Genomic DNA, 57671 nt, shown 5'->3' on the forward strand with positions numbered 1-57671 from the left:
AATACTCATTTTTTTGTTCCTATCCTTGTTTGAAATAAATAAATAACCTCAATATTTTCTTCCTGTGGTGTTTCGACTAATTCTAATTCTCCATTTTGCTTTGACATTCCTTCAATAAAACCAGAAGCAGTTTTAATACCATAAGCGATGGAATTATTTGCATCTTTTAAAATAAATTTTTGGCTAAATAAGGCGGGTATAAGGTTGACTAGAGAATTTGAAATATGATCAGAAGACTTTTTAGATGTCGCTGCGATAACAAAATTGGAACCAAGAGAGCATCCACATTGTACAATCGAATGGTGGACAGCCTGAATTTTCCCATGATTATTGATTCTATCTTCGCCTGTAATAATGATCCCTAGTTTTCCGCATTGGGGACATGTTGTTGTTGGATCTCCAACTCTAAGTGCACTGTTGCCATAGCATGTCACTTGCTGAATTGTTGCGATGCAAGTTGCACCCGTGGATGTTTTATCCCCATTGAGTGCAATTGATTTACCAAATAAATTAGGTCGTTGCATACAGCCTCCTTATTCATTAGATATTCTTATCATAAAAATAGAGAACTATCGATAAGAATAAAGAGGTAATCGCTTTAGTTGTGATGAAAATTAGATCATTTGTAATGATCTTACTAGTTTCAATAATTATTTAATTGTGAGGCTAAAATAAAAACCTTGTAATTATAGTTAGAACTACTTATCAATATCCCTATCGTTTACTCTTCAATTATTACCTCGTTGTTTTTAACAGCAGCCAATGCTTCTGTGCTAATCACTGCACTCGCGATTTGAAAGAAGCGCCTTAGGGCGATTGCAATATTTATTAAATCAACTTTCTTTATTTCACCCCAAATGGGAATTGCTTCCCTATTTGGGGGCTAACAGAAATTGCCTATGAAAAAGGAATTAATAGGTCGTACACCCTCACGGCAAAACGATCTTTATCACATAGTGACAAATAAGATTATTGAAGCATTAGAAAAAGGAATAGAACCTTGGCGAAAAACTTGGGATACAGAAAATGAAGGGCTACCAGTTAATGCAGCAACAGGGCGATATTACAGTGGTATTAATGTCATGCTGTTATGGCTAGGAGCGATTGAAAAAGGGGTTAATTCAAATCGGTGGTTGACGTTTAATCAAGCAAGATGTGCAGGAGGTCGTGTTCGCAGAGGCGAAAAGTCCACATTAGTCACGTTATTTAAACCTTTTACTGAAGATAGTTCAGACAGTGAGACTGAAGATAAACTAACTTATTCATCACGCTGTTTTATGGCACATTTCCATCTTTTTAATATTAACCTTGAAGAGAAATGGATCCATTTATGTGAGGAGGGGGCTAAAAATCACCGTGAACATCGGGTACCGATTGTTTCCGCATTATACCCATCACTAGAAAATTTAGTGAAAGAAGCACAAAAGGTAGGAGTTGAACCGACAGATCAAGTGTTCAATGTTGGGTGGTTTGATTTAATGAAAAGGAAGAAACATCCCAAGAGCATGGGCGAATATCCATTACGCTCATTTTTCAAACGATTATCAGCAGAATGTCACTTTATCATATCACCACATCGCTTTCGACATACTGTCGCAACGCATATGATGCAATCACCAGAACGTAATCTTTATATTGTGAAAAGGCTATTAGGACATGCCAGCATTACATCGACATTAGAATATATTGATGAAAGTGTTGATAACTTGCGAAATATACTTGAGGCGGAATTGATGTGATAAGAATAACAGGAGGAGTATCAAGATTTGACAGTGATTAGGAAAAAAAGTAAAAGTGACAAATAAAAAAAAACAGCCTTGGTTTGAGCAAGACTGTTTAGTTTAAGAGTTTTAACATAAAGTGACAGTGCCAAATTATATTTTTCCACTCTTGTTTGCCCTCTCAGTGATTTAACTCACTGACGAACAAATGAAAGATGGTGCCCGAACTCGGAATCGAACCAAGGACACGGGGATTTTCAATCCCCTGCTCTACCGACTGAGCTATTCGGGCAACGGGGCGTATTAAACCCGATATCGCCTTTCTCGTCAACGTTATTTATCACAAAACTGTTCGATTGGTGTTTTTTTAAACTCATTGGTTAATAAAACGCTATTTATTGCGGAGAATGAGTAAGTATAAAGCTAAAGTCTTTTGTCATACTTAAAATATAGATGATGATAAAACCGTTTATTCAGTCTTTATAACAAAAAAGCTTCCCCAAATTCATTGAGGAAGTTTTTTTAGTTTAAGTATCAACTAACGATAGTTACGTTGAGCTGTACTCACCTTTTCAAGATAACGACGAGATTGGTCGGCAGGGTGTTTATTACGTAATGTGGTATACACCTGCGTTGGCTCTAAGTTGTTAATCATGGCAGCAGCTTTTTTCTTATCATTATGGAATATCCGTAATACACTTCCTGCACCACCGTTGTAAGCTTGTATAACGGCGTAACGGCGTGAAATAGGATCTTTAATATCACCAAGGTAGCTATTTTGTAATATTGAGATATACGCCGTACCAACATCGATATTATTAGCGGGATCAAACAAGTAACTGCGACTTGGCTGTCCTGATTTGCCTTGCATGCGGAAGACGTCACGTCCGGCTGTTGCTGGCATAATTTGCATTAAGCCTAATGCATCTGAACTACTGACCGCGTAAGGGTTAAAACTTGATTCAATTTGCATAATCGCAAGGATCAGTGAAGGTTCAACACCATACTTCGCTGCGGCTTGCTGCACATAAGGTAAATATTTATGTGCTCGTTTATCTAAGTGGTTAGGGACTAAATTAATGGTGACATACCAAATGGTATTTATGCCAGATTGACGTTTTTGTAATTTATTGGTAATCAGATAATCTGCAAACTTATTGGCTCGCCACTCCCAGCGTATAGGTTGTCCTGTATTATCAAGCACTTGTCCTAATAAAAAAGGCTCTGTACTGTGGGGGATATTATTGACATCAGAGTAGAGGTCGATAGAGCCGGGATCTTCTCCCATAAGCAATGTCGTGACAATCGCTTTATGTAATTGGAATTGAGGTGCATCGCCCCCTAGGGTTTCTATCGTGATTGTACCCGCTTCAAAATTAATATGGCTACGAGTTCTATAAGCGTCCGTATACTTTACGTAGTCTTTAGGGCCTGCGATTAATACTTCCTGCATTCCCCAAATCATCTCGATATTATTGGCAAATTGTCCCATTAATATATCGAATGCATTGGTGTCTTTGCTGTAATCAGGCTCAAAAGTTTTAGTGGGTTTACTACTACATGAGATGAGTAGAGGGGCGATAATCAGCAAGAGAAGGATCTTTTTCATGGTCTATTGCATCGCTCTGGTGAATAAAACTCCAGAGCCGTAATGGCTCTGGAAAATGGATATTATTTTTCAGGTGGTGTGTAGCCGTCAATATGAACATCGTGGCCTTCAAATAAAAATCGTACCATCTCTTGTTCTAATAGTTTGCGATCATCAGGGTTCATTGTGTTGAGTTTTTTCTCATTGATAAGCATCGTCTGTTTTGCCATCCATTGAGCCCATGCTTCTTTTGATATCTCATTGAAAATGCGCTTTCCAATTTCTCCTGGGTACAACTGAAAATCAAGTCCATCAGCTTCTTTGTTAAGGAAAGTACAAAAAATAGTTCTACTCATAATAAATCCTCAATATCGCAGGGATTAGCTTAGGCTAATTGTCTAAGTAAATTTTCTACAGGTGCTGCTAACCCTACGGTTGCAGGCGTCTGTAAGTTATACCAAAGTCCTTTTTGCGTCTCCATCATAGAGGTAAAAGTCGAGAGTTTTACGCAAATAGGCACAATATCTAAATGAAAGTGGCTAAAAGTATGTCTAAATGAAATCAGTTGTTCTGATTTACTATTATTGAGTCCATGTTCAGCTAACCACTGTTCTAAAAGTGCTTTTGTTTCAAATTGAGGAAAAGCAAATAACCCTCCCCATATTCCTGCTGGTGGTCTTTTATCTAACCAAACAAGATTATCATATTGTAAAATAAGAAAATAAGTTGTTTTCTCTGGGATCGCTTTTTTCGGTTTTTTCCCCGGGTAATTTGCCCAATTATTTTGAGCATAAGCCATACAGCCAGTATTTAAGGGGCATAATTCACATTTAGGTTTACTTCTTGTGCAAACCATTGCACCTAAATCCATCATTGCCTGATTAAAATACTCTACACCTTCAGTCGGAGTGACGTTTTCGCTGATCTCCCACAACTTATTTTCAACTTCTTTTTTACCTGGCCAGCCTTCAACAGCATAACAGCGTGCTAAAACACGTTTCACATTACCATCAAGAATTGGGTAAGGCTTTTTCAGTGATAACGATAAAATGGCTCCAGCGGTTGAACGCCCAACACCAGGTAAGGCACAAACGTCCTCAAAGGTATCAGGAAACTGCCCTTGATGTTTATCTACAATGTGTTGTGCTGCTTTATGTAAGTTTCTGGCTCTTGCGTAATAGCCAAGACCTGTCCAGAGATGAAGCACTTCATCGAGAGGGGCTTTAGCTAATGCACTGACATCAGGGAAACGCGCAATAAAACGCTCAAAGTAAGGAATAACCGTAGCAACTTGAGTTTGTTGAAGCATTACCTCTGATAACCATACGTGATAAGGCGTTTTTTCTTGCTGCCAAGGAAGCGTTTTACGCCCATATTTGTGATACCAAGTGAGTACGACTTGCGAAAATTGCAGAGCTTCCATCATGTTTTATTTTATTAACTCAGGTTTTGATTAAGGTAAGATTGCACCACAGAGAGAATAAACTGTAAACACTCTTAATATTTATCTTATAGAGTGATGCTTCTATGAGTGACTCTTGCTAAACTTAGTGATCTTTGGATAATGTCGATGAAGTAGCATCATAGCGACATTATAACGATTTTAAGTAAATATTTGGCCTAACGACTGACAGTATTAGACATGATCAAAAATGTAATTTCTCCGGAATTCAATGAAGAAGGGCGTGCTTTACGACGCGTGCGTAGTTTTGTTCGTAGACAAGGTCGTTTAACACCTCGTCAAGAGCAAGCATTAGAAACACAGTGGCCAGCCTTTGGTGTTGAATATCAGCCGGAACCTATCGACTTCAGTCAGGTTTTTGGACGCGAAGCGCCTGTTATTTTAGAAATTGGCTTCGGCATGGGTGCATCGCTCGTGACTATGGCAAAAAATGCACCGGAAAATAATTATTTCGGTATTGAAGTACACGCACCGGGTGTTGGTGCTTGTCTTGCAAATGCTGAAGAAGAGCAATTAAGTAATCTGAGAGTCATGTGCCACGATGCGATTGAAGTGCTCAATCATATGATCCCAGATAATAGTTTAAAAATGGTTCAGCTATTCTTTCCTGATCCATGGCACAAAGCGCGTCATAATAAACGCCGTATTGTTCAAGTGCCTTTTGCAGAATTAATTTTAAAAAAATTAACGTTAGACGGTGTTTTTCATATGGCGACAGATTGGGAACCATATGCAGAACATATGCTTGAAGTGATGACAAGTGTTGAGGGTTATCAGAATTTGTCAGAAACTCAGGATTATGTACCACGACCAGAAACTCGTCCTGTGACTAAGTTTGAAAAGCGCGGTCATCGTTTAGGACATGGAGTATGGGATCTTATGTTTAAGAGGGTAAAATAATGGCTAAACAACGTAGTCGCCGCTTACGCAAAAAAATGCGTATCGATGAATTTCAGGAATTAGGTTTCTCAGTTAAATGGACTTTCCCAGAAAATACCCCCATTGAGGAAGTAGATCGCTTTGTTGATGAACTGATCCTCAAAGTTATTGAGCCAAACGGGCTGGCATTTGATGCAAGTGGTTACCTGAGCTGGGAAGGCTTAATCTGTTTACAACAAATTGGTAAATGTACAGAAGAACATCGTCAATTAGTTGAAAACTTCCTCAAAGAAAACAAAATGCAAGATGTGCAAACCTCTGAGCTATTTGATGTTTGGTGGGATTGATAGAAAGTTATACATTTAGCAAATAATTACAAGGGCATCCAAAAGGATGCCCTTGTCTGTCTGGGGAAGGGACTGTGACTACAAGGTTATCTAACGCATTACTGTCAGATATTTTGCAACAAATTCGTCCATTGATTGGGCAAGGGAAAGTCGCGGATTATATTCCCGCATTGGCTCAAATACCGCCAAAACAGCTTGCTATGGCTGTTTATACGGTGGATGGTGAACTCTATCAATCAGGCATGGCAGATAAGCGTTTTTCGATTCAATCGATCTCTAAAGTACTTAGCTTAACGCTTGCTTTAACACGTTATGAAGAAAATGAAATTTGGCAACGTGTAGGAAAAGAGCCATCAGGCCTACCTTTTAATTCATTGATACAATTAGAAATGGAAAAAGGAATACCGCGCAATCCTTTTATTAATGCGGGTGCTATTGTTATCACTGATATGTTGCAGTCTCGATTAAGTGCACCTAAACAAAGAATGTTAGAAGTGATCCGTTTTCTTACTGAGACTCCGGATATTTGCTATAACGCTGTGGTTGCAAAATCAGAGATGGAGCATCTTAGTCGGAATGCATCAATCGCATATCTAATGAAATCTTTTGGTAATTTTGAAAATGATGTTATTACGGTACTTGATACTTATTTTCACTATTGCTCAATAGAGATGAGTTGCACCGAGTTAGTACGATGTTTTAGCTATTTAGCTAATCAAGGTGTATGTGTAGGTAATAAAAATCAGATTATTACGCCAAGACAAACCCGTCAAATAAATGCGTTAATGTTAACTTGTGGCATGTATGATGGTGCAGGTGAATTTGCCTTTCGTATTGGTATTCCTGGAAAATCAGGCGTGGGTGGCGGCATTATTGCTGTTGTTCCTGATGCTTTTACGGTTGCAGTTTGGTCACCCGAGCTGGATAAATCAGGTAATTCATTAGCAGGTTGTGCAGCACTTGAATTATTAGCAAACAAAGTTGGGCGTTCAATTTTTTAGGCGTGTTTTCAGGAGAGTTGTTATGAATTTAAGAAATATTGCTGTCACACTGTTTTTTGTTGCGGGGACAGCAAATGCATCACCCAGTTTTGATTGTGCTGTAATGCCAAAAGATGATTTACGCATAACCCCTGAATTTGTTGAAGTCGCTGGTTCACAGGGTTTAATGGTGATTTATCCTGACGGTACATTATTTCAAAATGAAAAAAGTGCCACATTGACACCACAACAACAAGAATTAGCAAAAAAATATCAAGCCACAGTAAGACGAGACGTACCTTGGTTAAGAACTGAAACTGGGGTAAAACTGCAAGATTCTCGCAAAGTGCTTGATAAAGTAGTTATTGAAGCTTTTGGTAAAGAAAGCAATATCCTCAATAGATTAAGTCGATTAGAGAAAGATCTTAATCAGCAAATGGATAGAGTCGTTAGCATAGAACCAAATAACATTACGTTCCATTCGCAAGTCATTAAAGATGTTGAAGTCAAAGGCAGAGAGATCGTAGAAAGTAGCCTAGGTGGTATGTTGCAAGACAGCATTAATGAATTGGGGAAAAAGCAATTATTAGCTGCCGCTGGTGGCGACAGTAAAAAAGCTTTAGGCGGATTACTAGGAAGCTTAGATGGTTTCCAAAAGATTATAGATCAGGAGTGGAAGCAACAAGAAGCTGCATTTACACAATTTGGTCAGCAAGCTTGTAGCAAAATAACTCAGATGGAGAATCAACGGATTGAGCTTGTTAATTCACTTAAAAAGTAGTGTTCGTTGTTATACTTCAAGCAATATCTTGAATTATTTAGCTCACAATAATTGAAAATAATAATGAAAATCATTCTTATTCAATTGACTTGTGAGGGGAGCTGTTTAGAATGCCTTGTTTGAGTATTCCACTTAAACAGGGCAAAGTTAATGAAGAAGATCCTTCCTTTAGTTATCGCATCTATCCTTTCTGTAACGAGTTTCTCTGCGTTAAGCAAAACGCCAATTGAATATCAACCTAACCAAGTTATTAGCCAGCAGAATGACAAGGTGGTGATTAAACATCTGTTGGGTGAAACAACGGTCGCTAAGGATCCATCAAAAGTGGTTCTTTTTGATTTTGGTCTCTATGATTCTTTAGTTCAGTTAGGTTTAGCCGATAAAGTGGTTGGGTTACCGTTAGGCAATGCTCCTGCTTATATTAAAGGTAGTATTGCAAGTCACGTTGCTAATGTTGGTGGCATGAAAGCGCCTGACTTAGAAAAACTCGCTGAAATTAAACCTGATTTAATCATTATTACGGGTCGCCAAGGTGCATCTTATGAAGCCTTAGCGAAAATCGCACCGACTGTTAATTTAGGAACCAATAGTGCAAATTATCTCAATTCCGTTGAGTCAAATATCAAATTATTAGGTGAGCTATTTGATAAACAGCAAGCGACTCAAGAACAAATTGCTAAATTAAATACCGTTATTGAGCAAGCGCAGAAAAAAGCCTCTGGATCTGATAAAAAAGTATTAGTGTTGATGCATAACGCTGGTAATTTAATGCCTAATAATCAAAGTGTTGTTTATGATGTTGTTAAAGCAAAAAGAGCAGAATTACCCCCTGTAGCTGAAGAAGAGAAAGGCAAGCGCCGTATCGTGACACCTGAAATGATCGCAAAAGCTAATCCTGATGTTATTTTAATCGTGGATCGTAGTGAAGCCATTGGTGCAGATAAGTTAGACAAAACGACATTTGAAAATGAGATAATAAAAACAACTTCTGCCTATAAAAATGGCGGTATTGTTTATCTACAAGCTGACCTTTGGTATCTTTCCGGTGGTGGTTTAGATAGCTTAACTAAACAAATTGAAGCGGTAGAACGCGTACTTTAATTGATTAATCTTAAGATCTTTATGATATTTTAAGGTTGATAATAAAGAGAATGCCCAACTGTGAATTGAACTGATCTCAGTTCAGAAAACAGTATGGGCATTTTTTAATTTAGCTATTTGAAATCAGCAATATTAAAGAAATAGCTCAAGCAATGAATTGAGAAAGAGTTTGCCATGAGGTGTAATTTGCCAGTGAGTGTCTGATTCACTGATATAACCTAAAGTCAAAGCTTCTTCTATTTGGTGGCGGATCACTTCTTCAGAAAGCCCCGTGTAATCGCTGAAATCTTGTCTTGGAAATGCTTCTAATAGACGAAAACGGTTCATAAAAAATTCAAATGGACGGTCATCATTATCAACAAAATTTTGCTGGTGGAGATAGCGACCTTCCATAAAACCTTTAGGGTGCTTGGTTTTTACTGTTCGCATTATACGACCATCGGAAAAACTTATTTTTCCATGAGCACCACAACCGATACCTAAATAATCACCAAAACGCCAATAGTTTAAGTTGTGCTCACACTGAAAGCCTGGCTTGCAATATGCTGATGTTTCATATTGTTGATAACCTGCTGCTGTCAGTAATTTATCGCCTTTTGAGAAAATATCCCACAACATATCGTCATCAGGTAATTTAGGTGGGCGAGAGCCGAATTGTGTATTGGGTTCAATGGTTAATTGATACCAAGACAAATGGGGGGGAGATAACGCTATTGCTTGCTGTAAATCCGAAAGCGCTTGAGATAATGATTGATCTGGCAATCCATGCATTAAATCTAAATTAAAGCTACGTAAGCCTAATTCTTTGGCTAAACGAGCCGCATTCTTAGCTTCATCAGCATCATGAATACGCCCTAAGCGAATAAGCTTATCGTTGCCAAAACTTTGCACACCAATAGAAATACGATTTACACCCGCACGTTGGAATCCAGCAAAGCGTTCAGCTTCTACGGTTCCTGGGTTAGCTTCCATGGTAATTTCTGCATTCGGGCTGACAGCAATGCGCTCTTTCACACCATAGAGTAAATCAGCCATTGACTCAGCACTTAATAAGCTAGGTGTACCGCCACCAATAAATATTGTTTGAACTTCACGGGAGCCAACATGAATAAGATCAGCATCTAAATCATTGAGTAAATGTTGCACATATTCCTGATGCGGTACTTCCCCCTTTAAAGTGTGTGAATTAAAATCACAATAAGGGCATTTTTGTACACACCAAGGAATATGAATATACAAACTTAATGGGGGCAACTTAAGCATTCTTAAGGGCATCCAACATTAATTTAAGTGCTTTACCACGATGTGAATGTTGATTTTTTTGCTCTTTAGTTAATTGAGCCGCAGTACAATTTAATTCAGGAACAAAGAAAATAGGATCGTAGCCAAATCCACCTTCACCGTGCATTTCCGTACTTAATACACCGTGCCAAATACCATGGAAAATCAGTGGGGTTGGATCGTTCTCATGGCGCATATAAACCAATACACAGTTAAATTGAGCTTGGCGTTTTTCTGCGGGAACATCTTTCATTGCATCAAGTAATTTATCCAGATTTTGCTGATCGTTTGCATCAATACCCGCATAACGTGCTGAGTAAATACCTGGAGCGCCACCTAAAGCATCTACCGAAATACCTGAATCATCAGCAATTGCGGGAAGGCCAGTCACTTTTGCTGCATGACGCGCTTTAATCAGCGCATTTTCAACAAACGTTAAGCCCGTTTCTTCAACAGAATCAACACCAAGTTCTGTTTGAGCAACAATATCTAAACCAAAATCAGAAAGCAAAGAGGCTAGCTCTTTGACCTTTCCTGGATTTCCTGTTGCGAGAACGACTTTTTGCATAAATGTTATCCCTTAGTAAAGTGTTACGCTAAGTAGCCATTGTAAAACGTCTACACGCAGGTAATTCAGGGCGTAAAGCACAAGAATAACAATCATTGCAGAAAAATCTAAGCCACCCATGGCTGGAATAACACGGCGGATAGGTGCCATTAAAGGTTCTGTCAATTGAAATAAAAGATGATCAATTGGATTTCGACCTTGGCTTACCCAGCTAAGGATTGCGCGGATAATGATCAACCAGAAAATTATTTTACCTGCGGCTGTGAGCAGTTCAATAAAAGCAAATGGGAACATTAAAGAGAAAGGAATAGATGTTCCTGATAAGTAAGATGGAATAATAATACCAAGCAGAATAAGTATATAGGCTAATAAGACTGAAGCTGTATCAATAGGACCAATAGAAGGAATAACACTTCTTAATGGGCGAACAATTGGCTGTGTGATCTTGACGATAAATTGTGAAAAAGGATTATAAAAATCAGCTCTGACACATTGCATCCAAACACGTAAGAGAAGAACGGATGTGTAGAGTTGAAGAAGAGTCAGAATGACGAAATTTAAAAAATTCATTAGTTGGCCCTGATGAAATTAAAATTGTTTTTCCATTTCTTGTGCACGTTTAATTGCAGCTTGCATAGCAGAAGCGACGTTTTCGGGTAATTTACCTTCATAAAACTGCATAAGTGCAGCAGCTGTCGTTCCACCTTTTGATGTTACTTGCTCACGTAACGTTGAGAAAGACAACATATGTTGTTTCTCTGCTAAAGCCGTAGAACCACTTGCTGCTTGTTGCACAATAGCTCTTGCTACTTCAGGTGAAAAACCTAAACGCTCAGCTTCCTGTTGCATTGATTCCATAAACAAGAAGAAATAAGCAGGTGCACTACCCGCAATGGCGATAATATCATTGATGGCAGATTCTTGCTCTACCCAAACAGTTGTTCCAACACTTTTCATTAATTCATTGGCAAACTGTTTATCTTGAGATGAAAGTGAATTGTGAGCAAACATACCACTTAACCCTTTACCTACCAGAGCTGGGGTATTTGGCATAATGCGAACAAGCTGTAATTGAGTTGCAAAATAGTCGTTATAACGTGTGGCAGGAATGCCTGCGGCAATAGTGAGGACTAACTTTTTACTCATGGGGATATTTTGTAAAGGCTTACAAACTTCTTCCATCATTTGTGGTTTTACTGCTAGCACAATAACATCAGCTTTTTGAACGGCATCAATATTGTCATTAGTACTATGAATGCCGAACTCTTTTTCTAAAGGTTCACGGCGAACGGAAGAAGGTGAGCTGACGGTTATCTTATGTGCGGGATATCCACCTTGAACCAACCCTGCAATAATGGCTTGAGCCATATTTCCAGCGCCGATAAAAGCAATGTTACGATGTTCCATATAAACCTCTATTTTACTTAGTCGCGTAATCTCTTGCGCCAAAAATTGCGGTACCAATACGAACGAGTGTTGAACCACAAGCAATAGCTGCTTCCATATCATTTGTCATTCCCATAGATAACGTATCTATATTGGGATATTGAGATTGTAATTGCTTAAATGCGAGATGCATTTTTTCTAACACTTCAACTTGTTTGTCATATTTGCTTTCAGGTGCTGGAATAGCCATTAATCCACGTAATTTAATACCTGAAAGAATAGAAATTTGTGCGGCTAACCCATCAAGTTCAGTCAGATTAATACCAGATTTACTGTTTTCATCACTGATATTGATTTGAATAAGTACATTTAATGGTGGTAATGAATCAGGGCGTTGGTCACTTAATCTTTGAGCGATTTTTAATCTATCTATGGTGTGGCACCAATCGAAATTCTCAGCAACGAGACGTGTTTTATTTGACTGCAAAGGGCCGATAAAGTGCCAAACTAAGGCGTGGTTATTAGCAAAATAATGGATTTTATCAACACCTTCTTGGACATAGTTTTCACCAAACTCAGTTTGTCCACATGCTATTGCTTTTTCGATGTCACTCGCAGGTTTTGTTTTACTGACTGCAAGTAGTGTTATTTCTTCTGGAGAACGGCCGCATTTTTGCGCTGCTGTGTCAATGTGAGACCTGACATTGACGAGATTCTGTTTAATAGTATTCATGGCAACTCAGGAGATAATAAGATGAAAATGGAAAATTTAATTGCATATAGTGTAAAGCATAACGCTTCGGATCTGCACCTTTGTTGTGGTGATGTACCTAGATTGCGGATCAATGGAATACTTTATCAACAAAATCAATGTAAACCTATCACTTCCGATAGTCTACTAACGTGGCTCAAGCCTTTTTTAAGTGATACGCAAAAGCAAATTTTTGAGAATGAAGGGCAGGTTGATACGGCATTTACGCTGTCTTGTGGACAACGACTTCGTGTTAATTTGTTTCGCCAACAAAAAGGGGTTTCAGCAGTATTAAGAATAATTGAAGCACAAATTCCTTCTTTAGATAAACTTCGAGTACCTAAATCGGTTTCAACATTATTAGATAATTATTCTCACGGACTTATTTTAGTGACTGGAGCAACAGGAAGTGGAAAATCATCGACATTAGCAGCAATGATCAATTATTTAAACCAATACCACCGTCAGCATATTTTGACATTAGAAGATCCTATTGAGTTTATACATAGTAATAAGCAAAGCATTGTACAGCAAAGAGAAATAGGGCGAGATGTTCAACATACCGCAAATGCAATAAAGAGCGCTTTACGCCAAGATCCAGATGTCATTATGTTAGGGGAATTGAGAGATGCACAAAGTATTAAGTTGGCATTAACGGCAGCAGAAACAGGGCATTTAGTGCTGGCAACATTGCATACTCAAGGGGCTGCACAAACGCTTGAGCGCGTGACTAATGTATTTTCAGCTAATGAGCGGCAATGGATTTCATCGCAATTAGCGTGCAGCTTAAAGGCGATAATTTCACAAGAGTTAGTGCCTTCAATTGATGGTGGGCGTGTGGCGCTATTTGAAATAATGCAGGTTACGCAGGGTATTTCACATCTTATAAGAGAAGGAAAATATCACCAAGTAACGACATTAATGCAAACAGGAAGTGAATACGGTATGCAAACCTTCATGTTAAGTCGGCAACAACGTCAACATGAAGGTTTAATTCAATCTAGTGAATTTATAAGTAAAATTTGACGGGTATCACGAGGTGAAACCTATTTTTAGAATTGTTGTTCAAACCAGCTTTCAAGAATAATAACGGCAGATGCAGCATCTACACTACCTTTATCTAACGAACGGTAACCACCACGTTCAAAAAGATGAGCGCGCGCTTCTACTGTGCTAAGGCGTTCATCATGTAATGCAATTTGCACTCCAAATCGACCATGAAGGCGATTAGCAAACTTTTTAGCTTGGGTTGTGACTAACTGTTCGGTGCCATCCATATTAAGAGGTAAGCCGACAACGACTAAATCAGGTTGCCATTCTTTTATGATTTTTTCGATTTGAGTCCAGTCAGGAATGCCATCTTTTGCTTTAAATGAGGCTAGAGGTCTAGCTGTTCCTGTAACTTCTTGACCGATAGCGGCACCAATGCTTTTAGTGCCGAAATCAAAGCCTATCACTGTTCTGTTTGACATTATGCATGACCTGCTATCGGCGAAATGGTGTGGATATTAATCCCAATTAATTCAGCCGCTTTATGCCAACGTTCAGCAATAGGGGTATCAAAAATAATTTGAGGTGAAGCTTCGACGGTTAGCCAACTATTTTCTAAAATTTCTTTCTCTAATTGACCTTGTTCCCAACTGGAATAGCCAAGAGAAACTAATGTTTTTTCGGGTTGTCTTGCTGTGCCTAAGGTTTCTAATACATCTTTGGACGTTGTGATCATCGTACTATCACTAATTTTGATGCTAGAACTAAAACCTGAAACCGGAGTATGTAAGATAAAACCATGTTCTTCTGCAACTGGGCCTCCTGACATCACTGGTTTTTGTAAGCTAATCGCTTCGTCTCTATCAGTCGAAAAAATTTCCAGTTGATCTAAGACACCTTCCACAGAGATATCTTCGATAGGTTTATTAATAATTAAGCCCATCGCACCGTTTTCATTATGTTCGCAAACATAGACGACCGAACGTTCAAATAACGGATCGCTTAATGAAGGCATAGCAATAAGAAAATGGTTAAGTAAATTCATAATAGTAGTACTGTTCCCTGATCATTTTTATTAAAAAACCTAGCCCTTTTATACATTGTATTTCTTAATGTATACCGCTTATTAATTAATATGTGGGGGCTAGGTTCATACTTTTAAACCCTTTAATCTCAGTGCCTAAAAGTTAGTTTTTCTTGTTTAAGCGTACTTCAATAGCATCCATTAACATACCTGTAATAGAAACATCAGGATAAGCGGCTTCAATTTCACGTGCACATGTTGGGCTTGTTACGTTAATCTCAGTCAAACGATCACCAATAACATCTAATCCAACAAAAATAAGCCCTTTTTGTTTAAGAATAGGTGCAACTTGACGCGCTATTGCCCAATCACTTTCTGTTAATGGACGTGCTTCTCCACGACCACCAGCCGCTAAATTGCCTCGGGTTTCACCTTTTGCAGGAATTCGAGCTAAGCAATAAGGTACGGGTTCACCATCAACAACAAGAATACGTTTGTCGCCGTTAACAATTTCAGGTAGGAAATTTTGTGCCATACAGAAACGATGTCCATGTTCTGTTAATGTTTCAATAATAACACCTACGTTTGGATCATCTTTTTTCAGGCGGAAGATTGAAGCTCCCCCCATACCATCTAGTGGTTTGAAAATAACATCACCGTGTTTTTCATGGAAAGCACGTAGGTGCTTAGCTTCACGAGTGACTAATGTGTCAGGTGTTAATGTGGGAAACCAAGCAGTAAAGAGTTTTTCATTACAATCACGTAAGCTTTGTGGTTTATTCACTATCAGTGTTCCCATATCTTCAGCGCGTTCTAAAATATAGGTTGCGTAGATAAATTCGGTATCAAAAGGCGGATCTTTACGCATTAAAATGGTATCGAGTTCACCTAAAGCAATATCTTGCTCTTTGCCAAATTCAAACCATTTTTCTGGATTTTCTTCTACGCTGAGTAAACGAGTGTGAGCGCGTGCTTCACCTTGGTGTAGATAAAGATCGTTCATCTCCATATAATGAATTTCCCAGCCACGACGTTGCGCTTCTAATAGCATAGCAAAGCTGGTGTCTTTTTTGATTTTGATGGATGAAATTGGATCCATCACAATACCTAATTTAATCATTACTTCTCCTTTATCCCAGATCGCCGAACCGAACCTGCAAAGCGGTGATTGCGGTGAGTGCTGTTGTTTCAGTTCTTAATACACGAGGACCTAATAAAATATCAGTAAAATGGTGCTCTGCTGTCATGGCGATTTCTTCAGGGGAAAGTCCACCCTCAGGGCCAATCAATAAACGCACTTTTTTAACTGGTAAGGGTAAGGTATTAATACTTTGGTTCGCTCTAGGATGTAAATTGAGTTTTAAACTACCATCATCTTGAGCACACCATTTTTCTAATGCCATTACTGGCATTAATTGTGGAATACTATTTCTGCCGCATTGCTCACATGCTGAGATAATAATTTTTTGCCATTGCTGATGTTTTTTCTCTAAACGGCTAGGGTCAAGTTTAACACCACAGCGTTCTGAGATCAGTGGAGTGATCGTATTAACACCTAATTCAACTGATTTTTGAATAGTAAATTCCATTTTCTCGCCTCGTGAAAGCACTTGCCCTAAATGGAGGTCGAGAGGGGATTCTTTATCATCAACAATGCCTTCATTAATTTGCACAATGACTGACTTTTTTGTGCTTTCGATGATTTCAGCATCAAATACTTGATTTGACCCATCAAACAGTGCCAGTTTTTGGCCCGTAGACATTCTTAATACACGCCCAACATGATTAGATGCTTCTTCATCTAATGCTGTTTGAGTACCTGCTGTGAGTGGTTCTGGATGATAAATGCGAGGAATACGCATAACGTGAAACCCTTACGTAAAGATCGTTAACCGTGATAAATAAAAGATGTGATATGCATCATACGCATGACATTATGGCATGCAAGTTATCACTTTGCTTTTGTCGTTATTATAGCGCGGATGTTATTGCGTGTTTTGTCGCAAAATTCCATGTTTTCATCGTTATTATAAAGAATATTCTCGGTATTAAATGGTTCTTCTTATACAGTCGTTTAACAAGGATAACGAGGTATCTAAGGAGTAGATATTTATGCCATTTAGCCGTTGTTTTATCAAAATGCCTTTACTTTCTTTTTTGAATGACTTTCTTGTTTTTATTAAGTTCTGTCTGCCTTTTTCACTATTGTTTTTGTTACCCAAATCCCGTCGTCAACAACTTGCTATAAGCTATATTATTATTTGTTTATATTGGATTTTTTCAATTGATTCAGTTTCTTTATTGTTAATACTTTCTATATTAAGCTTTTATTTGTTAATACTCTCTTTTTTTGATGCGGACTATTTTCTTCTGCCTAATACATTGACTTATTGGCTCATATTTTTAGGGTTGTTATGTAATTACACTGCATATGGATTAGTACCTTTTGAGTATGCTTTTTATGGTTTTTTAGGTGGTTCAGGGCTTTTTTATGTTATTTATTTATGGGGATATTTTATCTGCCAAAAATGTGTTTTAGGTTTTGGTGATGTGAAATTATTTGGTGCTATTGGTGCATGGTGTGGGTTTGAGCAATTGCCCTATATTCTTTTGCTAGGCTCTTTCTTAGGATTAATTGTGTATTTTTCAGTATTAATCACGATAAACGATCGTATAAAAAAAGTGGCATTTGGCTCTTGTCTGTCATTTTCAACATTCATGGTATTGGGTTTCTATTTTTTGCCTTATACCCCTTTTAATTAATTTATTTTGATTTTTGGGTTAGGTTTTTATAACAGAACATAAAATAATAAGAATTGAAATAAAGAAGGCAGTGTGCGGAAATTAATCAACACACTGAAAAGAAGATTATAGATTTTCTTTTATAAATTGCTGCCAACGTGTTGTATCACCTAAGTATTTTTCAATTGATATCAGGCGATAATCTTGGTTATCTTCAATAAATAAAGTCGGAAAACCGCGGCCATTCACTTGAGCCATTAATTGCTGTGTTTGGCTTAAATGTTTCTGAATTTGTGTTGCGCTAATTTCAGACAGTAAGGATGTAAATTGTTCAATATCAAAACCAAGTTTTTTTACAATAAACAGCAGTGTGTCTTTATCACTGATATTTAAGCCATCAAGGTAATAAGCTTCTTGTAGTGCTTTTAATAAATAAACATCTCGCTTTCCCATTATTTCAGCAACAAGAATGGCTGAAATAGGTAGCTGTGAGTTTAATACCATTTCAGTGTTACCAAGAGTGTCACGATATGCGTGACTAAAAACTTGGCCTGATAATTGACTAATACGCTCATCAATTGGTGTGACATGCTCTTTCCATGATTGTCCTCCTGTTACGGCTCTTGCGGGAGTAAACAATCCACCACCATGTAACTTAATGGAATTTGGAAATATATTGCTTACAGCTTCAATCAAAGGTGCAATACCATAGCACCAACCACAAAGAGGATCATAAACATAGTGCAATATTTTTGTGCCTTGGGTATTTCCTGTATTGCTTGTTACTGAGGCCACTGCATTTCTCCTTTTAGTACTTTTGCACTAAGTTCTAGGCTTGATTTATCGGCTAAATTCTGATGATTTTTTTCCATCGCTGCAATAAATTCATCTGAGTTTTTCGTTTTTTCAAGATTTTTCTCAGCTTCAATCAGGTAATTCATTGTAAAGTCAACAGCTTGTAAATCATAGGTTGCTTTTGGTAAATAGTGACCAGGAATAACGGTTTTTGGAGAAAGTGATTTTATTTGCTGTAATGCACTAACCCAATGTTGGCGCTGTGCCACGGTTTGTGTATCTGCTAACCAAACATGAATATTTTCATAAACTAAAACACCGCCCATTACTGCATTAAGTTTTGGAACATAAAGGTATGTTCTATCTGGAGATTGCCCGTCTAAGCCTTTGACGGAAATCGTTTCACCTTCTAGAGAAAAACTATCACCTTTTAGTACCTCAGGAAGGATGATTTTCTGAGGGGCATTTTCTTTAAGTACAGGTCCCCAGTAGGCAAGTTTTCCTGCTTGAGTTTCATTAATGGCTTTAATTGTGGGGGCTGTTGCAATCACTTTGGCATTTGGAAAGGCATCAGTAATGACATCTAACCCGAAATAAAAATCAGGATCAGAATGGCTGATATAGATATAAGTTAGGTTTTTTCCAGAGGCTTTTATTTTATCTACCAACGCTTGAGCATCATTTTTTTGAAATTGAGCATCAATTAAAACGGCATCTTTGTCACCATAAATAATTTCAGAAGAGACAGGAAAAATACTCGCTTCTCCTGGGTTATATATATCTAATGTTAAATCAGTTGCTAGCGTTGATGTCGCGAAGAATGCCGTAGTTGCAAGTGTTAAAGGCAGTAATTTTTTCATCTTTTGTTTTCTCCATAATGGTGTTGCTGACTATAATATGTTGCATAAAACAAGAGAAAAACCCTATTTTAGGCAATTGATTGTTGCGTAAATCGAGCAAATTGAATGGATAAAATAAAAGCATCAGAAGTGTTTGTAACCATCGTGAAGCAAGGGAGCATGATAAAAGCTGCTGATTATCTAGGTATGTCTAGAGCCATGGTGACACGTTATTTAAATGAAATGGAAGAGTGGGCAGGGGTGCGTTTATTGCATAGAACGACACGTAAACAAAGCCTAACTTCTGTCGGCGAAATGGTATATGAACAGAGCTTACAGTTATTAGAAATGGCTGAACGCATCCCTGCTAATACCCCCAAAGAACGTCATCAAATTAGTGGGCTTGTTCGAATTACCAGTTCACAATCATTAGCAAATAGTATTTTGTCAGTGGCGATATGTGAGTTTATGCAACGTTATCCTTTAATTGCGGTTGATTTACAAATTACCAATCAAACCGTGAATTTGGTGGAAGAACGTATCGATATTGCATTACGTATTACGAATCACCTTGAGCCTAACTTAATTGCACGTTCGCTCGCGACATGTCTTTCTGTGGTGTGTGCGCATAAAGATTACTTAGCAAAAAAAGGGATACCTCAAACGCCTGATGAACTTGCTCAGCATCAATGTTTAACTTACCGATTTTTTGGGCGTAGTTTGTGGGAATTTAATTTAGATGATGAACGTTATTCAGTCCCCGTTGGCGGTAATTTAAGTGCAAATGAATCGGTTGTTTTATTGCAAGCCACGTTAAAAGGCGCTGGTATATCGCTACAACCTTATTATTCAGCCAAACCTTATCTTGATAATGGGGAGTTAGAACAAGTCTTGTCTGATTATCAAGCTCAACCAATGGGAATTTATGCGGTTTTAGCAAGTCGGCAAAATATGCCTGCGGCGGTTAGAGTATTGTTGGATTTCTTAGTTGAGTGGTTTGCATCATCACCTTATTGGCTTGCTTTATCGGGTAAAAGCTTGGGTTAGTCGCTTAGGATAATCTGATAATGTCGCTTTCATCACATCAATAAAATAGGAAACAAGTGTTGATGAAGGGCGATGTGATGGGGTAATTAAGCTGATGGTAAAGGGAATAGAAAAACGTAAAGGGCGAAGACAAATAGACTTATCTAAGTAATCAAGTGCAGTGATAGGATTAACAATTGAAATGCCGATATTCTCACTTACCATAGCGCAAATAGAGGCAGCACTTTGTGTTTCCATCACTAGCTGTCGTGTAATTCTATCTTTAATAAAAACGGTATCAATCAATTGTCGGTATCTATCATTAGCAGACAAACTAATAAAACGCTGATCTTGAAAATCAGCAGGTTGTAACAATGTTTTTTGACACAATGGATGAGACTTAGGTAACACGGCAACTTCATTAAGTGTAAGCACGGTTTCTTGTTGGGTTCCTGCTGGTGTTTGTGTATGTTCGGTCAATCCTAAATCATAATGCTGAGCGGATAACCACTCTTCTAATAAAGGGGATTCTTGAGGAACAATGGTCAAGTTGACATCAGGGTGCGTATCTAGAAATTGTCGACAAATTGAAGGTAATAATGATTGAGCAAATGCGGGTAAGCAGGTGATATTCAATTCTGCTTGGTTAAAATGGCGAATATTTTCAGCTGCGTTTATTATTCTATCTAAGCCATAATAAGAACGCTGTACTTCCTCAAAAAAGCGCAATCCTTCAGCCGTGGGTTGTAAACGGCCTTTTATTCTATCAAATAATTTAAATGCTAATAGATGCTCAAGACGAGATAACTCTCTACTGACTGTAGGTTGTGATGTCTTCAATAACTCTGCGGCTTCAGTAAGATTTTGAGTGGTCATCACTGCATGATAAATTTCAATATGCCGCCAATTAAAAGGAGCTTTCATTGTCTATTCCTATATCACAGATGAATAGAGTGTAGCTTATTTGATATTTTTATTCCCTTATAAGTTAATAAATAATGATTTTATTCACCTGAGATTTTTATGAGTAGATAACATGACAACATCAATAACTATGGCTCAATATCAATTAGCACAAACATATGGAACACCGTTATGGATTTATCACGGAGATACAATCTCTCAGCGTATTGCCCAGCTTAAATCTTTTGATGTGGTTCGCTTTGCTCAAAAAGCGTGCTCGAATATTCACATCTTACGTTTAATGAAAGCACAGGGTGTTAAAGTTGATTCTGTTTCATTAGGCGAAATTGAACGTGCTTTAGTTGCGGGTTACCAAGGTGGTAGAGAAAAAAGTGAGATTGTTTTTACCGCTGATTTACTTGATGAAGGCACTCTTGAACGCGTTGTTGAATTAGATATTCCTGTTAATGCAGGCTCTATTGATATGCTTCGTCAATTAGGTGAGCGCAATCAAGGCCATGCAGTTTGGATAAGAATTAATCCTGGATTTGGTCATGGACATAGCCAAAAAACGAATACAGGTGGTGAGAACAGTAAGCACGGTATTTGGTATGAAGATGTACCTGAAGCATTAGCCGTGATCCAACAGTACAACCTAACGTTAGTTGGTTTTCATATGCATATTGGTTCCGGTGTTGATTATCAACATCTTTCTAGTGTCTGTGATGCGATGGTAGAGCAAGTACTAAGCTCTCAAATTGATATCCAAGCCATTTCGGCAGGAGGCGGATTATCAACACCTTATCAAGAGGGTGATGCGACAGTCGACTTGGATCACTATTTTTCTTTATGGAATAAGGCTCGCCAACGTATTGCCCAACATTTAGGGCATTCTATTGAGTTAGAAATCGAGCCGGGACGTTTCTTAGTCGCTGAATCTGGTGTATTGATTTCACAAGTGAGAGCGGTTAAATCGATGGGAAGTCGTCATTATGTGCTGGTGGATGCAGGGTTTAGTGATTTAATGCGTCCTGCAATGTATGGCAGTTATCATCAAATTTCAGTTTTAGATAGCCATGGTCAAATAAAACCAATGACAAAATTACAAGAGACGATTGTGGCAGGACCGTTGTGTGAATCTGGCGATGTTTTCACTCAGCAAGAGGGAGGCATGGTTGTTCCTCGTTTATTGCCTCAAGCACAGGTAGGTGATTACTTAGTTATTCATGATACTGGGGCTTATGGTGCTTCAATGTCATCAAATTATAATAGTCGACCACTTATTCCTGAAGTGCTGATAACAGAGAATGTTCACCAATTAATTCGTCGTCGTCAAACAATAGAAGAGTTATTAGCGTTGGAGTTAGATCTCTAATTCATTCTTTTTATTAAACATGCTTTCATTGAGAAATAAAAAGCACCTCATGACAACTTTAGTGATGAGGTGCTTGTGTTTATCAAGGGATATTTTTCCCTTTATATCTAGTGTTAAGCGGCCTTGTCTGTTTTGACTTTGTCAGTTTGCGGCTTTTTTACAGGCACCGCCAATGCATCAAAGTCAAATTCATCGACATTAATACTCCGTAAGCGGCTTTGTTCTGCTTTACGTAAGATATCAGCCTCTTCTTGGGTGACTCGTTTATCAGCCAGTGCTTTTTCTGCTAGTTTATCTAGCTGAGTAAAGCTGAATTTCTTCTCATAAAGGCGACAAATACGGTCGAAGATAGGCTCAGCAGCTAAGATATCCAGTAATGCTTCTTCCATTAAACCATGTGGATTATGCTCACTTGGTGTTAAGTATTGACCTCTGCCAATACGATCACGGGTTTCAGAAGGTTGTTGGATAAGTTGCGCTACTTTGCTGTCTAATTTATCTGATGGCAATTTTTGAGCTTTACCGAGTGGGAAAATAATTGCACGCATCGTGCCTGCAATAACTCGGCTTGGAAAATTGCGTAGCAGTTCATCAATTGCATTCTCCGCTTGGTATAAACACTCTTTTAGGCTCCAATGTACGAGAGGCAAATCTGCAGTATGGCGACCTTCATCTTCGTAACGCTTAAGCGTGGCAGAAGCGAGGAAGATATGACTTAATATGTCACCTAAACGCGCTGAAATACGCTCACGACGTTTTAAACTTCCACCTAAAACGCCCATCGAAACATCAGATAACAGCGCCATATTGGCACTCAAACGGTTAATTTGTTGATAATAACGACGGGTTTCATCATTAGTCGGGGCGTTACTTAATCGACCATTCGTGATACCTAACCACAAACTACGTAAGGTATTACTTGCTACATGACCGATATGACCAAATAGAGCGCGGTCAAAATCATGTAGGTTATTTTCTCGTGCAGCGGCAATTTCATCTAATACATAAGGATGGCAACGGATAGCACCTTGACCATAAATGATCATGCTACGAGTTAAAATATTGGCACCTTCAACAGTAATGGCGATTGGAGAACCTTGATAAGAGCGCGCGACAAAGTTTGATGGCCCAAGGCAGATCCCTTTCCCTCCCACAATATCCATTGCGTCGATAATTCCTCGTTGTGCTCTATGAGTACAATGATATTTGACTATGGCGGATAATACGGCAGGTTTTTCACCTAACATAATACCTGTGGTAATTAATGTGGATGCTGCATCTAAGAGATAAGCATTTCCAGCAAGGCGAGCTAATGGCTCTTCAATACCTTCCATTTTACCGATAGGAATTTTGAACTGGCGACGGACACGAGAATAAGCCCCAGTTGCCATAGCGGCACTTTTTAATCCACCAGTAGAATTTGATGGTAATGTGATGCCACGACCAACAGAGAGACATTCCACCAGCATTCTCCAACCTTGACCGGCCATTTTTGGTCCACCAATGATGTAATCGATGGGAACAAAAACATCTTTACCACGAGTTGGCCCATTCATAAATGGCACGTTTAATGGGAAATGGCGATGGCCGATTTCAACACCTTTAACATTGGTTGGAATTAACGCACAGGTGATGCCTGGATTTTCATCATTACTCAATAGATGGTCAGGATCGCGTAATTTAAATGCTAATCCTAATACGGTCGCGATAGGGGCAAGCGTGATATAGCGTTTATTCCAGGTTAAACGAATGCCAAGAATTTGTTCACCTTGCCATTCTCCCATACAGACAACGCCACTGTCAGGAATAGCACCTGCATCGGAGCCTGCTTCAGGGCTTGTTAAGGCGAAACAAGGAATTTCATCCCCTTTGGCTAAACCGGGTAAATAGCGTTTTTTCTGTTCATCAGTACCATAGTGTTGCAATAGCTCACCGGGGCCTAAAGAGTTAGGTACACCAACGGTGATGGCTAAAATACCTGACACCCCTGCCAGTTTTTGCAATACGCGTGATTGGGCGTAGGCTGAAAACTCTAATCCGCCGTACTCTTTTTTAATGATCATGGCAAAGAAGCGATGATCTTTAAGGTATTGCCAGATTTCAGGAGGTAAGTCAGCTAATTCATGAGTAATTTCAAAGTCATTTGTCATGCGACAAACTTCTTCGACAGGTCCATCAAGGAAAGCTTGCTCTTCAGCGGTTAGCTGTGGTTTAGGGTAATTATGAAGTTGTTTCCAGTCGGGAGCGCCACGGAAAAGTTCGCCTTCCCACCATGTTGTACCAGCATCAATAGCTTCTTGTTCTGTTTTAGACATCGAAGGCATGACTTTTTGAAATGCTTTAAGTGCAGGTACTGAGATATAGGCTCTACGAATAGAAGGAATAGTAAAGGGTAATAAAACCAATGCAACGGGAAGGAGTAACCAGTAACTCCAAATGTTGGCGACACCCATGATTAATGTATAAGCAATAAGTGTTAGGCTGCTTATCGCGATACCGAATTTGCGATAACTAAGTACGCCAATAAGAACAATAAAAAGTACGATACTGAGTAGTGTCATAATAAACTCCTGTATTTAGCAAGAGATCGGAGGTCAGACCTGTTGTTTGTTATTTAGATCTAATCCAGTCACTAACTTTTATCAATATATTTACATTCTAATTACAATATAGCTCACAAATTATTCGTAAATGAGAGAAGTTAGCATTTGTCGATAACAGGTATCTTCTTTCATGACATTTAATCCGTTACACTGAGAAACAGAAAATTTCGATTACCCTTTCTGGAGTAAAAATCCTATGTACCAAGATCTTATCCGTGGTGAATTAACTGAAGCAGCAGAGACTCTTTCCCGTTTTCTTCAAGATGATGCAAATATTGAAGCTATCCAAAAAGCAGCGGTGTTATTAGCCGATTCTTTTAAAGCGGGTGGCAAAGTATTATCTTGCGGTAATGGGGGTTCTCATTGCGATGCAATGCATTTTGCCGAAGAGTTAACAGGACGTTATCGTGAAAATCGCCCTGGTTATCCAGCCATTGCTATTTCAGATGTAAGCCATATCTCATGTGTAAGTAATGATTTTGGCTATGAATATATCTTCTCCCGTTATGTTGAAGCTGTGGGTAAAGAAGGTGACGTTCTGCTGGGGATTTCAACCTCAGGCAATTCAGGCAATATCATCAAAGCAATTAGCGCTGCGCGTGAGAAAGGCATGAAAGTCATTACGTTAACAGGTAAAGATGGCGGGAAAATGGACGGTACAGCAGATATTGAAATACGTGTACCTCATTTCGGTTACGCTGATCGTATTCAAGAAATCCATATCAAAGTTATTCATATTCTGATCCAATTAATTGAAAAAGAAATGGAAAAATAATTTGTTGATATAGCAATAAATTAGCCATAAACATCGGCAATAAGGAGTGAGCGATGTGTGAGTTGTTAGGCATGAGTGCAAATGTACCGACAGATATTAATTTCAGTCTAAGTGGATTAATTCCAAGAGGTGGTAAGACAGGACCTCATAAAGATGGTTGGGGAATTACTTTCTACGAAGGATTAGGATGTCGCACATTTAAAGATCCTCAAGCTAGCGCAATTTCGCCAGTCGCTCGCTTTGTTCAAGAATATCCAATTAAATCCGAGGCGGTAATCGCTCATATTCGTCAAGCGAATCGGGGAAATGTCTCTCTAGAAAATACCCATCCTTTTACTCGTGAATTATGGGGAAAAAACTGGACGTATGCACATAATGGTCAACTAAAAGGTTATCAATCTCTTGAAACTGGGCGTTTTAGAGCGATAGGGCAGACGGATAGTGAAAAAGCTTTTTGCTGGATCTTAAATCAGCTCGAAAATCGTTATAAACGAACCCCTGTGAATTGGCCTGCTGTATTTCGTTTTATCGCTACTTTAGCTTCTCAATTAAAGCAAAAAGGGGTTTTTAATATGCTGTTGTCAGATGGTCGATTTGTAATGGCATATTGTTCAACTAATTTACATTGGATCACGCGTAAAGCGCCTTTTGGCAAAGCTAAATTACTTGATCAAGATGTAGAAATCGATTTCCAGCAACACACTCAATCAGATGATGTGGTTTCAGTTATCTCAACATTACCGTTGACTGGAAATGAATCTTGGCAGCGTATTCCCGCTGGTGAGTTTGTCTTATTTGATCGTGGAGTGCGTATTCTGTAACCACTTGTTTTCACTATTTTGTGATAAGTTAAGGGTTGGGTTTATATTATTCGTTGAAGTCAACGTGTTATTAACGAAATAACGCCCATCTTGAACAGTAACAGAGGGGATCTGTTTACGTTCTTCAACATATTCGTAGGCTGGCATAAGCTGCTGCCAGAAATCCATATCTTTTGAATATTGATGTTTTTTCATATTTTCAGCGGTCATTTTAAATGGAAAAATATGAATATTAATCGTAGATTGACCATTTTGTAGCGCCAATTCAGCATACTGATAAATTTCATCCATCACAGCGTCTGTCATTGCATAGCAACCCACAGATTTACAGGCTCCGTGGATCATTAAAAAATCGCCAGTATATCCTTTTGATTTATCATATTGATTAGGAAATCCTAGGTTGATAGCTCGGTAAAATCGACTGTTTGGATTTAATTGTGAGAAATTGACTTGATAAAAACCTTCAGGGCTTTTTAGATCACCTTGAAACTTTTTAGGTCCAAGACCGCCAGAATAGCTACAAATAGGATAAGTACGTACTTTTTCTAATTGCCCATCTAATTTTTCCGTATAAAGTTCAAGTAAGTTTTCTTCTTTGAAAATTTGAATATAGATAGGTTGTCCTGTACTTTTTTTAACAGGTTTCATTAGAAAATTTGAACTGTTTTCGGCGTTAACTAATAAAGGAATTAACATTAATGTTAAAAAACTGATTAGTTGTTTTGCGTGACTGGTCATGGTTTTATCAGAAAAATAGCTTAAAATTTGTTGATAAAGTAGATCGTAGATTGCTATGAAGCAATAAATTTGTAAATTAAAATCTGATATGGTTTCTTTTCTTTTACAAAATATTCTGTATGAAATTTAAGCGCCCGTCGAAAAAGATGATATTTTAATTCGGTTTATACGAGTTGTTAACGTTTCAGTCAAAATAATATTCCCATTTGCTTGAGCTAAATCACTCGAATAGTCAGACAGGTTTAGGCTGAGATGATAAAATTCAGTTCGGCAGAATAAGAGAAAATAGTAACAATTATCGGAGATAAATAACTTAGGGTTTAAAAACACCTTAAGATGTTTTTATTACAGAGTCGCTACATTTTCGGGGTGAATTTGTAGCTTAGGGTTTAACTGATAAACTTGTGCAAATCTTATGATTAAAATTAAAAAAGGACTCGACCTCCCAATTGCAGGAGCGCCTGCCCAAGTGATAGAAGACGGACCCGCGATTCGACACGTAGCATTGCTAGGTGAAGAATATGTCGGTATGCGTCCTTCTATGATGGTTTCGGAAGGTGAGCATGTAAAAAAAGGGCAAATTCTTTTTGAAGATAAAAAGAATGCCGGTGTTGTTTTCACCAGCCCAGCTTGTGGTAAAGTCGTTGCAATTAACCGCGGTGAACGCCGTGTGTTCCAATCTATCGTTATCGACATTGATGGCGACGAAGAAATCACTTTTAACCGTTATGATAGCTCAATGCTTTCAGGCCTGACCCGCGAGCAAGTTGAAACTAACCTTGTTAATTCGGGGATGTGGACTGCATTAAGGACTCGTCCTTATAGCCGTACCCCGCATTTAGGCACAACACCTGTCGCTATTTTTGTCTCTGCAATGGATACAAACCCACTTGCAGCGGATCCTATGGTTATTATTGAGCAAAATGAGAAGGCATTTAATGATGGCCTTGTTGTTTTAACTCGTTTAACCGAAGGTAAAGTTTATGTTTGTCATGGTGAAAAATCACCGACAAAATTAAATGATGGACAAATTAGCTATAACCAATTTTCAGGCCCACATCCAGCTGGGTTAGTCGGTACGCATATCCATTTCTTAGAACCCGTAAGTGCTAAGAAAACGGTTTGGCATTTAAATTACCAAGATGTCATTGCTATTGGTTATTTGTTTACAACAGGTTCTTTATATACCGAACGTGTTGTTGCATTAGCTGGCCCTCAAGTAAAAGCACCTCGTTTAGTGCGTACTCGTTTAGGGGCTGATCTCTATGAGTTAACTAAAGATCAATTAGTGGATGGTGAAAACCGCATTATTTCTGGCTCTGTATTATGGGGATGGAAATCTGATGAGGTGCATCACTATTTAGGTCGTTTCCATAACCAAGTTTCTGTATTACGTGAAGGTCGTGATAAAGAGTTATTTGGTTGGGGTATGCCGGGTAGCGATAAATTTTCTATCACTCGTACAACTATCGGTCACTTCTTAAAAAATAAACGCTTTGCCTTTACAACCACAATGAATGGCGGTGAACGTTCAATGGTACCTATTGGTAACTATGAACGTGTGATGCCGTTAGACATTATGGCAACGCATTTATTACGTGATTTAGTTGTCGGTGATACGGATAGTTCTCAAGCATTAGGTTGTTTGGAATTGGATGAAGAAGATTTGGGATTATGTACTTATGTTTGCCCAAGCAAATATGAGTATGGCCCAGCACTGCGCCAAGTATTGACCAAAATTGAGCAGGAAGGGTAACTCATGGGTTTGAAAAATTTATTTGAAAAAGTAGAGCACCATTTTGAGCCCGGTGGCAAATTAGCAAAATGGTACGTGCTTTATGAAGCAGTTACCACGGTATTTTATACGCCAGGTACTGTTACGCGTAATGGTGGGCATGTTCGTGACACCATTGACCTAAAACGCATGATGATCTTAGTTTGGTTAGCCGTTTTCCCAGCAATGTTTTGGGGAATGTATAACGTTGGTCATCAAGCAATCCCTGCCCTTAATCAGTTATATAGTGGTGCTGAGTTACAGCAAATTATTGCTTCAGATTGGCACTATCGCCTTGCTGAATTTCTCGGTGCATCATTAACAACAGATGCTGGATGGGCAAGTAAGATGCTACTTGGTGCAACTTACTTTTTACCTATTTATTTTGTTGTTTTTGCAGTTGGTGGATTTTGGGAAGTTCTTTTTGCCTTTATTCGTGGCCATGAAATTAACGAAGGTTTCTTTGTTACATCCATTTTATTTGCCTTGATCGTACCGCCAACATTACCACTTTGGCAGGCTGCATTAGGTATTACATTTGGTGTTGTTATCGCGAAAGAAATCTTTGGTGGTACAGGGCGCAACTTCTTAAACCCAGCATTAGCAGGTCGTGCATTCCTATTCTTTGCTTATCCAGCTCAAATTTCAGGTGATCTGGTGTGGACTGCGGCTGATGGTTTCTCTGGTGCGACACCATTATCACAATGGTCTGTATCGGGTGAAAGTGCGTTATTAAATACCGCTACTCAACAACCGATCTCTTGGATGGATGCATTCCTTGGATATATTCCTGGGTCGATAGGTGAAGTTTCAACACTGATGATTTTAATCGGCGGTGCTGTCATTCTTTTTGCTCGTATTGCTTCTTGGCGTATTGTTGCTGGGGTAATGGTGGGCATGATTGCAATGTCATACCTGTTTAATTTTATCGGTTCAGATACCAATCCTCTCTTCTCAATGCCTTGGCACTGGCACTTAGTATTAGGTGGTTTTGCTTTTGGTATGATGTTTATGGCAACAGATCCAGTATCCGCATCGTTTACCGATAAAGGTAAATGGGCTTACGGTATTTTGATTGGCGTAATGGCTGTGCTTATTCGTGTCGTCAATCCTGCTTACCCAGAAGGTATGATGCTGGCAATCTTATTCGCAAATTTATTTGCACCACTGTTCGATTACGTGGTTGTTCAGGCGAATATTAAGCGGAGAAAAGCTCGTGGCTAAAGAGAAAAACAAAGATAGCGTCGCAAGAACGTTCCTCGTTGTATTTATTCTATGTCTTGTGTGTTCTGTGGTCGTCGCAGGAGCCGCTGTTGGACTGAAATCTAAACAAGAAGAACAAAAACTTCTTGATAAACAACGAAATATTCTTGATGTTGCGGGTCTGCTCGTACCTAAAATGAGTGCGACAGATGTACTGAAAGTGTATGACACTCGTATTAAAGCAAAAATTGTGAATTTCCAGACAGGTGAACTGACTGACAGTAAAGGCAATTTTGATTTAAATGCTGAATTACGTAGTGATGAAACATCTATTGCATTATCACCCGCTGAAGATATTGCTAAAATTCGTCGCCGTGCTAATACCGCTGAAGTTTACTTCGTTCTCGATGAGCAAGGTAAAACAACAGAAGTCGTGCTACCTGTATATGGTTCAGGTTTATGGTCTGTCATGTACGCTTTCGTCGCTGTAGATATTGACGGGGTAACAGCGAAAGGAATTACTTATTATTCACATGGCGAAACACCGGGCTTAGGGGGTGAAGTTGATAACCCACAATGGAAAGCACAATGGAAAGGTAAGCGTTTACTGACGGAAGAAGGTATTCCTGCAATTAAAATTGTGCGTAGTGGTGCATCTGACAGTCCTTATGGTATTGATGGGCTTTCTGGAGCAACATTGACCTCAAATGGTATCCAGCATATGTTCGATTTTTGGTTAGGCGAAAAAGGTTTCGGCCCATTCCTGAAAAAAGTTCGTGAAGGAGAGATCAATGGCTGATACAAAAGAAATTAAACGCGTTTTACTTGGGCCATTGTTAGATAATAACCCGATTGCCTTACAGGTATTAGGTGTGTGTTCTGCATTGGCGGTAACAACAAAACTCGAAACCGCATTAGTGATGACAATTGCGGTAACTCTGGTTACTGCATTCTCAAACTTCTTTATTTCATTAATTCGTAATTACATACCAAGTAGCGTTCGTATTATTGTTCAAATGGCGATTATTGCTTCATTAGTTATCGTTGTTGACCAAATACTGCAAGCTTATGCGTATGAAATTTCTAAGCAACTTTCTGTTTTCGTTGGTCTTATCATTACTAACTGTATTGTCATGGGGCGTGCTGAAGCTTATGCGATGAAATCACCGCCTATTGAGAGTTTTATGGATGGTATTGGTAACGGTTTAGGATACGGCGTTATCTTGATCCTTGTTGGTTTTTTACGTGAACTTTTTGGTTCTGGTAAATTATTCGGCATTACCGTGATGGAGTCTGTCCAAAATGGTGGCTGGTATCAGCCAAACGGTTTATTCCTGTTAGCACCAAGTGCATTCTTTATTATTGGCTTGCTAATTTGGGGATTACGTACATTAAAACCTGCACAGGTTGAAGAGGACTAATCGCCATGGAACATTATATAAGCCTGTTTGTTCGTGCTGTTTTTATTGAGAATATGGCGCTCGCATTTTTCTTAGGGATGTGTACATTCCTCGCTGTCTCTAAAAATGTAAAAACAGCTTTTGGATTAGGTATCGCTGTTACCGTTGTTCTCGGTCTTTCTGTACCGTTGAATAACTTGGTTTACAACTATGTGTTACGTGATAATGCCTTGATGGAAGGTGTTGATTTAAGTTTCTTAAATTTTATTACTTTCATTGGTGTGATAGCGGCACTGGTACAAATCCTAGAAATGATTTTAGATCGTTATTTCCCTGCGCTGTATAACGCTCTAGGGATCTTCTTGCCACTTATTACCGTTAACTGCGCTATTTTCGGTGGTGTGTCATTTATGGCACAACGTGACTATAACTTTAGTGAATCTATTGTTTATGGTTTCGGATCTGGAATTGGTTGGATGTTAGCCATCGTATTACTGGCTTCTATCCGTGAGAAAATGAAGTACGCGGATGTACCGGCAGGTATGAAAGGGTTAGGCGTTACTTTTGTCACCACAGGGTTGATGGCATTAGGTTTCATGTCCTTCTCTGGTGTTCAGCTATAAAGGGTGAGAAGAACTCATGGATATAATTATTCTAGGTGTCGTGATGTTTACCCTGATTGTATTGGTATTAACAGCGTTGATTTTGTTTGCAAAATCAAAACTGGTCAATACAGGGGATATTTCAGTTGAGGTCAATGGAGACCCAGAAAAAAGTTTTAATGCACCAGCAGGAGATAAATTACTTAACGTATTATCAAACGAAGGTATTTTTATTTCATCAGCTTGTGGTGGCGGTGGCTCTTGTGGTCAGTGTCGCGTTAAAGTGTTGGAAGGTGGTGGCGATATTTTACCGACAGAACTTTCACATATTAACAAACGTGAAGCTAAAGAAGGTTGTCGTTTAGCGTGTCAGGTAAACGTAAAAAACAATCTGAAATTAGAATTACCAGAAGAAATTTTTGGTGTTAAAAAGTGGGAATGTGAAGTTATCTCAAATGATAATAAAGCCACTTTTATTAAAGAATTAGTGTTAAAAATTCCTGAAGGTGAAGTTGTACCTTTCCGCGCAGGTGGATTTATTCAAATCGAATGTCCTCCTCATACAGTACGTTATGAAGATTTTGATGTACCAGAAGAGTATCGTGAAGATTGGGATAAATTTAATTTATTCCGTTATGTTTCTGACGTTAAAGAAACCACAGTACGCGCTTATTCAATGGCGAACTATCCTGAAGAACATGGCATCATCATGTTAAACGTGCGTATTGCAACACCGCCACCACGCAATCCTGATGTGCCACCAGGAATTATGTCATCGTATATTTGGTCATTAAAACCAGGTGATAAGGTGACAATTTCAGGGCCATTTGGTGAATTCTTTGCTAAGGAAACCGATGCTGAGATGATCTTTATTGGTGGTGGTGCAGGTATGGCGCCAATGCGTTCACATATTTTCGACCAATTAAAGCGTTTACATACTAAACGTAAAATCAGCTTCTGGTATGGTGCGCGTTCTGTTCGTGAAATGTTTTACACTGAAGATTTCGATATGCTTGCAAAAGAAAACGAAAACTTCACATGGAATGTCGCGCTTTCAGATGCATTGCCTGAAGATAATTGGACTGGCTATACCGGATTTATTCACAATGTGTTGTTTGAAAATTACCTTAAAAATCATCCAGCACCAGAAGATTGTGAATTCTACATGTGTGGGCCACCAGTGATGAATGCCGCAGTGATTAAAATGCTCAAAGATTTAGGCGTTGAAGATGAAAACATTATGCTGGATGACTTTGGTGGTTGATCCTAACTTCCGATAAAGCATAAATGAATAAAATGACAAGCGCCCACTTATGTGGGCGCTCATGATCAGAAGAGAGAGTTATGTTAAAAAGAAAGATGGTAAATTGGATAGTGATGCTGTCTGCATTAGTTCTATTATCTGCATGCGGTGAAAAACAGCAGGTATTAGAAGGTGAAACCATGGGAACTTATTACTCGATAAAATATGTTCCAGACAGTAATTCACCTCCCCAAAACGTCTTACAAACAGAGATTGATCGTATTCTTGAAGAAGTGAACGATCAAATGTCAACATATCGTCCTCATTCTGAACTCAGTCGTTTTAATCAAAGCCGTGAAATTAATACCCCATTTCCTGTTTCACCCGCGACAGCCAAAGTCGTAAGTGAAGCTATTCGTATTAATAAAATAACCAATGGTGCTTTAGATGTGACCGTGGGGCCTTTAGTAAATTTATGGGGATTTGGTCCAGAAGGTCGATTTACGCACCAACCTTCTGAAGATGAATTAGAAAAACGTAAAGAGTGGATTGGAATTGATTACCTTGCGGTTGAAGGTAATACATTAATTAAAAAGATCCCTGAACTTTATGTCGATCTCTCTTCGATTGCTAAAGGCTATGGTGTTGATGCGGTGGCTGAATATTTAATTTCACAGAATATCACTAACTATATGGTTGATATTGGTGGTGAAGTAAGAACTCAAGGCGTGAATGGTAATGACAAGCTTTGGCGTATAGCGATTGAAAAACCGGCAAATGACGGCACAAAACAGAGTGTTCAGTTAATTATTGAGCCGGGTGACAACTCAATAGCCACTTCGGGTGATTATCGTAACTATTTTGAAGAAAATGGCGTCCGTTTTTCTCATACTATTGACCCAACCACAGGTCATCCTATTAAACATAATCTTGTTTCTATCACTGTGATTGTGCCAACTTGTATGAGTGCTGATGGTCTTTCAACAGGATTGAATGTTTTAGGGCCTGAAAAAGGGTTAGCTGTAGCAAACGAGCTAAATATTCCTGTCTTTATGATAGTGAAAACTGAAAATGGGTTTGAAGAGCGTTATAGTAAAGCATTCGCCCCATTCTTGAAAAAGTAGAATTTAAGGAGGGAAGGTTATGTTAAAAATATTTCTATTTGCCTTCATCTTATTCTTGATTGCCTTCTTTGGTATGGCATTAGGCTATATTGTCAAACGTAAAAGCCTTCAAGGTAGCTGTGGCGGTTTAGGTGCTATGGGCATAGAAAAAGAGTGCGATTGTCCAGAACCTTGTGATGCACGCAAAAAACGTATGGCAAAAGATGCAGCAAGAGAAGAATTGCTTAATAAAAATAGAATTCTTTAAATAAGATATAAAATAAAAAAAGAGTGGTGTATATGTTTACATCACTCTTTTTTATTTCTTTTAAAAACAAAGCTAAAAACGAGGGGTTATTCTTTTCTAAATGCTTTCATTTTTGCTGGCGAATCGACCATAACCGCATCAGCACCTAATTCTGTGGCTTGAATGTAATCTTTCTCTGTATTGATCCCAAAAAGGATAATATGAGCATTACCACCAGCACGAAAACAAGACATAGCATCTTTATCCCAACTTAAAACAGAGGCTGAGCGTGCTTCACCTAGTGTGTATTTCTCGACAACTTCTACTTTGCGGTGAAGTTCAAGTCCATACCAACGAGTCATATCTAAATTTTCAGGTAGTAGGCAAACATGGCTCATGGTGATATTGGCTAAAATATCACGAGTAATATCACGACTTTCAAAACGTTGTACATTTGTCGGTAAGGCATCAAGAAATGCGGTATTTGTAGAATAGACGCGAGTTCTATCCAATGCATTATGCTTACGAAGCACGGTGGTTAATGCTTCACTTTGGATTGCAGGATCCGCATCTGGTGATTTTAAATCAAGATAAAATTGTGTTGTGGGAAATTGCGCTAAAATTTCATCCAATGTCGGAATGGTGACACCTTTATTTCGATAAGGAAATTGTTGTGCTTCACCAAATTTATAGCCCGCATCCCATTGTTTCAGTTGCTGTGCAGTAAAGTCAGAAATACTACCTTGCCCATTTGTTAAGCTTTTTAAATCGCTAGGGCGATAAAGAACAGGGATTTTGTCTTTTGATAATTGGATCGTGATCCAAATTGCATCAGCTTGATTAGAGAGGGCTGTTTTTATAGCAATTTCAGTGTTTTCAGGGGCATCAGTTGTGCCACCACGGTGTGCGATAATTTTAGGAGATGCCATAAGAATTACAGAATAAAAAAAGAGAGAAATAGCGATGAATAATTTGATCATGAAAAATTATTTCCTTGTTTTATATATAGTTACAAAACAATATTTAAAATTAATGTAATTAATCAACAAGCCAAAACAATCTATCATCACTTTGTGACGATTCTATAAATAAAGAGACTAATTCAGATTTTTATGAGAAATACACCTCAATGGAGGGAGGTTAGAAGGAATAAAAATTGTAGTTAATATTTATTTACTGTATATTTAAACAGTGATAAAAAAGAGGTGATTGTATGCGTAAAATTATTCATGTTGATATGGATTGTTTTTATGCTGCGATTGAAATGCGAGATAATCCAGCACTAAAAGAGATCCCTATTGCGGTTGGTGGTAATGCTTCTAGCCGAGGTGTGATCTGCACGGCGAATTATCCTGCTCGTCGTTTTGGTGTCCGTAGTGCGATGTCAACAGCAACCGCGTTGAAGTTATGCCCTCACTTAAAAGTTTTATCTGGCAGAATGGCGCTTTATAAAGAGACATCAGCAAAGATCCGCCAAATTTTTTCTCGTTATACTCACCTTATTGAACCGCTTTCACTCGATGAAGCTTATCTTGATGTATCTAACAGTAAGCATTGTCACGGATCTGCAACGTTGATAGCGCAAGAAATTCGTCAACAAATTTTTGATGAGTTAGATCTTACTGCATCTGCGGGCATAGCACCGATTAAATTTCTCGCAAAAATCGCCTCTGATATTAATAAACCCAACGGGCAATTTGTTATTACACCCGAGCAAGTCGATGATTTTATTTTAAAATTGCCGCTTAATAAAATACCCGGTGTAGGTAAGGTGACATTTGCTCGTTTGCAAGAAATGGGGTTAGAAACTTGTGCTGATATTCGCCGTACTGATGTCATTTCTTTAGTCAAAGTGCTTGGGAAATTCGGTCAAAATTTATGGGAACGCAGCCATGGTATCGATGAGCGTGAAATAAACCCTGATAGGCTGAGAAAATCAGTCGGAGTGGAACGTACTTTTGCCTCAGATATTAATTCTTGGGATGATTGCTTGGCATTACTTGATGGGTTATATAGCGAATTAGAAAGGCGTCTTACAAAAGTGAAACCCGATTTAAGGATAGCAAGACAAGGCGTTAAACTAAAATTTGATGATTTTCAATTAACGACCCAAGAGCATACTCATCCTATTTTGGAAAAAGCCGATTTAATCAATATTGCTTACCAAGCATGGCATGAGCGCCGAAATGGTCGAGGTGTACGATTAATCGGATTTCATGTCACCTTGCAAGATCCACAAATAGAACGACAGCTTCTTTTAGCACTATAACAATTAAAAAAACCATAGCCGCTCAATAGAGAGGCTATGGTTAACACCGTTAATCTATGTAGTGAACCTATATAGTATTACCAGCGATAATTCATTGTTGCGGTCATTGTTCTGCCTATCCCATAAAAACATGCCGTATCACCAGCACAAGATGCCACATAGTGTTTATTCGCAATATTATTCATATTAAGCTGAATTTCTGCTCCCTTCAAAGAGGGGGATAGCTCACCTAATGAATAACCAATCATCGCATCGTAAAGAGTAACCGCGGGTACACTGACCGTATTTTTGGTATCGCCTTGAGATACACCCACATATCTCACACCAACACCAGCTTTAGCCCCATTAAATAGCCCTGATGTTTCATTATATTGACCCCAAAATGATGTCATATGCTTAGGAACTCTAGGGAGTTCTTTTCCTTGTGTTCCCGCAATAATGGTTTTTCTTACTTCTGTATGGGTATAAGCATAACTGCTGATAAAGGAAATATTTTCAGTTAATTGGCTATTAATTTGGGCTTCAATACCACGACTTCTAATTTCACCCACTGGCTCAAAATATGCTTTTTCAGCATTATAGTTGGTGACATTACGTTGTTGTAATTGATAAACAGAGAGTGTTGCTAATGTTTGTTCATTTGGTGTGAGGTATTTAACGCCCACTTCTAATTGACGGCCTTCGCTAGGCTCAAAAGGGGCACTTCCTGGGGCTCGGCGAGTTTGTAAATTAGGTTCAAACGAGGTGCTATAACTAATATAAGGAGAAATACCATTATCAAAAGAATATAAAAGCCCTGCGCGACCGGTTAATTTATGATCATCTTGTTGATCATCGCTTTTAGCTAAGAAATCATGGGTTCGAACTTGAGCCCAATCTTGGCGTAAGCCTGCAAGCAAGATCCAATTTTTCCATTGGATCTGATCTTGTAGATACAACCCAATTTGATCACGTTTTTGTCGCTGATCAGTCGCAGGTTTTTGTAAGCTCATATCAATTGGATAGTGATAGTTAGGATCACGCCAATCAAGATCGTACTCAGGCCCCATTGCACGGAGTAAATTATCTTGATCTTTACTCCACTGATAATCAATACCAGCAATCAAAGTATGATTAAGTTTTGCAGTAGTAAAGTCTGCTTGTAAACGAGTATCAATCCCTAAAGTATCAGTTTCTCTCTGCTCTTGTTGCGCACGGCGTTCAAGGACATAAGGGTTATCTTTTCTTAGAGATCCAAATACAAGGTATTTATATTTTTGATTAATATGACTATATCGAGCATTTTGTACAATTTTTAGTGAATCACTAAATTCGTGTTCAAATTCATAACCTATACCATATTGTTGACGCCATGATTTATGGTAATCAGGATTGTTGACATCAAAATTAAAGGGAATAGTACCAGCAGGCGTGCTTTTAACTGTACCATAGGCGGGTAAGAAGTTACGGTATCCCGCTTCAGGCTCTTGTTGAATAAAGCTTAATAGTGTTAAGCGAGTTTGCTCATTAGGTAAGAAAGTAATCGCAGGAGCAAGTGCAAAACGTTCTTCTTTATAGTTTTTTATTTGTGTGTGTTGTGTTTTTGCAATGCCGTTTAGACGATAAAGTACACGATTGTCATCACTTAATGCGCCTGAAAAATCAAAAGCGGTTTCTGCTAATTTATCATTGCCAGCTCGTACTTGAATGTGGCGAATAGGGGATGCCGTTGGTCTTTTACTTGTCATTGCAACAAGACCGCCAGGGTTTACTTGGCCATAAAGAACTGACGCAGGCCCTCTAACAACTTCAACGCGTTCTAATAACCATGGATCAATTGCGCCCGTTGATGATGAAGCTCCCATTCCATAGCTTAGACCGTCAAGAAAACGTGGCGCATAACTGTACCCACGAATAAAAACTTCATCATTACGATTAGAACTTCCACGATATTCTGTGAAAACTCCAGGTGTATAACGTAACGCCTGAGAAACAGAACTGACATCTTGGGCGTCCATTTGATCGCGCGTGATCACGCTAATGGATTGCGGTGTTTTTTCAATTTCAGTCGATGTTTTATTTGTTGATAATGTTTTTGTTGCTACAAAACCGGAAACAGGTGCTTGAGGATCTTGTGATGGAGATGCTGTGACAATTATCTTTTCAGGTGCATTTTGATTGACTGCTGCATGAATCTGAATAGAAAGTAAACTTAGAGGTAAAGCAAGAAAGAGGCGAGTAGCGCAATTTTTATTAGACACAATAGAACCCTTTGGTTTTTTATTATTTAACTTTAAATGCGGAAGCCATGAAAATACCATCCTGAAAATATTAACGCTAATGATAATGATTAGCATTCTATATATTTAATTTATTAAGATTTATTTTTTATTCCATAATGGAATAAGTAATTATGGAATTGGCTATATGAGGAATAAATTATGATCACTAAGGGAAATCGTAGGTATTTAGGAGAAATAAATTATTTTTTGTGATGACTTCAATCACAAAAAAACCCGCCAATTAAGCGGGTTTGATTATTAACACTAAAGCGAGATTATTTAGCAGGGATTGCTTTTAAAATCGCAGTTAATAATTGCCAGTATTGACCGACACTCTTAATGTGAACGCGTTCGTCTGGTGAGTGAGCACCACGGATTGTTGGTCCAATAGAAACCATATCCATATCTGGGTAAGGTTTTTTGAATAGACCACACTCAAGGCCTGCGTGGATAACCATGATGTTTGGCACTTTATCAAACAGTTGTTGGTAAGTGTCACGAACTAAATGCATAACAGGGGAGTCTGCATCGGGTTTCCAACCTGGGTAACCGCCTTTGGTTTCGATATCGGCTTTAGCCAGTTTGGCTAATGCTGTCAGCATGCTAACAACATAGGTTTTACCGCTATCAATTAGAGAACGAATTAAGCATAGGATCTCGACTTTATCGTCAACAATGCTCACAACACCTACGTTTAATGATGTTTCAACAACGCCTTCAACATCGTCACTCATACGAATAACGCCATTTGGCATCGCATTAAGTAGGTTGATTAAGCGTTCTTGGCAATCTGCTGTGAAAACTTTTTTATCTGTTGTTGTATCAATTAGTTCAACTTTCAGATTTTTTTCAACAATAGCTAATTCTGTTTTTAACAGCGCTTCAAATTTCGCTTTTACTGCATCTAGCTGGCTTGCTTTATCTGCTGGAATTGCAAAAACAATGTTTGCTTCACGAGGGATCGCATTACGCAGTGTACCACCGTGGAAATCAATTAATTTTAGCGACAATTCTTCTGCATGACCCGCTAAGAAACGCGCTAATAATTTATTTGCGTTACCTAAACCTAAATGGATATCACCACCAGAGTGACCACCATTTAATCCTTTTAGAACGAGTTGTTTAACAACGTGGTCTGCTGGGATTGCATCGTAAGAAAGGTTTACTGTGGTTTTAACATCAATACCACCCGCACAACCCATGTAGATTTCACCTTCTTCTTCAGAGTCTGTGTTGATAAGAATATCAGCTTGTAACCAACCTGGTTGTAAACCAAACGCACCGTCCATGCCGGTTTCTTCAGTCATCGTTAGTAGTACTTCTAATGGACCGTGCTTAACAGTATCGTCAGCTAAAACCGCTAATGCAGATGCCATACCTACGCCATTGTCAGCACCTAATGTTGTGCCTTTCGCTTTGATCCATTCACCGTCGATGTAAGGTTGAATTGGATCTTTTGTGAAGTCGTGAACTGTATCGTTGTTTTTTTGTGGCACCATATCTAAGTGTGCTTGTAAAACAACGGCTTTACGATCTTCCATGCCTTTAGTTGCTGGTTTACGAATTAAAATATTGCCAACTGCATCGCGCTGTGCAAAAAGACCTTTTTCACTAGCCCAAGAAAGAATATGGGAAGCTAAGGCTTCTTCATGATGTGATGGATGTGGAATCGAACAAATTTTTGCAAAAATATCCCATAGTGGTTGTGGGGATAGAGTAGATAGTTCAGACACGATGGATCTCCTCTAACAGCATCTGTGTTATTGATAGCCTACCGCTTTTTTAAGGGTTAGCTTTATTATTCTGAGCGTTATACGCCAATATAGTTGAGAATATCACTTTCTTCTGATGAATGCGTCATTCTATTCACATCTCTATCTAAGAAATTAGATCTCTATTTTGTATTTATTTTTCATATAGTTTGTTTTTTAATCAGAAATAGGTATTACAGAAAAAAATGAGGATAATCTCACCTGTTTTCACGTTTTCTCTGGTTTTTAGGCGCTCAAATCACTATAATCTCGCGCAACCTTTTTTTCCGCAAAAAAGCTTCTCTCGAAATTCAAGTAGCTAGGATCACAATATTATGAGCGAAAAATATGTTGTAACGTGGGATATGTTGCAAATACATGCCCGTCAATTGGCGCAACGTTTATTACCAGTCGAACAGTGGACCGGCATTATTGCTGTCAGCCGTGGGGGATTAGTCCCTGCTGCATTACTTGCTCGTGAATTAGGTATCCGTCATGTGGATACAGTCTGCATTTCTAGCTATGACCATGATCATCAGCGTGATCTCAAAATCTTAAAAAAAGCAGAAGGTGATGGTGAAGGCTTTATCGTTGTTGACGATTTAGTTGATACGGGGGGGACAGCTAAAGTTATCCGTGACATGTACCCAAAAGCGCATTTCGTCACTATCTTTGCAAAACCTGAAGGGCGTCCTTTAGTGGATGATTTTGTGGTTGATATTCCGCAAAATACATGGATTGAACAGCCTTGGGATATGGGTGTTGCCTTTATTCCGCCTGTTTGCGATCAATAATAAGTTGATAGCATTCGTTTTGCTGTTTTAATCGAGATCCTCGCTTAGGCGGGGATTTTGGTTTTTAAGCTTTTTTCTCTTCCTTTTTATATGTATTCGTGCGATCGCTTGTCGTGATACACATTGTTCCAGTCGATTTCATGCTATGATAAAGCCAGTCTTTTAAGCCCTTTATACGATATCCACTGATTTGAAGAGTGATATGGCAAACAATACGAATCTTTCTGAAACTTTATTTAAGCCACGAGCAAAACACGCTGAGACTTCAACGCTAATTCAGTATACCCATCCCAAATCGAATATTAATACCTATACTGTGCTTAATGGTACAAGCCAGCAAAATTGGTATAGGACTATTCAACGTTTACTTTGGATTTGGCGTGGAATTTCGCCTATTGAAATAGAAGAAGTGTTAAGTCGAATTGCGGTACAGGATGCTCCTCGTAGTGACGATAAATTTATTGATACCGTTGTAGGATATCGTAAAGGAGGTTGGTCATTTGAGTGGTCACATCAAGCGATGATCTGGCAACAAAAAGCATTACGTGAAGAGTCTGGTGATACCGCAGCTGATTGTTGGTTACAAGCAGCTCATCTTTATAGCATTGCCGCATATCCCTTTATTAATGGTGATTTCTTAGCAGATCAAGCCGTTACCTTGTCGATGAAAGCCTTTGAGAATGCGACAAAATTTTCCTCTTTTGACGTAAAAAAACTGACATTTAAATTAGAGGGGAAAGGAACGACAACGGGTTTTCTGCATTTACCAAAAGATTGTAGAGGTCCTTATCCTACCGTGTTATTTTGTGGTGGATTAGACGGCTTACAAAGTGATTACGTCAGCTTCTTCCGTGATTATCTTTCCCCAAAAGGTATTGCAATGTTAACACTGGATATGCCAGGAATTGGTTATTCAGTAAAACAAAAACTAACGGAAGATACATGCCAATTACAAGGTGAAGTGCTAAAACAACTTTCTGAAGTGCCTTGGATTGATCATACTCGCGTTGGTGTAATGGGCTTTCGCTTTGGTGGTAATATAGCTGTGCGTTTAGCTTATATCTACCCTAAATTGATTAAAGGTGTTGTTGCTTTAGGCCCATTGATCCACGCTTTCTTTACTCAAGCTGAATTGCAGAAAAAAATTCCTGTGATGTATCTTGATGTGTTAGCAAGTCGTTTAGGATTATGGAATATCGATGAGAATAATCTTCGATTGTCGTTGAGCAGTTACTCCCTGAAAAACCAAGGGTTGATTGGACGACGCATGCCTGTTCCGATGATGGGTGTCTATTGGAAAGGGGATGATATGAGCCCTAAAGAGGATTCGCAATTAATTGCTCGTTCTTCTATGGATGGTGACATTCTTGCTATTAATGACAAACCGCTTTATGAAGGTTTAGAGCTTGCGCTACAAAAAAGCGCAGATTGGATCTATGATAAATTAATATAATTAATTTTGAACAATAACTTGCTAATTATATTAGATTATATAACAGTAGAGTTTCTAAGGAGACTGAATTTATGACTTCATCTTTGAACCCTACCCGAGGTAAGTTATTAAAGCGTTTTGCTCAAATCGGTCCATATATCCGAGAGCAACAATGCCAAGAGAGCCAGTTCTTTTTTGACTGTTTAGCCGTTTGTGTCAATAAAAAAGTCGCGCCAGAAAAACGAGAGTTTTGGGGCTGGTGGATGGAATTAGAACGTAATAATGAGCAGCTCATTTATCATTATCAAATTGGGCTATTCGATAAAAATGGTGATTGGCTTCATCAGAACATAAGTAAGAATGATGTTGTTGAGTCAATCAATGAAACACTCATTCGTTTTCATGAATTTCTTCAATTAGCCGTGAGTGAATTAGAAATGACACTCATCCCAGATGAAAAAATGAACAATTTTCCTCTTCCTATTCAGCCCTAATTTTGTGTTAGGGCAACTTTTCATAGATTTTGCGTTATGTCAGTTGGCATAACGCTTCTCTCCTGATAAAACTGTGTATTATCTTTTTAAATAATCAACAAGAATGGTAAATGTTATGAATAGCAGCCAAACGCTGGTTGTTAAATTAGGGACAAGTGTACTTACTGGTGGTTCACGACGTCTGGATCAGTCTCATATTGTTGAGCTGGTTCGCCAATGTGCTAAACAACACGAAAAAGGTCATCGGATTATCATTGTCACTTCAGGTGCAATTGCTGCTGGACGTGAGTATTTGAATTACCCTGATCTGCCCGCAACGATTGCCTCAAAACAGTTGCTTGCCGCTGTGGGGCAAAGTGCTTTAATTCAAGTATGGAAACAGTTATTTGCTATCTATGGTATTCATATTGGTCAAATGCTATTAACGCGTGCTGATATAGAAGATAGAGAACGTTTCTTAAATGCACGTGATACATTACATGCGCTGTTAGATAACCATATTATCCCCGTTATCAATGAAAATGATGCTGTTGCTACGGCAGAAATAAAAGTGGGTGACAACGATAACTTATCAGCATTAGCGGCTATTTTAGGTGGTGCAGATAAACTGTTATTATTGACAGATATTGAAGGGCTTTATACGGCGGATCCTCGCAGTAATCCAGATGCTAAATTGATCCCAGAAGTTTTTGATATCAATGATGAGTTACGCCAAATGGCTGGTGATAGCGTATCAGGTTTAGGTACGGGCGGTATGGCAACAAAACTGCAAGCAGCAACCGTTGCTGGGCGTGCGGGGATTGATGTTGTTATCGCAGCTGGTGTGCAACCGGAAGTTATCGCGAAAGTTATTAATGGTGAATCTGTTGGCACATTATTTCATGGCCTAAAAAGCCCATTAGAAGCGCGTAAACGGTGGATCTTTGGTGCGCCAATTGCAGGTGTAATTGTGGTTGATGAAGGGGCTGAAAACGCCATTAAAGAAAAAGGTAGCTCCCTTTTACCAAAAGGTATTAAAGAAATTAAAGGCGATTTTTCTCGTGGATGTGTCATCCGAATCCAAAGTTTACAAGGTAAAGATCTCGCTCATGGTGTTGCACACTATAATAGTGATGCGCTGCGTCTAATTGCTGGACACCATTCACAAGAAATTAGTCAAATTTTAGGTTACGAGTATGGCAGTGTTGCCGTACATCGTGATGATATGATTGTTAGCTAAGGAGCCTTCTGATGTTAGAACAAATGGGGAAATCGGCAAGAGAAGCATCTTGGCATTTAGCTCAACTATCAACAGAGCAGAAAAATCAGGCATTATTAGTCATGGCTGATTTATTAGAACAACAAGAAGCTTCAATTCTTGCAGCAAATGAAAAAGATATGCAAGCAGCTCGTGAAGCGAATATCAATGCCGCTATGCTTGATCGTTTATTACTTAATTCTGCACGTTTAAAAGCAATTGCAGATGATGTACGACAAGTGTGTCGCTTAGAAGATCCAGTGGGTCAAGTTATTGATGGTCGCATGTTAGATAGCGGTTTACGTTTAGAGCGTCGTCGTGTGCCGTTAGGGGTGGTGGGCGTTATTTATGAAGCTCGCCCTAATGTCACAATAGATGTGGCTTCTTTATGTTTAAAAACAGGTAATGCGGCTATTCTTCGTGGTGGAAAAGAAACCCATCATACTAACCAAGCGGTTGTTGCTGTTATTCAACAAGCATTAGAAAAATGTGGTATTCCTGCTGGCGCTATTCAGGCGATTGATAAGCCTGATCGCGAGTTAGTCGCTAGAATGCTAAAAATGGATGAGTATATTGATATGCTTATTCCACGAGGTGGTGCAGGATTGCATAAACTTTGCCGTGAACAATCAACCATTCCTGTTATCACTGGTGGTATTGGCGTTTGCCATACTTTTGTGGATGAAAGTGCGGATTTAGAAAAAGCATTAACGGTTATCATCAATGCAAAAGTACAACGTCCAAGTGCGTGTAATTCTTTAGAAACGCTCTTAGTACACGAAAATATTGCTGAGTTATTTTTGCCTCAGTTAAGTGATGCTATGGCAGCTCAAAAGGTAACTTTGCATTCAAGTGAGAAGGCTTTGCCAGGGTTGAAAAAAGGCGGAGCTACTGTTGTTGTTGTGAAAGATGAAGATTATTGTGATGAATGGTTATCACTTGATTTGAATGTAGAAGTCGTGGGTGGGTTAACGGAGGCAATTAACCATATTCGTCGTTATGGCACAGCACACTCTGATGCTATTTTAACGCAATCTCTTGCTAATGCTGATCGTTTTGTTCGTCAAGTTGACTCAGCTGCTGTGTATGTTAATGCGAGTACACGCTTTACTGATGGTGGACAGTTTGGTTTAGGTGCTGAGGTTGCTGTGAGTACACAGAAATTACATGCTAGAGGACCAATGGGATTAGACGCCTTAACGACCTATAAATGGATTGGTTACGGTGATAATACAATTCGTAGCTAATTGTTGAGAAGATGCAATAAGCCACACTCTTTTAAAGTGTGGCTTTATTTTTTTGTTACATCAGGTATGATGTTTTATACTTTACAATATGTAAATTTTTTATTACACCCCCTTAAAGGGAACACGCTATGGAGATAGTGCATTTTATGGATAGTACAATTTACCTTATCGGACCTAGAGGTGCAGGAAAAACAACAGTAGGTAAAGCACTTTCCCTTACTTTAAATTATAGATTCATTGATACGGATGATTGGATAACTAAGAAATATCAACAAACTATATCTTTAATGGTTCAGGAAAAAGGTTGGGATTTTTTTCGTCAAACTGAGTCAGAAGCATTAGTTGAAGTTAGCCTGCCTAACCAAGTTATCTCAACAGGAGGGGGGATGATTTTAGCAGATGAAAATCGTGCTTATATGAAATCTTCAGGTGTTATTATTTATTTACAAGCATCTCTTGAAACGTTAGTTGAGCGTTTGTCCCAAGATCCAAATGAAGCCCAAAGACCAAGTTTGACGGGGAAAACGTTAATTTCAGAAATGAATGACGTTTTGGCTAAACGTGAACCTTTATATTTGCAATGTGCTGATATTATTGTTGATGCGGGATTACCTATAAATGAAATAATTGAGGGAATTCTCGCAAAACTCACTAAATGATTAAGTAGTCATCTGATATACAGGATAAAACAGGGAACATCTATTTTATTTTCATCACATCCTATTTATAGTAAGGCTAATTATAGCAAAATGAGATATGGATATGATGTTGATAGCGTTTTTTAAAACACTATTTAGATTCTTATTTAGAATAAGAATTGAAGGACTTGTTAATCAGTTTTCACAATATGAAAAATGTATAATTACGCCAAACCATACTTCTTTTATTGACGGTATATTATTACGTTTATTCCTGCCAATTAATCCGGTGTTTGCTGTTTATACCTCTGTTGCTTCTGCAAAAACAACAAGATGGTTAGGTCGTTATGCTGACATCGTGCCTTTAGATCCCGCCAACCCAATGGCTGTGCGTCAATTAGTTAAAGAAGTGGATAAAGGTCGTCCTGTTGTGATTTTCCCTGAAGGAAGGATCACAGTAACAAATGGTTTGATGAAAATTTATGAGGGTGCTGCTTTTATTGCCGCAAAATCAGGTGCTAAAGTTGTTCCTGTTAGAATTGAAGGGGTTGAATTTAGTTATTTCTCACGAGTCCGTAAAAGTTTACAAGTAAAGTCTCACCTTTTTCCTAAAATCACTATCAAGGTGCTTCCTGCGGTTGAATTACCGATGCCAAAAGTGGAAAAATCTTCTGAGCGTCGTCGATTAGCGGGTGAAGCTATGCGTGATATCATGATGGAAGCCATCATGCAAACTCGCCCCAATATCACGTTGTATGAAGCATTCTTACAGGCAATGTCTCAATATGGTCGGTTTAGTCCACTCATTTCTGATATCAATTTAAAAGAAGATTCTTATCAAGGGTTACTGAAAAAAACACTCGGGATCAGTCGATTAATTGAACGCTATACTGAACCGAAAGAGCGTATAGGTTTACTGCTTCCAAATACAACAGTCACTGCAGCGGCACTATTAGGTGCAACAATGCGTCAACGTGTTGTGGCAATGCTTAATTATACAGCGGGTAGTTTAGGTGTACAAAATGCGATGAAAGCCGCATCAATTAAAACTATCTTTACATCACGCCAGTTTTTAGAGAAAGGGAATTTATTACATATTCCTGAGCAAACGCCAGAAGCTAATTGGATTTATCTTGAGGATCTAAAAGATACGGTCACGAGTGAAGATAAACGCTGGATCCTCAAACATCTCATTACGCCTCAAAAAGCGATGTTACCGCAAGATGCTCATGAAGCAGCCGTTATTCTATTTACATCAGGATCTGAAGGAACACCTAAAGGTGTTGTTCATAGCCATTCAAGTTTATTAGCTAACGTTGACCAAATTCGTGCTATTGCTGATTTTTCACCGAAAGACAAATTTATGTCAGCATTACCGTTATTCCATGCCTTTGGTTTAACTGCCTGTCTGCTAACCCCAATTTGCTTGGGGGCGCGCGTTTTTCTTTATCCAAGCCCGCTACACTATCGAGTCGTACCTGAATTAGTCTATGACCAAAACTGTACAGTATTATTTGGAACATCAACCTTTTTAGGAAACTACGGGAAATTTGCCCATCCTTATGATTTTGCCAGAGTAAGATATGTGGTCGCTGGAGCTGAAAAGCTTTCTGAATCAACTCGTATTTTATGGCAAGAGAAATTTGGTATTCGTATTTTAGAAGGCTATGGCGTAACAGAATGTGCACCCGTTGTGTCAATCAATGTGCCTATGAGTGCCAAAGCGCATACAGTAGGTCGTTTATTACCGGGTATGGAAGGGCGTTTAATTCCAATGAATGGTATTACTGACGGCGGTAGACTACAACTACGTGGTCCTAACGTTATGATGGGATACTTGCGTGTAGAATCACCTGAAAAATTGGAAGTGCCTGTCGCAACCAATGCTGAAGGTATTGACGAAGAAGGTTGGTACGATACAGGTGATATTGTGGCTATTGATAGCGAAGGTTTTTGTACTATTAAAGGACGTGTAAAACGCTTTGCAAAAATTGCGGGTGAAATGGTTTCTCTTGAAGGTGTTGAGCAACTTGCACGTAAAGCATCTAAAGGTGAACATGCTGTTGTGACAATAAGTGATAAACGCAGAGGCGAATCATTAGTACTGTTCACAACCGATAATCAATTAGATCGTAGTACGCTGTCTGCATTGGCAAAATCGGAAGGTGTTGCTGAAATTTCTGTACCAAAGGATATTCGTTTTATCAAAGAAATTCCTGTTTTAGGAAGTGGGAAAACGGATTTTGTCTTATTGAAGAAACGTGCTGAACAGGAAAATAATTAATGTCTGAGAATATTAGCCAGCCTCCTTTAATGAGTAGAGGAATGAAAGCGGTATTAATATCGCAATTTCTTTCTGCGTTTGCTGACAATGCATTATTGTTTGCGATCCTTGCTCAGTTCAAATCGGCACTTTATCCAGAGTGGAGCCAACCTGTTTTACAAATGGTTTTTGTGCTGGCTTTTATTCTTTTAGCACCTTTTGTAGGGCAATTTGCTGATCGTAATCCTAAAGGTAGGGTAATGCTCAGTGGTAACCTTTTAAAATTTATCGGCGCATTTCTTATCTGTGTTGGCTCTGATCCTTTCCTTGGTTATGCATTAGTAGGAATTGGTGCTGCTGTTTATTCCCCTGCTAAATATGGCATTTTAGGTGAATTAACAGATGGTGAGCGTTTAGTTAAGGCGAATGGCTTAATGGAAGCTTCTACCATTGCGGCTATTTTGTTGGGATCAGTCATTGGTGGTTTACTCTCAGATTGGAGCATTGTTTTTGCATTAGGTGTTTGTGCAGTAATGTATGCTTTAGCTGTATTTGTTAACTTTGGTATACCTAAATTATCAGCTGCTCAAATTGGTCGTGGTTGGAGCATTAAAAAAATGTTCACGCAGTTTCTTGAGGCTACACGTACTTTATGGGCTGATAAAGAAAGTCGCTTTTCTTTAGTGGGAACCAGCATGTTTTGGGGCGCAGGAGTAACATTGCGCTTTTTGCTTGTTCAGTGGGTACCTATTGCTCTTGGTATGACTGATAATACAACACCGACTGTATTAAATGCGATGGTTGCTATTGGTATTGTAGTCGGTGCTGGATTAGCGGCTAAATTTGTGACACTGAAAACAGTACGTCGTTGTATGCCTGCTGGTATTTTAATTGGTCTTGGGGTTGTTTACTTCTCATTGCAAACCTCAATTATTCCATCCTACCTAATTCTTATCATCATCGGTATTTTTGGTGGCTTCTTTGTCGTGCCATTAAATGCGTTATTACAGAATAAAGGAAAGCACAGTGTAGGGGCTGGTAATGCTATCGCTGTACAAAACTTAGGTGAAAATACCGCAATGCTATTAATGCTTGGACTGTTCTCACTGGTTACAAGCATTGGTGTCTCTGTTGTTGCTATTGGAATTGGTTTTGGTGCTATCTTTGCCCTTGCAATTGGTGGTTTATGGTTATGGGATTGCACCAGAAAGAAATCTTAAACAGTGGGATTTAGAATAGAGGTTAGATGAACCTTAATGATAAATTACGATGAAATGACCCGCCTAAGTATTGAAGTGGGTAAAGCGTTACTTGAAAAGAAAAGTACGATAACAACGGCTGAATCTTGCACTGGTGGATGGATTGCGAAAGTAATCACTGATATTTCTGGAAGTTCTGAATATTATCACCGTGGCTTTGTCACATATAGCAATGAGGCAAAGCATGAAATGATCGGTGTAGATAAACAAACTTTGCTTAAATACGGCGCGGTGAGTGAGGAAGTTGTTCTTCAAATGGCTAAGGGGGCGCTGACAACAGCTAATGCAGATTTTGCAGTGTCTGTTAGCGGTATTGCAGGCCCTGGTGGTGGTAGTGAAGAAAAACCTGTTGGTTTAGTTTGGTTTGGTTTTGCAATGAAAACATCAACAGGCATTCAAACTAAGGCAAAACACTGTATATTCAATGGTTCACGAGAACAAGTAAGAGCTGAATCTGTTATTTTTTCTTTAAAATCAATCCTTAAAGAAATTATTAATAATTAACTTGATACTGTATGATTATACAGTATAATGAGTTTCAACAAGCAAAATCATATACGTTTTAATGGTAGTGACCCATATTGATGTTTCACTGCCCAGAGGGAGATAACATGGCTATTGATGAAAACAAACAAAAAGCATTGGCCGCAGCACTTGGTCAAATTGAAAAGCAATTTGGTAAAGGGTCTATCATGCGTCTGGGCGAAGATCGTTCCATGAACGTTGAAACCATCTCTACGGGTTCTTTATCATTAGACGTTGCTTTAGGTGCTGGTGGTTTACCACGTGGTCGTATTGTTGAAATCTATGGTCCTGAATCTTCAGGTAAAACAACGTTAACATTACAAGTTATTGCTGCCGCTCAACGTGAAGGTAAAATTTGTGCATTTATCGATGCTGAGCATGCTTTAGATCCTATCTACGCTAAAAAACTAGGCGTAGATATTGATAATCTACTGTGTTCTCAGCCTGATACAGGTGAACAAGCCTTAGAAATTTGTGATGCATTATCTCGTTCTGGCGCTGTTGATGTTATTGTTGTTGACTCCGTTGCTGCTTTAACGCCGAAAGCAGAAATTGAAGGTGAGATTGGTGATTCACATGTTGGTTTAGCGGCTCGTATGATGAGCCAAGCTATGCGTAAATTAGCTGGTAATCTGAAAAACTCCAACACATTGCTTATTTTCATCAACCAAATTCGTATGAAAATTGGGGTTATGTTTGGTAACCCTGAAACCACTACAGGTGGTAATGCGCTTAAATTCTACGCATCGGTTCGCTTAGACATTCGTCGTATCGGCTCGGTTAAAAATGGTGATGAAGTCGTTGGTAGTGAAACACGCGTAAAAGTGGTGAAAAACAAAATTGCAGCACCATTTAAACAGGCTGAATTCCAAATTATGTATGGCGAAGGTATCAATACCTTTGGTGAACTCATTGATTTAGGTGTTAAACATAAATTGGTAGAGAAAGCCGGTGCATGGTACAGCTATAACGGTGAGAAAATTGGTCAAGGTAAAGCCAATGCAACGACTTACCTAAAAGAACACCCTGAAATGTATGATGAGTTAAACACTAAACTACGTGAAATGTTATTAAATCATGCAGGCGAATTTACTAGTGCGGCTGATTTTGCTAACAATGGTGATGATGCGACAGATATTGAAGAAACAGAATAATAATCTTTTTCCAATATCTAAATTACTAAATTGAATGTGTATTAAAACATATTACGGTTATCGTAGTTGTAAACCACTAGTCAATTAATGTGATTTAACTCACTCAAAAAGGAAGCTCTAAAACGGCTTCCTTTTTACTGCATGTTGCTTTTTTCATTTAAAAAGAGGCAAAAAATTAGTCTTATTTTGTTTTCTTTTTATAAAAATAGCCTTTAACACTACTTTATTGAATATAACGATATTTTTTACTGATTCATTTTATATTGTTATATGAATTTTTATATAGTGAAATTTTGGTGATATATCCATGCTATTAAATAATTAAAATAAGAATCATTACGATGATCTGGTTGCACCAGATAATAAATAATTGACCTATAAAGATAAATACCTTCAATATATTTGGATCTAATTTAAGTTGTATTTAGAGGTTTGCTAAGATGTAAGGTCACTTTTATACAGATAAGCGCTTTTATTTTAGTAAGTTATCGCACGTTTAGTCTCTTTTTTAAGTAATAGTGCTTATGTGTTTATGACTAATAACAATGAGAAGAAACGATTGTTCAGAGAAAAGAAACGTATAGAGAGTAATCTTGCAAAAAATCAGTAATAACAAATACTTTTTAATAATTACAAAATGAAAATACTTTAAATTGATAACATTTTCTAAGATAATTGCTCTTAAATAGAGAAAAGTCCCATCCTCAAATAACAATCCCACTTTCAGAAAAAAACTAGACGATTTACAATGTCAACACGAATAAGTTTATCGGGGGTTTTACTTCTGGCAGAAGAAATTCTATCTTATCCCTACTTATGTATTCGTTGGCTAAGTAGAGGTAACAATAAACCTCCTCTAACTAGATTTCTAATTTCTGTTTTTCCAGCTTGATTTCGGGATAATTATGAGCAAAAGCACCGCTGAGATCCGTCAGGCGTTTCTCGACTTTTTTCATACTAAAGGACATCAAATAGTACCTAGCAGTTCTTTGGTTCCAAATAACGATCCAACATTGCTGTTTACAAACGCAGGGATGAACCAATTCAAAGATGTATTTCTTGGATTGGATAATAGACCTTATTCCCGAGCGACAACCGCGCAACGCTGTGTGCGCGCAGGTGGTAAACATAACGATTTAGAAAATGTGGGTTATACCGCTCGTCACCATACCTTTTTTGAAATGCTAGGTAATTTCAGCTTTGGTGACTACTTCAAACATGATGCAATCAACTTTGCTTGGGAATTATTAACAGGCAAAGAGTGGTTTAACTTACCTAAAGAAAGACTTTGGGTAACGGTATATGCCACAGATGATGAAGCTTATGATATCTGGAATAAAGAAATTGGTATTCCAGCAGAAAGAATAATCCGTATTGGTGATAACAAAGGCGCACCATTTGCATCAGATAACTTCTGGCAAATGGGGGATACAGGCCCTTGTGGACCTTGTACTGAAATATTTTATGATCATGGTGACCACATTTGGGGCGGGCCTCCAGGATCACCAGAAGAAGACGGCGATCGCTATATTGAAATTTGGAACATCGTCTTCATGCAATTTAACCGTAAGTCAGACGGTACAATGGATCCCTTACCAAAACCTTCTGTTGATACTGGAATGGGGTTAGAGCGTATTACCGCTGTTTTACAACATGTTAACTCTAACTATGACATTGATTTATTCCGTTCTTTAATTAAATCTGTTGCACAGGCGACTAATGCAACGGATTTAGAGAATAAATCCTTACGCGTTATTGCCGACCATATTCGTTCTTGTTCATTCCTTATTTGCGATGGTGTTATCCCTTCTAATGAAGGTCGAGGTTATGTTCTACGTCGTATTATTCGTCGTGCAGTACGCCATGGCTATATGCTTGGTGCAAAAGATACCTTCTTCTATAAGTTAGTCGCTCCATTAATTGATGTTATGGCAGAAGCGGGTGAAGAATTAAAACGTCAACAAGCTATCGTTGAAAAAGTATTAAAAACGGAAGAAGAGCAATTTGCTCGTACATTAGAACGTGGTCTTCAATTATTAGATGAAGAGCTTGCTCAATTAACAGATGACGTTCTTCCGGGAGAAACCGCTTTCCGTCTTTATGATACATATGGTTTCCCTCTCGATTTAACTGCTGATGTTTGCCGTGAAAGAAATATCAAGGTTGATGAAAAGGGTTTCGACGTCGCGATGGAAGAGCAACGTAAACGTGCTCGTGAATCTAGCGGCTTTGGTACTGACTATAATAGTCTAATCAAAGTGGATAGCCGCAGTGAGTTCTCTGGCTATGAGCATAATGAACAGCAGGGCACTATTACCGCTATTTTCCATAATGGACAATCAGTCACTGAATTAAAAGCGGGCGAAGAAGGTATTATCTTCTTAAATAAAACCGCATTTTATGCAGAGTCTGGTGGTCAAGTTGGTGATAAAGGTGTTCTGACAGGTAAAAATAGCCTGTTTGAAGTCACAGATACGCAAAAATACGGTAAAGCTATTGGTCATATTGGTAAAGTTAACGTAGGGTCATTTATTGTTAACCATAAAATCAATGCCACTATTGATATTGCTCGTCGTGATGCTATCCGTTTAAATCACTCGGCGACGCACTTATTGCACGCAGCATTGCGCCAAGTTCTGGGTACGCATGTGACCCAAAAAGGTTCCTTAGTTAACGATAAATATTTGCGTTTTGATTTTTCTCATTTTGAAGCCGTTAAACCAGAACAATTACGAGAAATTGAAGATATTGTAAATGCGCAAATCCGTCTTAACTCACCCGTTATTACTGAGTTAATGGATCTTGAAGATGCGAAAGAAAAAGGTGCGATGGCGCTCTTTGGTGAGAAATACGACGAACGTGTTCGTGTTTTAACAATGGGTGACTTCTCCACTGAGCTTTGTGGTGGTACCCACGCTTCTAGAACGGGTGATATTGGTTTATTCCGCATTGTCAGTGAGTCAGGTACGGCTGCGGGTATTCGCCGTATTGAGGCGATTACCGGTATTGCGGCAATTGAGAGTGTCCATGAACAATCAGATCTTATCTCTCTAGTTGCACAAGTTCTAAAAAGTGATGGTACAAACTTGGTCGAAAGAATCAAAACAGTCCAAGAAAAATATCGTTTATTGGAAAAAGAACTCCAACAACTAAAAGATCAGCAAGCTGCCCAAGAGAGTTCTTCTTTAGGTAGCCAAGCTAAAAACGTGAAAGGTATCAAACTTTTAGTTCGTGAGCTTAATGGTGTTGAGCCAAAAATGTTAAGAACAATGGTTGATGATTTAAAAAATCAATTAGGTTCTGCAATTATTGTGCTTTCTACTATTTCTGATGGTAAAGTGAGCTTAATTGTTGGGGTCACTAAAGATTTAACTGCTAAAGTTAAAGCTGGTGAGCTAATTAGTTTTGTAGCACAGCAAATTGGCGGTAAAGGTGGCGGTCGCCCTGATATGGCTCAAGCGGGTGGTACTGACGTAGAAGCCTTACCAGTAGCTTTGGCAAGTGTTGACGAGTGGGTTGAATCGCATTTGTAAGCGATCACAACCTGAAAAAAGGCGCTATCCCTGTTTGTATAAGGATAGCGCCTTATAGAGATGTTGATAATCCGTTAAATAATCAATCGCTAAATTTATATTTTGTTATGAAGTATAGGTTACTTGTGATAAAAAATGATTATACGAATTGACAATGTATGATGGATAATGGCCGGGAAATTCTAGAGACCCGACTCTTGTAAATTTTCAAGGAGCAAAGAATGCTTATTCTAACTCGTCGAGTTGGTGAAACGCTTATGATAGGCGATGATGTGACCGTAACCGTTTTAGGGGTTAAAGGTAATCAGGTACGGATTGGCGTAAATGCACCCAAAGAAGTATCTGTCCATCGTGAAGAGATCTATCAACGAATTCAGGCCGAGAAAACTCAGCCTACTGATAACTACTAAACCCATTCCTATTTTTTAGTTAGTTACAATTCATTCGTAAGCGTCCACACTTTTGCCGGGTTTGGGCGCTTTTCTCTTTATAAGACTTTTGATTCCCTTCTTTGTTCCTATCTTTGCTCTTCTTGAGCTGTATTTATTATTACACTATCCGTTTATTCTGATTGACAGAATTGAAAGTCTTTTTACCTCTAATCATTCGCTTCATAATTATTTGATGTGCGAATAAATTTATTTACTAAGAGAATAAAATACTTGAATGATTTTTCATCAGCGATATCATTGTGTTTAGCACTTTTTTAGCTAATCTTGATGATAAACGCATCAGTTTGTTTGTGAAGTGTTCAAACAAACGTATATTCGTAAAAAGTTGAGAAAAATTGTTTGACTTCTTAGGCTGAGAAAGTAATATGTGCGCCACACAGAGACGAGATGTTCAGTAGGAACTTCTTCGAGTGGTTCTAAATATGGTGAGATGGCCGAGAGGCTGAAGGCGCTCCCCTGCTAAGGGAGTATGCGGTCAAAAGCTGCATCGAGGGTTCGAATCCCTCTCTCACCGCCATTTAGATTTGCATCCTTAGCTCAGCTGGATAGAGTACTCGGCTACGAACCGAGCGGTCGGAGGTTCGAATCCTCCAGGATGCACCATATTCCAACCCCATGATTAACGTATGGGGTTTTTATTTTGGTGCAAATGGTGAATAATTTGCATTAAAAGAGTAAAGTATTAAAACGGCGCATCCTTAGCTCAGCTGGATAGAGTACTCGGCTACGAACCGAGCGGTCGGAGGTTCGAATCCTCCAGGATGCACCATCTTATTACTCAGATTGCCAATTGCAATATGAGTTGCTAGAAAAAACTACGATGCATCCTTAGCTCAGCTGGATAGAGTACTCGGCTACGAACCGAGCGGTCGGAGGTTCGAATCCTCCAGGATGCACCATCTTTTATTAGATATTTTAGTTTAATTATTTTTAGCAAAACGTCAGACCTGCATCCTTAGCTCAGCTGGATAGAGTACTCGGCTACGAACCGAGCGGTCGGAGGTTCGAATCCTCCAGGATGCACCATTTTAAAAGCCTCGCTAATCGCGAGGCTTTTTGCTTTCTATCTACTCTCTTATTTCTCATAATGTAACGCCTTTGTTTAGCATCAACTAACAATGCTAATATCATCTAATCAGCGACAATTTAGTGACTTTGCGATAAAGTAACTCCTATCTATTTACTAACATCAATCAACGCGGGAGGTCACCTTTGATCCCGGACGTATCAAAAGCGCTTTCTTGGTTGGAAGCACACCCTAATGTTTTATGTGGCATCCACCGTGGTATAGAGCGTGAAACTTTAAGAGTTACG

56 protein-coding genes and 6 tRNA genes (2 of these 62 cut by a window edge) are annotated in these 57671 nt (G+C 38.7%); 39 read left to right on the forward strand and 23 right to left on the reverse strand.

The features are described from left to right. Positions 1 to 9: the beginning of a DUF6402 family protein gene (locus tag SB028_RS04560; RefSeq protein WP_069367047.1), read on the reverse strand. Its footprint begins 867 nt before the window's first position; the window shows 9 of its 876 coding nt (coding positions 1-9); its start codon is at positions 7 to 9; its stop codon lies off the left edge, out of view. Beyond that, positions 6 to 524, reverse strand: coding sequence for a PAAR domain-containing protein (locus SB028_RS04565; RefSeq protein WP_069367048.1), 519 nt, complete (start codon positions 522 to 524; stop codon positions 6 to 8). Before SB028_RS04565 ends, SB028_RS04560 begins: the two co-directional genes overlap by 4 nt. 375 nt (positions 525 to 899) lie before the next feature. Here SB028_RS04565 and SB028_RS04570 point away from each other — a divergent pair, with 375 nt between their 5' ends. Then, positions 900 to 1739, forward strand: coding sequence for an ArdC-like ssDNA-binding domain-containing protein (locus tag SB028_RS04570; protein ID WP_077885053.1), 840 nt, complete (start codon positions 900 to 902; stop codon positions 1737 to 1739). Positions 1740 to 1937: 198 nt separating this feature from the next. On the opposite strand, the gene SB028_RS04575 is transcribed toward SB028_RS04570, so the two are convergent. The 4 genes from SB028_RS04575 to mutY all read right to left on the reverse strand — a co-directional run bounded on the left by SB028_RS04575 (position 1938) and on the right by mutY (position 4735). Beyond that, positions 1938 to 2013 (reverse strand) — tRNA-Phe (locus SB028_RS04575). 246 nt (positions 2014 to 2259) lie between these two features. After that, entirely contained in the window at positions 2260 to 3330 is a 1071-nt protein-coding gene (mltC, locus tag SB028_RS04580) for a membrane-bound lytic murein transglycosylase MltC (RefSeq protein ID WP_069367049.1), read from the reverse strand. Between the two features lie 62 nt (positions 3331 to 3392). Continuing rightward, complete coding sequence (locus tag SB028_RS04585; RefSeq protein WP_006534840.1) at positions 3393 to 3665, reverse strand: oxidative damage protection protein; 273 nt, start codon at positions 3663 to 3665, stop codon at positions 3393 to 3395. 29 nt (positions 3666 to 3694) lie between these two features. Then, positions 3695 to 4735 carry an A/G-specific adenine glycosylase gene (mutY, locus tag SB028_RS04590; RefSeq protein ID WP_069367050.1) on the reverse strand — a complete coding sequence of 347 codons (1041 nt, stop codon included), beginning with the start codon at positions 4733 to 4735 and terminating at the stop codon, positions 3695 to 3697. Positions 4736 to 4951: 216 nt separating this feature from the next. Here mutY and trmB point away from each other — a divergent pair, with 216 nt between their 5' ends. The 5 genes from trmB to SB028_RS04615 all read left to right on the forward strand — a co-directional run bounded on the left by trmB (position 4952) and on the right by SB028_RS04615 (position 8859). Beyond that, complete coding sequence (gene trmB / locus SB028_RS04595) at positions 4952 to 5671, forward strand: tRNA (guanosine(46)-N7)-methyltransferase TrmB (protein ID WP_069367051.1); 720 nt, start codon at positions 4952 to 4954, stop codon at positions 5669 to 5671. Next, positions 5671 to 5997, forward strand: a complete 327-nt coding sequence (locus SB028_RS04600; protein WP_006534836.1) for a YggL family protein — start codon at positions 5671 to 5673, stop codon at positions 5995 to 5997. Before trmB ends, SB028_RS04600 begins: the two co-directional genes overlap by 1 nt. A 74-nt stretch (positions 5998 to 6071) precedes the next feature. Next, positions 6072 to 6998: a glutaminase B gene (gene glsB, locus SB028_RS04605; RefSeq protein ID WP_069367052.1), complete on the forward strand. Its 927-nt coding sequence runs from the start codon at positions 6072 to 6074 to the stop codon at positions 6996 to 6998. Between the two features lie 22 nt (positions 6999 to 7020). Then, positions 7021 to 7758: a DUF2884 family protein gene (locus tag SB028_RS04610; protein ID WP_069367053.1), complete on the forward strand. Its 738-nt coding sequence runs from the start codon at positions 7021 to 7023 to the stop codon at positions 7756 to 7758. Between the two features lie 150 nt (positions 7759 to 7908). After that, the gene (locus SB028_RS04615; protein WP_069367054.1) at positions 7909 to 8859 is read left to right on the forward strand and encodes a siderophore ABC transporter substrate-binding protein; all 951 of its coding nucleotides are present in this window, start codon (positions 7909 to 7911) and stop codon (positions 8857 to 8859) included. A 132-nt stretch (positions 8860 to 8991) separates the two neighbouring features. Here SB028_RS04615 and hemW read toward each other — a convergent pair whose 3' ends face one another. From hemW to SB028_RS04640, 5 genes are read right to left on the reverse strand one after another with little or no spacing between them, the layout of a single operon-like run. Continuing rightward, positions 8992 to 10122 carry a radical SAM family heme chaperone HemW gene (gene hemW / locus SB028_RS04620; protein WP_069367055.1) on the reverse strand — a complete coding sequence of 377 codons (1131 nt, stop codon included), beginning with the start codon at positions 10120 to 10122 and terminating at the stop codon, positions 8992 to 8994. After that, positions 10115 to 10708: an XTP/dITP diphosphatase gene (locus tag SB028_RS04625; protein ID WP_069367056.1), complete on the reverse strand. Its 594-nt coding sequence runs from the start codon at positions 10706 to 10708 to the stop codon at positions 10115 to 10117. The genes hemW and SB028_RS04625 overlap by 8 nt, the downstream gene beginning before the upstream one ends. Before the next feature lie 12 nt (positions 10709 to 10720). Next, entirely contained in the window at positions 10721 to 11278 is a 558-nt protein-coding gene (locus SB028_RS04630) for a YggT family protein (RefSeq protein ID WP_069367057.1), read from the reverse strand. Positions 11279 to 11296: 18 nt separating this feature from the next. Then, positions 11297 to 12115 carry a pyrroline-5-carboxylate reductase gene (gene proC / locus SB028_RS04635; RefSeq protein ID WP_069367058.1) on the reverse strand — a complete coding sequence of 273 codons (819 nt, stop codon included), beginning with the start codon at positions 12113 to 12115 and terminating at the stop codon, positions 11297 to 11299. Positions 12116 to 12128: 13 nt separating this feature from the next. Then, a complete protein-coding gene (locus SB028_RS04640) occupies positions 12129 to 12827 on the reverse strand; it encodes a YggS family pyridoxal phosphate-dependent enzyme (protein ID WP_069367059.1) in 699 nt (232 codons plus the stop codon). Between the two features lie 21 nt (positions 12828 to 12848). Between SB028_RS04640 and SB028_RS04645 the strand changes: the two genes are divergently transcribed. Further along, a complete protein-coding gene (locus SB028_RS04645; protein ID WP_069367060.1) occupies positions 12849 to 13871 on the forward strand; it encodes a type IV pilus twitching motility protein PilT in 1023 nt (340 codons plus the stop codon). 26 nt (positions 13872 to 13897) lie between these two features. Here SB028_RS04645 and ruvX read toward each other — a convergent pair whose 3' ends face one another. The 4 genes from ruvX to rsmE form a co-directional block, all read right to left on the reverse strand. Beyond that, a complete protein-coding gene (gene ruvX, locus SB028_RS04650) occupies positions 13898 to 14317 on the reverse strand; it encodes a Holliday junction resolvase RuvX (RefSeq protein WP_069367061.1) in 420 nt (139 codons plus the stop codon). Beyond that, positions 14317 to 14880, reverse strand: a complete 564-nt coding sequence (locus SB028_RS04655; protein WP_023581015.1) for a YqgE/AlgH family protein — start codon at positions 14878 to 14880, stop codon at positions 14317 to 14319. Before SB028_RS04655 ends, ruvX begins: the two co-directional genes overlap by 1 nt. Before the next feature lie 142 nt (positions 14881 to 15022). After that, on the reverse strand, positions 15023 to 15979 hold the full coding sequence (gene gshB, locus SB028_RS04660) for a glutathione synthase (RefSeq protein WP_069367062.1): 957 nt from the start codon (positions 15977 to 15979) through the stop codon (positions 15023 to 15025). 10 nt (positions 15980 to 15989) lie between these two features. Then, positions 15990 to 16721, reverse strand: coding sequence for a 16S rRNA (uracil(1498)-N(3))-methyltransferase (gene rsmE / locus SB028_RS04665; protein WP_069367063.1), 732 nt, complete (start codon positions 16719 to 16721; stop codon positions 15990 to 15992). A gap of 250 nt (positions 16722 to 16971) precedes the next feature. Between rsmE and SB028_RS04670 the strand changes: the two genes are divergently transcribed. Continuing rightward, positions 16972 to 17622, forward strand: coding sequence for a prepilin peptidase (locus tag SB028_RS04670; RefSeq protein WP_069367064.1), 651 nt, complete (start codon positions 16972 to 16974; stop codon positions 17620 to 17622). A 105-nt stretch (positions 17623 to 17727) separates the two neighbouring features. On the opposite strand, the gene SB028_RS04675 is transcribed toward SB028_RS04670, so the two are convergent. Continuing rightward, positions 17728 to 18396, reverse strand: a complete 669-nt coding sequence (locus tag SB028_RS04675) for a DsbA family protein (protein WP_069367065.1) — start codon at positions 18394 to 18396, stop codon at positions 17728 to 17730. Continuing rightward, positions 18384 to 19256 (reverse strand): MBL fold metallo-hydrolase, encoded by an 873-nt coding sequence (locus SB028_RS04680; RefSeq protein ID WP_069367066.1) that lies wholly within the window; start codon positions 19254 to 19256, stop codon positions 18384 to 18386. Before SB028_RS04680 ends, SB028_RS04675 begins: the two co-directional genes overlap by 13 nt. Positions 19257 to 19361: 105 nt before the next feature. Between SB028_RS04680 and SB028_RS04685 the strand changes: the two genes are divergently transcribed. After that, complete coding sequence (locus SB028_RS04685) at positions 19362 to 20282, forward strand: LysR family transcriptional regulator (RefSeq protein WP_069367067.1); 921 nt, start codon at positions 19362 to 19364, stop codon at positions 20280 to 20282. On the opposite strand, the gene SB028_RS04690 is transcribed toward SB028_RS04685, so the two are convergent. Beyond that, on the reverse strand, positions 20259 to 21185 hold the full coding sequence (locus tag SB028_RS04690) for a LysR family transcriptional regulator (RefSeq protein ID WP_069367068.1): 927 nt from the start codon (positions 21183 to 21185) through the stop codon (positions 20259 to 20261). The two genes, SB028_RS04685 and SB028_RS04690, sit on opposite strands and share 24 nt — an antisense overlap. A gap of 112 nt (positions 21186 to 21297) precedes the next feature. On the opposite strand from SB028_RS04690, the gene lysA reads away from it, so the two are divergent. Further along, positions 21298 to 22539 carry a diaminopimelate decarboxylase gene (gene lysA / locus SB028_RS04695; RefSeq protein ID WP_069367069.1) on the forward strand — a complete coding sequence of 414 codons (1242 nt, stop codon included), beginning with the start codon at positions 21298 to 21300 and terminating at the stop codon, positions 22537 to 22539. Positions 22540 to 22652: 113 nt separating this feature from the next. Here the strand turns inward: lysA and fadE are convergent, their stop codons facing one another. Next, positions 22653 to 25100, reverse strand: a complete 2448-nt coding sequence (gene fadE / locus SB028_RS04700) for an acyl-CoA dehydrogenase FadE (RefSeq protein WP_069367070.1) — start codon at positions 25098 to 25100, stop codon at positions 22653 to 22655. A gap of 238 nt (positions 25101 to 25338) precedes the next feature. Here fadE and lpcA point away from each other — a divergent pair, with 238 nt between their 5' ends. Beyond that, entirely contained in the window at positions 25339 to 25917 is a 579-nt protein-coding gene (lpcA, locus tag SB028_RS04705; protein WP_069367071.1) for a D-sedoheptulose 7-phosphate isomerase, read from the forward strand. A 53-nt stretch (positions 25918 to 25970) separates the two neighbouring features. Continuing rightward, on the forward strand, positions 25971 to 26738 hold the full coding sequence (locus tag SB028_RS04710; protein ID WP_069367072.1) for a class II glutamine amidotransferase: 768 nt from the start codon (positions 25971 to 25973) through the stop codon (positions 26736 to 26738). On the opposite strand, the gene SB028_RS04715 is transcribed toward SB028_RS04710, so the two are convergent. Beyond that, positions 26709 to 27476, reverse strand: coding sequence for a L,D-transpeptidase family protein (locus SB028_RS04715; protein WP_069367073.1), 768 nt, complete (start codon positions 27474 to 27476; stop codon positions 26709 to 26711). The genes SB028_RS04710 and SB028_RS04715 overlap by 30 nt on opposite strands. 415 nt (positions 27477 to 27891) lie before the next feature. Here SB028_RS04715 and SB028_RS04720 point away from each other — a divergent pair, with 415 nt between their 5' ends. The 8 genes from SB028_RS04720 (at position 27892) to nqrM (ending at position 35069) form a co-directional block, all read left to right on the forward strand. After that, a complete protein-coding gene (locus SB028_RS04720; protein WP_069367074.1) occupies positions 27892 to 29232 on the forward strand; it encodes a Na(+)-translocating NADH-quinone reductase subunit A in 1341 nt (446 codons plus the stop codon). Between the two features lie 3 nt (positions 29233 to 29235). Continuing rightward, the gene (locus tag SB028_RS04725) at positions 29236 to 30474 is read left to right on the forward strand and encodes an NADH:ubiquinone reductase (Na(+)-transporting) subunit B (protein WP_069367075.1); all 1239 of its coding nucleotides are present in this window, start codon (positions 29236 to 29238) and stop codon (positions 30472 to 30474) included. Beyond that, entirely contained in the window at positions 30467 to 31252 is a 786-nt protein-coding gene (locus SB028_RS04730) for a Na(+)-translocating NADH-quinone reductase subunit C (protein WP_069367076.1), read from the forward strand. The genes SB028_RS04725 and SB028_RS04730 overlap by 8 nt, the downstream gene beginning before the upstream one ends. Continuing rightward, positions 31245 to 31874 carry an NADH:ubiquinone reductase (Na(+)-transporting) subunit D gene (locus tag SB028_RS04735; protein WP_069367077.1) on the forward strand — a complete coding sequence of 210 codons (630 nt, stop codon included), beginning with the start codon at positions 31245 to 31247 and terminating at the stop codon, positions 31872 to 31874. The genes SB028_RS04730 and SB028_RS04735 overlap by 8 nt, the downstream gene beginning before the upstream one ends. Positions 31875 to 31879: 5 nt before the next feature. Then, positions 31880 to 32476 (forward strand): NADH:ubiquinone reductase (Na(+)-transporting) subunit E, encoded by a 597-nt coding sequence (gene nqrE / locus SB028_RS04740; RefSeq protein WP_006534792.1) that lies wholly within the window; start codon positions 31880 to 31882, stop codon positions 32474 to 32476. Positions 32477 to 32492: 16 nt separating this feature from the next. Continuing rightward, positions 32493 to 33719, forward strand: a complete 1227-nt coding sequence (gene nqrF, locus SB028_RS04745) for an NADH:ubiquinone reductase (Na(+)-transporting) subunit F (RefSeq protein WP_069367078.1) — start codon at positions 32493 to 32495, stop codon at positions 33717 to 33719. A gap of 80 nt (positions 33720 to 33799) precedes the next feature. After that, entirely contained in the window at positions 33800 to 34822 is a 1023-nt protein-coding gene (locus SB028_RS04750) for an FAD:protein FMN transferase (protein ID WP_069367079.1), read from the forward strand. A gap of 19 nt (positions 34823 to 34841) precedes the next feature. Then, positions 34842 to 35069: a (Na+)-NQR maturation NqrM gene (gene nqrM / locus SB028_RS04755; protein ID WP_023580998.1), complete on the forward strand. Its 228-nt coding sequence runs from the start codon at positions 34842 to 34844 to the stop codon at positions 35067 to 35069. Positions 35070 to 35155: 86 nt separating this feature from the next. Here nqrM and SB028_RS04760 read toward each other — a convergent pair whose 3' ends face one another. Beyond that, positions 35156 to 36028: a glycerophosphodiester phosphodiesterase family protein gene (locus SB028_RS04760; RefSeq protein WP_069367080.1), complete on the reverse strand. Its 873-nt coding sequence runs from the start codon at positions 36026 to 36028 to the stop codon at positions 35156 to 35158. A gap of 233 nt (positions 36029 to 36261) precedes the next feature. Here SB028_RS04760 and dinB point away from each other — a divergent pair, with 233 nt between their 5' ends. After that, positions 36262 to 37317, forward strand: coding sequence for a DNA polymerase IV (gene dinB / locus SB028_RS04765; RefSeq protein ID WP_069367081.1), 1056 nt, complete (start codon positions 36262 to 36264; stop codon positions 37315 to 37317). A 77-nt stretch (positions 37318 to 37394) separates the two neighbouring features. Here the strand turns inward: dinB and SB028_RS04770 are convergent, their stop codons facing one another. Then, complete coding sequence (locus SB028_RS04770) at positions 37395 to 39557, reverse strand: TonB-dependent siderophore receptor (RefSeq protein ID WP_069367108.1); 2163 nt, start codon at positions 39555 to 39557, stop codon at positions 37395 to 37397. 296 nt (positions 39558 to 39853) lie between these two features. After that, positions 39854 to 41311 (reverse strand): beta-Ala-His dipeptidase, encoded by a 1458-nt coding sequence (pepD, locus tag SB028_RS04775; RefSeq protein WP_069367082.1) that lies wholly within the window; start codon positions 41309 to 41311, stop codon positions 39854 to 39856. Positions 41312 to 41664: 353 nt separating this feature from the next. Here pepD and gpt point away from each other — a divergent pair, with 353 nt between their 5' ends. From gpt to gshA, 18 genes are all read left to right on the forward strand, one after another. Then, positions 41665 to 42123, forward strand: coding sequence for a xanthine phosphoribosyltransferase (gene gpt / locus SB028_RS04780; protein WP_069367083.1), 459 nt, complete (start codon positions 41665 to 41667; stop codon positions 42121 to 42123). Positions 42124 to 42325: 202 nt separating this feature from the next. Continuing rightward, positions 42326 to 43576, forward strand: coding sequence for an esterase FrsA (gene frsA / locus SB028_RS04785; RefSeq protein WP_069367084.1), 1251 nt, complete (start codon positions 42326 to 42328; stop codon positions 43574 to 43576). A gap of 71 nt (positions 43577 to 43647) precedes the next feature. After that, positions 43648 to 44049: a sigma factor-binding protein Crl gene (gene crl, locus SB028_RS04790; RefSeq protein WP_069367085.1), complete on the forward strand. Its 402-nt coding sequence runs from the start codon at positions 43648 to 43650 to the stop codon at positions 44047 to 44049. A 115-nt stretch (positions 44050 to 44164) separates the two neighbouring features. Then, positions 44165 to 45268 carry a glutamate 5-kinase gene (proB, locus tag SB028_RS04795; RefSeq protein ID WP_069367086.1) on the forward strand — a complete coding sequence of 368 codons (1104 nt, stop codon included), beginning with the start codon at positions 44165 to 44167 and terminating at the stop codon, positions 45266 to 45268. A gap of 11 nt (positions 45269 to 45279) precedes the next feature. After that, positions 45280 to 46533, forward strand: a complete 1254-nt coding sequence (locus SB028_RS04800; protein ID WP_069367087.1) for a glutamate-5-semialdehyde dehydrogenase — start codon at positions 45280 to 45282, stop codon at positions 46531 to 46533. 146 nt (positions 46534 to 46679) lie between these two features. Beyond that, complete coding sequence (aroL, locus tag SB028_RS04805) at positions 46680 to 47192, forward strand: shikimate kinase AroL (protein ID WP_069367088.1); 513 nt, start codon at positions 46680 to 46682, stop codon at positions 47190 to 47192. 103 nt (positions 47193 to 47295) lie between these two features. Further along, positions 47296 to 49455: a bifunctional acyl-ACP--phospholipid O-acyltransferase/long-chain-fatty-acid--ACP ligase gene (gene aas / locus SB028_RS04810; RefSeq protein ID WP_077885054.1), complete on the forward strand. Its 2160-nt coding sequence runs from the start codon at positions 47296 to 47298 to the stop codon at positions 49453 to 49455. After that, positions 49455 to 50654 (forward strand): lysophospholipid transporter LplT, encoded by a 1200-nt coding sequence (gene lplT, locus SB028_RS04815; RefSeq protein ID WP_069367089.1) that lies wholly within the window; start codon positions 49455 to 49457, stop codon positions 50652 to 50654. The genes aas and lplT overlap by 1 nt, the downstream gene beginning before the upstream one ends. Positions 50655 to 50690: 36 nt before the next feature. Next, positions 50691 to 51197 (forward strand): nicotinamide-nucleotide amidase, encoded by a 507-nt coding sequence (gene pncC / locus SB028_RS04820; protein WP_069367090.1) that lies wholly within the window; start codon positions 50691 to 50693, stop codon positions 51195 to 51197. Positions 51198 to 51304: 107 nt separating this feature from the next. Then, positions 51305 to 52372 (forward strand): recombinase RecA, encoded by a 1068-nt coding sequence (gene recA, locus SB028_RS04825; protein WP_069367091.1) that lies wholly within the window; start codon positions 51305 to 51307, stop codon positions 52370 to 52372. Positions 52373 to 53277: 905 nt separating this feature from the next. Continuing rightward, positions 53278 to 55905, forward strand: coding sequence for an alanine--tRNA ligase (gene alaS / locus SB028_RS04830; protein WP_069367092.1), 2628 nt, complete (start codon positions 53278 to 53280; stop codon positions 55903 to 55905). 221 nt (positions 55906 to 56126) lie between these two features. Beyond that, positions 56127 to 56315, forward strand: coding sequence for a carbon storage regulator CsrA (gene csrA, locus SB028_RS04835; protein WP_004244778.1), 189 nt, complete (start codon positions 56127 to 56129; stop codon positions 56313 to 56315). Positions 56316 to 56781: 466 nt separating this feature from the next. Further along, positions 56782 to 56874: transfer RNA gene (locus SB028_RS04840), tRNA-Ser, on the forward strand. A gap of 9 nt (positions 56875 to 56883) precedes the next feature. Further along, positions 56884 to 56960, forward strand: a tRNA-Arg gene (locus tag SB028_RS04845). 89 nt (positions 56961 to 57049) lie between these two features. Continuing rightward, positions 57050 to 57126 (forward strand) — tRNA-Arg (locus SB028_RS04850). A gap of 53 nt (positions 57127 to 57179) precedes the next feature. Further along, a tRNA-Arg gene (locus SB028_RS04855) sits at positions 57180 to 57256 on the forward strand. Between the two features lie 50 nt (positions 57257 to 57306). Next, positions 57307 to 57383, forward strand: a tRNA-Arg gene (locus SB028_RS04860). Between the two features lie 186 nt (positions 57384 to 57569). Next, positions 57570 to 57671, forward strand: partial view of a glutamate--cysteine ligase gene (gshA, locus tag SB028_RS04865; protein WP_069367093.1) — the 5' portion only. It continues 1479 nt past the right edge of the window; 102 of the gene's 1581 nt are visible here — the first part of the coding sequence; the start codon lies at positions 57570 to 57572; its stop codon lies off the right edge, out of view.

The organism is Proteus vulgaris, assembly GCF_033708015.1.
Classification (GTDB): Bacteria; Pseudomonadota; Gammaproteobacteria; order Enterobacterales; family Enterobacteriaceae; genus Proteus.

Coding starts and splice junctions, on each gene's coding strand:
- fadE (WP_069367070.1), bottom strand. CDS start 25,100: ATGACACTACTCAGTATCGTACTTTTTATTGTTCTTATTGGCGTACTT.
- alaS (WP_069367092.1), top strand. CDS start 53,278: ATGAGCAAAAGCACCGCTGAGATCCGTCAGGCGTTTCTCGACTTTTTT.
- frsA (WP_069367084.1), top strand. CDS start 42,326: ATGGCAAACAATACGAATCTTTCTGAAACTTTATTTAAGCCACGAGCA.
- aroL (WP_069367088.1), top strand. CDS start 46,680: ATGGATAGTACAATTTACCTTATCGGACCTAGAGGTGCAGGAAAAACA.
- SB028_RS04565 (WP_069367048.1), bottom strand. CDS start 524: ATGCAACGACCTAATTTATTTGGTAAATCAATTGCACTCAATGGGGAT.
- SB028_RS04615 (WP_069367054.1), top strand. CDS start 7,909: ATGAAGAAGATCCTTCCTTTAGTTATCGCATCTATCCTTTCTGTAACG.
- rsmE (WP_069367063.1), bottom strand. CDS start 16,721: ATGCGTATTCCTCGCATTTATCATCCAGAACCACTCACAGCAGGTACT.
- crl (WP_069367085.1), top strand. CDS start 43,648: ATGACTTCATCTTTGAACCCTACCCGAGGTAAGTTATTAAAGCGTTTT.
- gpt (WP_069367083.1), top strand. CDS start 41,665: ATGAGCGAAAAATATGTTGTAACGTGGGATATGTTGCAAATACATGCC.
- SB028_RS04600 (WP_006534836.1), top strand. CDS start 5,671: ATGGCTAAACAACGTAGTCGCCGCTTACGCAAAAAAATGCGTATCGAT.
- SB028_RS04655 (WP_023581015.1), bottom strand. CDS start 14,880: ATGAATTTACTTAACCATTTTCTTATTGCTATGCCTTCATTAAGCGAT.
- proB (WP_069367086.1), top strand. CDS start 44,165: ATGAATAGCAGCCAAACGCTGGTTGTTAAATTAGGGACAAGTGTACTT.
- SB028_RS04710 (WP_069367072.1), top strand. CDS start 25,971: ATGTGTGAGTTGTTAGGCATGAGTGCAAATGTACCGACAGATATTAAT.
- nqrE (WP_006534792.1), top strand. CDS start 31,880: ATGGAACATTATATAAGCCTGTTTGTTCGTGCTGTTTTTATTGAGAAT.
- recA (WP_069367091.1), top strand. CDS start 51,305: ATGGCTATTGATGAAAACAAACAAAAAGCATTGGCCGCAGCACTTGGT.
- SB028_RS04685 (WP_069367067.1), top strand. CDS start 19,362: ATGGATAAAATAAAAGCATCAGAAGTGTTTGTAACCATCGTGAAGCAA.
- aas (WP_077885054.1), top strand. CDS start 47,296: ATGATGTTGATAGCGTTTTTTAAAACACTATTTAGATTCTTATTTAGA.
- mutY (WP_069367050.1), bottom strand. CDS start 4,735: ATGATGGAAGCTCTGCAATTTTCGCAAGTCGTACTCACTTGGTATCAC.
- ruvX (WP_069367061.1), bottom strand. CDS start 14,317: ATGTCAAACAGAACAGTGATAGGCTTTGATTTCGGCACTAAAAGCATT.
- SB028_RS04735 (WP_069367077.1), top strand. CDS start 31,245: ATGGCTGATACAAAAGAAATTAAACGCGTTTTACTTGGGCCATTGTTA.
- SB028_RS04645 (WP_069367060.1), top strand. CDS start 12,849: ATGAAAATGGAAAATTTAATTGCATATAGTGTAAAGCATAACGCTTCG.
- SB028_RS04760 (WP_069367080.1), bottom strand. CDS start 36,028: ATGATCAAATTATTCATCGCTATTTCTCTCTTTTTTTATTCTGTAATT.
- lplT (WP_069367089.1), top strand. CDS start 49,455: ATGTCTGAGAATATTAGCCAGCCTCCTTTAATGAGTAGAGGAATGAAA.
- SB028_RS04750 (WP_069367079.1), top strand. CDS start 33,800: ATGTTAAAAAGAAAGATGGTAAATTGGATAGTGATGCTGTCTGCATTA.
- nqrM (WP_023580998.1), top strand. CDS start 34,842: ATGTTAAAAATATTTCTATTTGCCTTCATCTTATTCTTGATTGCCTTC.
- SB028_RS04715 (WP_069367073.1), bottom strand. CDS start 27,476: ATGACCAGTCACGCAAAACAACTAATCAGTTTTTTAACATTAATGTTA.
- hemW (WP_069367055.1), bottom strand. CDS start 10,122: ATGCTTAAGTTGCCCCCATTAAGTTTGTATATTCATATTCCTTGGTGT.
- SB028_RS04690 (WP_069367068.1), bottom strand. CDS start 21,185: ATGAAAGCTCCTTTTAATTGGCGGCATATTGAAATTTATCATGCAGTG.
- csrA (WP_004244778.1), top strand. CDS start 56,127: ATGCTTATTCTAACTCGTCGAGTTGGTGAAACGCTTATGATAGGCGAT.
- trmB (WP_069367051.1), top strand. CDS start 4,952: ATGATCAAAAATGTAATTTCTCCGGAATTCAATGAAGAAGGGCGTGCT.
- mltC (WP_069367049.1), bottom strand. CDS start 3,330: ATGAAAAAGATCCTTCTCTTGCTGATTATCGCCCCTCTACTCATCTCA.
- SB028_RS04640 (WP_069367059.1), bottom strand. CDS start 12,827: ATGAATACTATTAAACAGAATCTCGTCAATGTCAGGTCTCACATTGAC.
- SB028_RS04670 (WP_069367064.1), top strand. CDS start 16,972: ATGCCATTTAGCCGTTGTTTTATCAAAATGCCTTTACTTTCTTTTTTG.
- SB028_RS04800 (WP_069367087.1), top strand. CDS start 45,280: ATGTTAGAACAAATGGGGAAATCGGCAAGAGAAGCATCTTGGCATTTA.
- nqrF (WP_069367078.1), top strand. CDS start 32,493: ATGGATATAATTATTCTAGGTGTCGTGATGTTTACCCTGATTGTATTG.
- lpcA (WP_069367071.1), top strand. CDS start 25,339: ATGTACCAAGATCTTATCCGTGGTGAATTAACTGAAGCAGCAGAGACT.
- SB028_RS04630 (WP_069367057.1), bottom strand. CDS start 11,278: ATGAATTTTTTAAATTTCGTCATTCTGACTCTTCTTCAACTCTACACA.
- SB028_RS04680 (WP_069367066.1), bottom strand. CDS start 19,256: ATGAAAAAATTACTGCCTTTAACACTTGCAACTACGGCATTCTTCGCG.
- SB028_RS04625 (WP_069367056.1), bottom strand. CDS start 10,708: ATGCAAAAAGTCGTTCTCGCAACAGGAAATCCAGGAAAGGTCAAAGAG.
- pncC (WP_069367090.1), top strand. CDS start 50,691: ATGATAAATTACGATGAAATGACCCGCCTAAGTATTGAAGTGGGTAAA.
- gshB (WP_069367062.1), bottom strand. CDS start 15,979: ATGATTAAATTAGGTATTGTGATGGATCCAATTTCATCCATCAAAATC.
- SB028_RS04725 (WP_069367075.1), top strand. CDS start 29,236: ATGGGTTTGAAAAATTTATTTGAAAAAGTAGAGCACCATTTTGAGCCC.
- SB028_RS04720 (WP_069367074.1), top strand. CDS start 27,892: ATGATTAAAATTAAAAAAGGACTCGACCTCCCAATTGCAGGAGCGCCT.
- dinB (WP_069367081.1), top strand. CDS start 36,262: ATGCGTAAAATTATTCATGTTGATATGGATTGTTTTTATGCTGCGATT.
- SB028_RS04570 (WP_077885053.1), top strand. CDS start 900: ATGAAAAAGGAATTAATAGGTCGTACACCCTCACGGCAAAACGATCTT.
- proC (WP_069367058.1), bottom strand. CDS start 12,115: ATGGAACATCGTAACATTGCTTTTATCGGCGCTGGAAATATGGCTCAA.
- SB028_RS04610 (WP_069367053.1), top strand. CDS start 7,021: ATGAATTTAAGAAATATTGCTGTCACACTGTTTTTTGTTGCGGGGACA.
- lysA (WP_069367069.1), top strand. CDS start 21,298: ATGACAACATCAATAACTATGGCTCAATATCAATTAGCACAAACATAT.
- SB028_RS04585 (WP_006534840.1), bottom strand. CDS start 3,665: ATGAGTAGAACTATTTTTTGTACTTTCCTTAACAAAGAAGCTGATGGA.